We start from the raw sequence: 57,671 nt of genomic DNA, 5'->3' as shown, positions 1-57,671 counted from the left end.
CTTGATCTGAGCCTCCGTGTAGTTGACGTCGACGTCACCGACGATGATGACTGCCTGCAGGTCGGGGCGGTACCACTTCTTGTAGTAGTCGCGCAGGACCTGATAGGGGAAGCTGCGTACGATCTCCATCTTACCGATGGGGAGGCGCTTACCGTACTTGTTGCCAGGGAAGGCAAAGTCGAGGAGCTTCTCCATATTGCGCATATCCCCGCTATTGCTGCGGCGCCATTCTTCTTCGATGACACCACGCTCAGCATCGATCTCCTTATCCTCGAGGCTGATGAAGCTACTCCAGTCGTGGAGTACGAGGATACAGCTATCGATGATGCTCTTGCGTGGGACGGGGATCTTCATCAGCGTGTAGACCGTCTTGTCAAAGCTCGTGTAAGCATTGATGTTGCCACCAAAGCTGGCACCGATGCTCTCGAGGAAGTTGATGATTCCCTTGCCTGGGAAGTTCTTTGTGCCGTTGAAGGCGATATGCTCGAGGAAGTGAGCCAGACCCTGCTGCGAGTCTTCTTCCTGCATCGAGCCTACCTTCTGGGCGATATAGAATTCTGCTCTACCCTTGGGCTCTTCATTGTGACGAATGAAGTAGGTCAGACCATTGGGGAGCTTTCCGATACGGACGGCGGTGTCTATGGGGAGTGGTGGCATTTCGCTGGGGGCTTGGGCTTGAGCAGCCGAAGGCAGACCCAGTGTGGTGCCTACGAAGAGCGCCGAGAGGAGGGATAAGATGATTTTCTTGAGCCTCATCGCTTGTTTGTGGTTTAAGAGGTGAAAAGATATTTATAGTTCACTATACCGCAAATGTACGATAATTCTTTGGTGTGTATCTACTATATGAGATACCTCACGCGCGCAGGTATCTATATATAGGTATATGGGTGCGTGAGTAGAGCTATATAGGATGGTGAAGAAAGCTATATAGCTTTGGACTGATTCCTATATAGCTTTGCTTGGATTCCTATATAGCATTCGGTGCGAAGCTATATAGCTTTGTGAAGTGATCTCTATTAGGTTGTTGCTCCGCGTAGGGATTAAAGTTGCGGACGAGTGGCAGATAAGTTTGGTCTACGTACGTGGCTCTAATATCTACGTACGTGGATATTTGGATTGACGTACCTGGTCTTTAAATCTACGTGCATAGATAGAGAAAACCCACTACGTGAAGGCGCTTTTTTCTTCACGAGAAGGATAATTTTCCCTCCGCTGAATAAGAGGAATGCTCGCGAAGGGATGAAGGGCTTGCTGGTCACTTCGGAGAGGTATATCGGGGAGCTGGGCGTGCGATACCTTAGCACTCTAAATAGAGGGTAGGACTCGCGGCAACAGTCTCAATAGTAGTATGAGGTATGATCCTATATTGGTCGCTGAGGCAACCTATATGAGGCCACTTAATCCCTCTCGGAGATGGACTTCCGATATCCGCGGGGAAGGAGCTATATACGAGGGCTGAAAAGTGGGGGAAAGAAGGGGAGGATAAGGCCGTGTCGGTATGGCATAATGTCAGGTGCTTGCCGCGGAGCTGTCTCTCTTTTGTCTGAGGTATAGGCTTTTTTAAGTATATTTGCACGATATATTACCCATGTCATAAAGTGTCCACTCAATAGACCCCTATGTTACTTCACAAAGAAGGGCGCGGCCCGCTCATTGGCTTTGCTATCACTCTTATCGGGCTGAATGCCTTCATTGCTCTCTTTGCGGGAGGGACGTTTAGCTACATCTTCCTGGCTATCTCGATCCTCTTCTATCTGGCTGTCATTAACTTCTTCCGCTACGAGCCTCGCAAGCACAGCGATGGCCCGCAGGAGATCGTGTGCCCTGCTGACGGTCGTGTCGTCGTCGTCGAGGAGACGGAGGAGACGGAGCTGCTTGGCTGCCGCTGCCTGCAGGTATCCGTCTTCATGAGCGTCTTTGATATGCACGTCAACTGGATCCCTTGTAATGGGATCGTCGAGCATGTCTCGCACACCGATGGTCGCTTCCTCTCGGCTCACCTGCCTAAGAGCAGCACGGACAACGAGCGCTCAGCTGTCATCATCCGCACGGAGGGTGGCGATCGCATCCTCGTCCGTCAGGTTGCTGGGGCTATCGCACGCCGTATCGTCACCTATCCTGAGGTCGGTCAGCGCGTAGATATCAACCAGAACCTCGGCTTCATTAAGTTCGGCTCCCGCGTCGACCTCTACCTCCCCCTCGGCACGAAGGTGCACGTCAAGGTCGGGCAGAAGGTCCAGGGGAATATCACCGACATCGCTACGCTGCCTCGCTAAGCAGTACAGCACCCCTCCTTATACATATATATAATAGTAGGAATGAATATCAAGAAGCATATACCTAATATGCTGACCGCGGGGAACCTCCTCTCGGGTGTGATGGCTATCGTCTTCACGCTCTATGCAGGTCGCCCCGATATCGCCATGTGGCTCATCGTCCTCTCGGCTGTCTTTGACTTCTTCGATGGGATGGTAGCGCGCCTGCTGGGTGTGTCCTCTCCGATCGGGAAGGATCTCGACTCGCTGGCCGACGTCGTGAGCTTTGGCTTGGCTCCCGCTACCCTTGTCTTCCGTGGACTGGAGGGCTTGGATGCAGGGAATTATCTGAACTATGGCGTCTTCATCGTCGTGGCATTTGCTGCACTGCGCCTGGCGAAGTTCAACAACGACACGCGCCAGTCGACCTCGTTCCTCGGACTTCCCGTCCCCTCGAACGCGCTCTTCTGGATCGGTGCTGCGGCTGCCATTCCTTCCTTCGGGCTGTCCATCGGTGCTTCGGCTACGCTCATCACTTATCTGGTGCTGACGCTCGTGCTGTCTCTGCTGATGGTCAGCGAGCTGCCGATGTTCTCCTTCAAGCTCTCGAAGGAGCCCCTGAGCCACAAGTGGCCTCAGCTGGTGCTCATCGTGGTGGCTATCGGGTCGGTCGTGTGGCTGGGCTGGTTCGGCTGCAGTGTGACGATCATCGCCTACCTCCTGCTGTCACTCCTCCCTCAGCAGAAGGGCGAGAAGGCCTAAGCGGAGTGCTTTGGCACGCTCTTTGACTGAGGAGCTTTGTCACATAGTATGTATTAGATAAATCAGAATTCGATATGAGCCTCCTGATAATAATCCTCATCGGTGTCCTCCTCTACCTCTACTGGCCTACGATCCAAGCTTGGCTGGCCGTGAAGCTCCTCCAGCGCCTGCAGCGTCGTATGACCGAGGCGGCCGGTGGTGAGGCTTACCGCAATCGTGGCTACGGTGCCCCAGGGGCATCCTCCGAGCGCCGTGAAGGCACGGCAGAGAGCTCGGACAGCCGCCAGAAGCAGGAGCTCGATGATATCGAGGCTCGCAAGTTCACCCGCCCCTCAAGTGACGAGTACGTTGACTTCGAGGAGCTTCCACGGGACTAAGTAGCGCTCTGCGCGTACTCCATACACCGTATTTACATACGCTATCCGAAGCAGTGGGATAGGGGAAGTGAGCTTCCCTTATCCCACTTCCTTCTGAGAAGGCCCTTTGTATTTGAGTATTCGTCGGAGTGTTTGTATCTTTGTTCCTCAAAGACTGAAATATAAACACTATTCATCCATAGGTAAAAACAAACAATGGCAGTATTAGAGAAGATCCGAAGTCATTCGGTACTGCTGGTCGTGGTCATCGGGATCGCCCTGGCGGGCTTTGTCATCGGTGACCTCTTCACCAGTGGGCGCACCTTCTGGAGCAAGAATGAGCGTACGGCTCTCTCCATCGATGGCAAAGATGTCTCGATCGAAGAGTATAGCATGCGCCTCAAGGAGCTCGAAGACCAGGCTCAGGCCCAGGGCCAGCAGCTCTCCGATGAGCAACGCATGCAGCTGAATAACCAACTGGCCCAAGAGTATATCTCGGAGTATGCCCTCAATGAGGTGACCTCAAAGGTCGGCCTCGGCGTATCTGACGACGAACTCTATGCCCTCCTCGTGGGTAAGGGGATCGCTCCCTCGCCATTGGCTGCACAGTTCTTCGGCTCGGCAGATGAGAAGCAGATCAACGAGATCATTAAGCAGCTTTCTGATAAGCAGATCCAGGCAGCTCCTGCTGAGCAGCGTGGCCAGCTCCTGCAGGCTAAGAGCCAGTTCGAGCAGCTCCAGAAGCAGATCAAGTCTCAGCGTCTCCAGCAGAAGCTCTCTACGCTGCTCGCTCGTACCTATAAGATCAACGATGTAGACCGTGAGCTCTCTGTCGGTAAGGAAAGCCGTAGCATCGCTCTCGTGCGCACCTCTGCTGCTCAGATCGCAGACGAGGCTGCTAAGCCCAGCGATAGCGAGGTGAAGAAGTACTACGACGAGCACAAGGACTTCTACAAGATGCAGTACCCTCTCACCGAGGTGAGCTACATCAGCCTGCAGGTCACTCCTTCGCAGGAAGACTATAAGAACGCTGCTGCTGAGAAGGAGAAGGCTGTCGCTGAGCTTCGCAATGCAAATGCCGCTAACGTCGAGTCTGTACTCCGTGGCTTCGCTACCTCTAGCAAGTTCTTCTCCAAGAGCTACCTCACCGGTGCTGAGCTCGATGCGCTGGGCCTCGGTGCTGAGCAGATCGCCTTCATCAAGGGTGCTGAGGCTGGTGCTGTCAGCGATCCTCAGCTCGTCAGCGACCGCTACGATATCATCAAGCTCGTCGGTAAGAAGATGGTCCCTGCAGGCGTCTCTGTCCGTATGATCGTCCTCAACGACAGCGTCAAGGGTCAGGCAGACAGCCTGCTCGCACAGCTTCAGTCGGGTGCCAGCTTTGCTGAGCTCGCTAAGAAGCACAGCATCGACCCCTCTACGTCGGCTACGGGTGGCCTCATCCAGATGCCTAACCGCTACGGCTCGGTCGATAGTACCTTCACCGAATCACAGCTGGTACAGCTCTCTCAGGGCTCAGCTCTCAACCTCGATACGCTCTACAAGGTGCCCTTCGGTACGGTCGTTCGCCTCGGCCAGGCTCCTCTCTCCGTCCTCGTACGTGCTGAGAACCCCCAGCCTGCAGTAGATGCTTATCAGATAGCATTCCTCTCGGTACCCGCTACGTTCTCTCCTGAGACCTACAACGCAAAGTACGCTGCTATGAACCGCATCCTCGGTGGTGGCGGTGGCTTCGATGCTATGGCTAAGAAGGCTGAGAAGGAAGGCTTCAGCGTAGCTCGCAACATCCCTGTGACGACGCAGACGGCTGCTCTCGGGCAGATCCCCAGCTCGCGTCAGGTCATCAGCTGGGCTATCGGTGCTAAGGACGGCGAAGTCAGCCAGAAGCTCTACACCTGCGGTACGGACTACCTCGTCATCCCTGCAGTCGTCAAGCACACTCCTGCTGGCGTAGCTCCTCTCTCCGCTGTCAAGGAAGAGATCGTAGCTTACCTCACCAGCAAGAAGAAGGCCGAGACTCTCGCTAAGAACCTCGAAGGCAAGAACCTCGCTTCTCTCGATGCTTACGCTACGGAGCTCCAGACGAAGGTCGATACCCTCGTCGATGTCAACTACCTCGTCCGTGGTAGCGAGCCTGCTACCTTCAACGGCGTAGCTATGACGACCCCTATGGGTAAGATCTCTAAGCCCTTCGCTGCAAGCAACGCCGAAGTCATGGTCCTTCAGCCTGTCGCTGCTACGCCTAACGATCCCGCAGCTGTCGCTGCACAGGTCAAGCAGCAGGAGCTCGGTCTGGCTCGTCAGTACAGCTACCGTGTCTTCACGGACTTCATCCAGAAGATGAAGATTCAGGACAACCGCGCTCGCTTCTATTAGTAGCCGGCTCCCCATCTATCGGGGCATCGGGACAACCCTTTGCCACTGATATCAGTTATTAAATAGGCTGCCCGCATGAAGACACTCTGCGGGCAGCCTTATTCATTCATCCCTCGATTTATCCGCATACGATGCCAGAAGGCAAAGAAATACTCCTTGGTCGCACCCTCGATGAGCTTACCGAGCTGGTCACCTCCCTGGGCATGCCCCGCTTCACGGGCAAGCAGATAGCCCAGTGGCTTTATGACAAGCGCGTCACCTCCATCGATGAGATGACGAACCTCTCCAAAGCCAATCGCACGCTCCTCGCTGAGCGCTATACCGTCGGTCGTACGGCTCCCGTGATGAGCCAGCTGTCGAAGGACGGCACGCGCAAGTATCTCTTCGCCGTCTCCACGGGGGGGCTTGTCGAAGCAGTCTTTATCCCCGATAAGGACCGCGCTACGCTCTGCATCTCTTCGCAGGTGGGCTGTAAGATGGACTGCCTCTTCTGTATGACGGGTAAGCAGGGCTTCAAGGGGAACTTATCCTCGGGTGAGATCATCAACCAAGTCCTCTCCGTCGAGGAATCCGCCTCGCTGACTAACGTCGTCTATATGGGTATGGGCGAGCCGCTCGATAATGCGACGAACGTACTGAAGAGCATCTCCGTCCTGACCTCTGCGTGGGGCTTGGGCTGGTCGCCTAAGCGCGTCACGCTCTCTACGGTAGGTGTACGCCGTGGTCTCGAGCGCTTCCTCAGCGAGACGACCTGCCATCTGGCAGTCAGCCTGCACAATCCCTTCCACGAGGGGCGTCTGGAGCTGATGCCTGCCGAGGGAGGGCTACCGCTGGAGGACACGCTGCAGATGATCCGCGAAGCCGACTTCACGGGGCAGCGCCGCGTCTCCTTCGAGTACATCGTCTTCGATGGGGTGAATGATAGCGATGAGCACGCTGCGGAGCTTGCTCGCCTCCTGCGTGGGATCCCTTGCCGTATCAACCTCATCCCCTTCCACCAAATCCCTGATGTGCCCCTGCGTCCGCTCTCGCGAGATAAGATGGAGCACTTCAAGCACCAGCTTGAGTCGCGCGGCTACACCACGACGATCCGCACCTCCCGCGGTGAAGATATCTCCGCTGCCTGCGGTATGCTCTCGACCAAGGAGCAGATGGCTCGTGGCGGCTCTGCACCACGCTAATCCCTCCCGACTGTGATCCTCCAGCGTCTGCACCTCCTGCACTTCAAGAGCATCGCCTCGGCCTCCTGCACCTTCTCCCCCAAGGTCAATTGCTTCATTGGCCTCAATGGGATGGGGAAGACCAATCTGCTGGATGCACTGCACTATCTCTCCTTCACCAAGAGCCACCTCTCGATCACCGACAGCCTCGCCGTGCAATACGGGCAGGAGGCTGCCGTGCTTGATGCCGTCTACCGAAGCGACTTCGGCGACGAGCGTCAGCTGCTCTTGCAGATCCGCCCCAGGCATCGCAAGGTGCTCAAGCGCAACAAGAAGGAGTACCCTAAGCTCAGCGATCATATCGGTGCCTTCCCGCTGGTCATCGTCTCGCCACAAGACTACCAGCTCATCCTCGGGGGGAGCGACGAGCGTCGCCGCTTCGTCGACAAGCAGCTCTCCCAGCAGGATAGCGTCTACATGGCGGCACTCGCACAGTACCACCGCATCCTCGAGCAGCGCAATGTGCTCCTGAAGAGCCAGCGTGCCGATGATGCCGTCCTCGAAGTCCTCGATCTACAGCTCGAGCAGGTCAGCCCGCTCCTCTACGAGCGTCGTGCGGCCTTCGTGCGTGACTTCATTCCCCTCTTCCAGCAGTACTATACCGCTATCAGTGGCGGGCAGGATCGTGTGAGCCTCGTCTATACGTCGTCGCTCGCTGAGTACGAGGGGCATTGCCTCGAGCTCCTGCGTGAGGCCCGTCAGCGTGACCGCCTTATGGGCTACACAACTATGGGGCTGCACAAGGACGACCTGCAGATGCTCCTCGGCGAAGAGCTCATCCGTAAGGTCGGGAGTGAGGGGCAGAATAAGACCTTCCTCATCGCGCTGAAGTTCGCCCAGTACGCACTGCTCTCTGCGACCAACCCCGAGCGCCCGCTTCTCCTCTTGGATGATATCTTCGACAAGCTCGATGCTGAGCGTGTGGAGCGCATCATCCGTCTGGTCGGAGGGAGTGACTTCGGGCAGATCTTCATCACGGATACGAACCGCAAGCACCTCGACGAGATCGTCACAAGCTGGGGCGAAGACTATCGCCTCTTCGAAGTATCCTCGGGCGAAGTGCGCTCTATCGACTCCACCTATGAAGCAGAGTAAGACCGTGCTCCTCGGCGAAGCCATCGCCTCGCTGTGGGACGACGACCCCGATATGTATGAGCAGCTCTTAGTGCATCGTCTACGCGACTACCTGCCTGAGCTCTTAGGGCCGATGTACCGCTGGCTTCAGGAGGTACGCTTCGACGAAGGGGTACTCCGCCTGCAGGTCTCCTCGCCTGCGGTACGGCAGGAACTGGGCTTCCAGCAAGCCGAGATCCAGCGCAAGATCAACGCCCACCTCGGTGCCGAGCTCGTGCGCTTCATTCAGATTTACTAAGGGGCGAGGCGATCACTTCCTCCCTAAGCTCTTCGGCTGATCTACTGCGGTAGGTCAGCCTTTGTTATGTGCTCTCGTCTGTGACCTCACGGGAGGGGGGATGCGAACCAGTACTGGTCGACGAAGTGACCAGTACTGGTGGCTATTATTGACCAGTACTACTTCGCGTCGTGACCAGTACTGGTCACTTCGTCGACCAGTACTGGTTCGTTTTTCACCCTCAGCGAGAAATTTTTTTTGAGCGTGGCAGGATGTTTCTGTGTGGTGGGGTAAGTCGCTGTGTATGATGGTGTAGTGCTTTCTCTTCGCTCGGTTGGATAGCCCTCCATTGAGGGGTGCCGTGCGGGTGTTTTTGAGGGGCGTGATTTGGAGTTTTCAAAAACTGCTTTACCTTTGCACCAATCGGAAGGACGTCCGTAGTGGATAATTCACCTTCCTCCCTTCACTCAAAAGAAAAGAAGACTAATAGCTATATGCAACAAGTCCAGTCTATGATGATTATGCGAATGTATGCTGACACGATGATGTGGCTCAGCACGATGACGCATATCCATAGGCGAAGCAGCTTGTTGTATACTTGTTAGTATATAGCATACCTATACAAAGAGTTTGTAAGAAGCGCTTCTCCTGGATTTCCTCGAGAAGCGCTTCTTCGTTGTATATATTCACCTCCAAATTCACCAATTCGCTAATGAGAAAGAGTTTACTAAGCCTGTTGCTCCTGGTTCTCTCCGTAGGACTTACCTGGGCGCAGAAGCAGGTAGCCGTGACTGGGATAGTCGTTGCGGCTGAGAACAATGAACCGATCGAAGGTGCTTCGGTCATCTGCGTTGAGCACCCCCGCAGCGGGGCCCTCACCGACGCGAAGGGAAAGTTCACCCTTCGTCTGCCCGAGGGAGCGAAGACCCTGCGTATCTCCTATATTGGTTATGGCGCCGAGACGGTCGCCGTCGTAGCAGGTAAGGAGCTTCGCGTCCAGCTCAAGAGCACGGAGAAGACGCTTGACCCACTGGTCGTATCGGCCTACGGTGTCCAGCGCAAGTCCTCCCTCACGGGCGCTACCTCCAGCATCAAGGCCGCAGACCTGGCAAATGCCAAGGTAGAGTCCATCGATAAGGCCCTCTCGGGTAAGGTCTCGGGTATCCGCGTCGCTTCACAGACAGGTAACCCTGGGTCAGCTGGGACGGTCCAGATCCGTGGGGTAGGGAGTATCAACGGGACTACCGAGCCTCTCTACGTCGTCGACGGGGTGCCTGTCACGACGGGGAACTATGGTATCGGCGGCTATTCGTCCAATATCCTGGCTTCCATCAACCCTGAGGATATCGAGTCGGTCTCAGTGCTCAAGGATGCTGCTTCCGCTTCGCTCTATGGCTCACGTGCAGCTAATGGGGTCGTGCTGATCACGACCAAGCGCGGTAAGCAGGGCAAGACGAGCTTCAACTTCAAGGCGAATACCGGCTTCTCGCGTATCGCTACCAATTCCTTCGAGCTGATGAACGCTAACGAAGCCTTCGACTACCAGCGCGAAGCCCTCATCAACTACGAGCTGTACCGAGCTGATGCCCTCCTGCCCACTGGGTCGCAGTACGCTCAGCGCGCCGCGCTCCGTCAGCAGCTTGAGGCGAAGTACACCGATGCAGCTGTCACGGACGAAGATCTTCTGGTGAAGAGCCGCACGACGGCTACCGACTGGCGCAAGGTACTCCTCGGGAAAACGGGCCGTCTGAGCGATGTCAGCCTCTCCGCTTCGGGTGGTAATGATGCTCTCCGCTACTTCGCTTCGCTGGGCTACAATGATGTGACGGGTGTCACGCCCTTCGGTAGCTTCAAGCGCTACTCAGGTCTTCTGAACCTCGATAACAAGGCTACTAAGTGGCTTGATCTCTCTTTCAAGGGACAGGTATCCTACACTTCACAGGAGGGTAGTGGTGACAACTCCGGTCAGAGCAGCAGTGTCTCGCTCTCGCAGCCTACGATCCTGACCCTCCTCTCGGCTCCCGACCAACCTGTATATAATGCGGACGGTAGCTACAATCAGAATGTCGCACCTATGAAGGGTACGGACAATCCCCTCCAGATCCTTGACCCCACCTACATCACGAATCAGCTGGGTACGCTCCGCGGTATCGGTGGTGTCAATGCTCAGGTGACCTTCACCGATTACCTCAACTTCAAGACGACGAACTCGATCGAGTACACGCTCCTCAAGAGCTTCGAGTATGTAAGCCCCAATACGCAGGACGGCCGTCGTATCGGTGGTCAGGGTGTTCGCTTCTCCAATGAGCTTGTCGTCAAGACGACCTCTAATGTCCTGAACTTCAACCGCGACTTCACCAAGCATCACGTCGATGCTCTTGCCGGTATCGAGGCTCAGAGCTTCGACCAGCTCCGCTACGGCTTCTCGGTCAATAAGTACTCTACGGATAAGCTCCGTGAGCTCGGCAACGGGCAGGTCGTCGATAGCGAAAGCAATCGCTACGGGAGCTTCCTCCTCTCTTACCTCGGTCGTGTCAACTACAGCTATGACAACCGCTACTACCTCGGTCTGAGCCTGCGTGATGATATCTCCTCGAAGCTCGGTAAGAACAAGCGCTCGGGTGTCTTCTACAGCGTATCGGGTGCCTGGAGATTTGGCCGTGAAGCCTTCCTCAAGGACAATAACTTCCTGACCGATGCTAAGCTCCGCGCTTCCTATGGTACGAATGGTAACCTCCCCGACGCCGAGTACAGCTGGAGAGGGCTCTATGACTTCGGTGGTAACTACGGCTCTGAATCTGCTATCTACCTCAATCAGCTCGCTAACCTCGACCTCGGCTGGGAGAAGAGCCGCAGCCTCAATGTCGGGCTTGACCTGACCTTCGCACGCCGCTTCGCTCTGAGCGTGGAGTACTTCAATAAGTACACGACCGACCTCCTGATGTCCGTGCCTGTCTCGTACAACCACGGGGTAGCGAACTATCAGGCCAACCGAGGTGAGCTCTCTAACCGCGGTATCGAAGTCGAGCTTCACGCATCGAACATCCTTAACTCCAACGCCTTCCGCTGGGATGCTGACCTCTCGCTGACGAAGATCCGCTCTCGTGTCGAGGCGCTCCCCAATGGCGACATCATCACGGGTGCTGGTAACTACCTCTACCGCCCAGGTGTAGACATCTATACGTTCTACCTCCGCAAGTTCCACGACGTGGAGAAGGAGACGGGTCTGGCTCGCTTCGTCGTCGACCCCACGAAGGACGCCACGGCTGACAACCTCACCTACTACTCTTCGGAGGCTGCCTTCACGCCCTCTGAGTCGGCCTATCCTAAGGTCTATGGTGGTCTGACGAATACCTTCAGCTATGGTGGCTTCACGCTGAGCACACTCCTGACGTACCAGTTCGGTGGGCACTTCCTCGACCACTTCGATGCCTTCGCTATCTCGGACGGTGCTCGTACGATCTCGGTGAACTCCAGTCGTGAGCTCGTAGGGAACTACTGGACGCCTACCAACACGACGGCCTCCAACCCCCTGCCTATCCTGAACAATCCGCTCTCGAGTGCACGTCTGGCGTCCACGCGCTTCCTGCAGTCTTCAGACTTCGTCCGCCTCAAGGAAGTAGCGCTGAGCTACCGCCTCCCCAGCTCGCTCACCAAGGCACTCCACGTCAATTCGGCGAGCGTATCTCTGACGGCGAACAACCTCTTCTATCTCTACGCAGCTACCAAGAATAAGGAGCTCGAGACGCCTCTCAATGGTTTCCGTACGGCCGATATCCCTGCTCTGCGCACGGTGAGCTTCGGTGTGAATGTTGGTTTCTAACGCTTATCCCAGTATCCAGATGAAAAGATTCCCATTATATATCCTGCTGGCCTCCTCTGTCCTCTTCACCTCCTGTGAGAAGGAACTGAATCAGCTCCCCTCGGGCTCTCTGCCCTCTGAGCAATCTATCTCCTCGCTGAGTGGCCTGACCAGTGCCGTGCGTGGCGTCTATTCGCGCCTCAATACCCGCTATGGCTACAGCGGCGAGACCGCTATCTTCGCCGATGGACGTGGTGGCGACGTGAAGATCGTCGTAGGGAGCTACAATCACTCGACGGCTATCCACCAGTTCCTCACCGACAAGTCTTCGGGCTTCTCGGCTGGGGCTTACCAAGCCTTCGCCACGACCTCCAGCCGTGTCAATGACATCCTGCAGTATGTAGGCTCGGTGGAGAAGACGCTCAGCTCATCCGAGAAGACGCAGTTCAATGATCAGGTAGCACAGCTCTACGCACTGAGAGGCCTGGCACACCTGGAGCTGGCACGTCTCTTTAGCCATATCCCCACCACGGGCGTGAACCTGGATGCGGCCTATTCGGGTATTCCCTTGAACACCGCCGTACATCCCGTTGGCTACCGCTTCCAGCGTTCTACGCTCCGTGAGACCTATGCGCAGGTCATCGCCGACCTGACGAAGTCCCTCGAAGGGCTGAGCAAGGATAAGGCCCTCAACTCGGGCTACATCAACTACTGGGCTGCTGCAGGCCTCTTGGCTCGTACCTACCTCTATCTCGGTGACTGGCAGAACGCCTACAAGTACGCCAGCGAAGTCATCTCCTCCAGCCCCTACACGCTCTACAGCGTAGCAGACTATCCCTCGGTCTGGGGCAAGCAGGGGACGTCGGAGTCCCTCTTCGAGGTGCTCACCACGGAGAAGTCCAACGCAGGTCTCAATAGCCTCGGGGGCTATACCAACCCTGGGGTGTACCCTGAGTTCGGTGCTGCTGACGACTTCGTCACGTGGGTACAGACGACCCGCTCCAATGACGTCCGCGCACAGCTCATCAGCGAGCGCTCTAAGGCAGGTGGCGTAGCGAAGGCCTACTACACCACGAAGTACGTGGGGCAGGATGGCGCTTCGAACGCTACGGCGATGAATAACTTCAAGGTCATTCGCCTCTCTGAGCTCTACCTCATCGCTTCGGAAGCCCTCCTGCGTGGGGCTACGGCGAGCGACGGGAAGACGGCAGTAGACTACTACAATACGCTGCGACGCAACCGCTTCTCCAGCTATACGCCTGCTACCACGGTGACGCTGCAGGATATCCTCGATGAGCGCCGTATCGAGTTCTTCTGCGAAGGACACCGCGCCTTTGACCTCCTGCGCAATAAGATCAATCTCACCAGCCAGTACGTCTCGGGTGGTACGGTCAACTACCTCGACTGGCGCACCATCGTCGAGCTCCCCGAGCGCGAGAAGAATATCAATCCGGACCTCGTAGTCCGTGCCGCACAGTAGGCTTACACGCTCTACTTGTTAGTGAAAAAGGTGACACGCCCCCAGCAGCCTCGGCCGCTGGGGGCGTGTTGTATCTATACCCTTGGGGAGGGGAGGGATACAAACCTATATTGGTCGACGGGCTGACCTATATAGGTCACCGATGCGACCAATATAGGTCGGAGTGCGAAGATATATAGGTCAGCCCGCCGACCAATATAGGTTCACTCACCGCCTTCATAGTGATTACCACTTCGCTCTCCGTAGATGGCGTATTCATAGGGACTTGTGCTGGAGGAATGACTGGGTAGTACGGAGGGGCGAATGAAGGGGCTATGGGGACGAATATCCCGAGGTGTATGAGTGAAGCACGGAAAGGTATTGTTATTCGAAGTCTTTTTCGCTAACTTTGAGGTGAGGGTTACGAAGGACTCCCTTAGTGCTCTTACCATAACTCATGTCACACTCCCCCCTCGGGGAACTAAAAGCTATTCAACTATGGACATCCGAATTCAAGCCATCCACTTCGATGCCACAGAGCAGCTCAAGGCCTTTATCCAGAAGAAACTCGAGAAGCTGACCCGCTTCGCCGACGATATACAGGCCGCCGAAGTCGTCCTAAAGGTTGTCAAGCCCGAAGTATCCAATAACAAGGAAGCCTCCATCAAGCTCAAGGTCAATGGTGCAGACTTCTTTGTCGACAAGACAGGCAACAGCTTCGAGGAATCTGTCGATCTCTGTATCGACGTCCTGAAGCGTAAGCTCGAGAAGCACAAGGAGGCCTAAGCCCCCAGCCCTCGCCTTGAGGGCACACACGACTAACTCTTGCCCCCACTGAGTCCCCCCTCAGCTGGGGGCAACTCATATATATAAGGTAGCGATCGCCCCCAACTGCCTCCCCCGAGAAGTGCCATTTGCTGTCCTACAGGAGCAGTAGGGTAGGAGGCGTGAGAATAGAGTGATTTTCGCGCCCCTTGTGATAGGGCAAGTCGTTCGTGTATAGGTGCTTGAGTGTAAATGCTGTCAAAGTGTTAGGACTGCAGTGCACGAAGCGGTATCACGTAATGCTTTAATGTGTATATTTGCTACTACAAACGGCGACAAAGCATATGGACGAAAGACGCATCGCACGTATTCGTGAGATGGAGACCGCACTCAACAAATGGGTCGACCTCGGCAACAAGGGAGAAGAACTCCTTGAGGAGATGACTACTCATCTCCCCAGCCTTGAGCGTCTCGTCGCCTACTACAGCTCCCCTGACTGGATGCGTGACCACGATGCCAGCAATGAGGGACTCCTCCCACCAGATCTTCCCCACGGCGTCCTCAGCGAAGATGCCGTCTTCGACCTCCTCACCCAGCTCTATGGCTTGTGCGGGATCGTGAAAGACATAGAGCAGCGCCTCGGAAAGATACCTTAGAGAAAAGTTAGGGTAGCCGTACCACCCCAGCCCTGGAGCGGCGCACTACCCCCGACTATATAGTACACAAACAACTACATTAAGAAAACTATGCAGCAGTACACCCTCAATCCCATAGCACGCGCTATCGGGAAGGACCCCAAGGCCTTCACTAAGGCAGACATCACCAAGTACATCCTCGACAACGACATCCACGAGCTCAACTTCCGCTATACGGCAGCTGATGGGCGTCTCAAGGAGCTGAACTTCGTCATCCAAGATGCCGAGTATCTTGATGAAGTCCTCTCCTCTGGTGAGCGCGTAGACGGCTCCAGCCTCTTCCCAGGTCTGATGGAAGCCGGCTCCTCTGACCTCTATGTAGTGCCTAAGTTCTCCTCGGCCTTCATGGATCCCTTCGCTGCTCAGCCTACGATCTCCTTCTTCTGCGCCTATATGGATAAGAATGGTCAGCCTCTCGCAGCTGCACCCGATGAGATCCTGCGCCGTGCTGCTCAGGCCTTCCGCGAAGTGACGGGCGGTCTGGAGTTCTACGCTATGGGCGAGCTCGAGTACTACGTCATCGGTGAGCAGGAAGATGGCTACGAAGCTGTCGACCAGCGTGGCTACCATGAGATGGGCCCCTTCAGCAAGCAGATCGACTTCCGCACGCAGGCTATGCGTCTCATCTGCGAATGCGGTGGCCAGATCAAGTATGGCCACGGTGAAGTAGGGAACTTCACGGCTGACGGTCTCAACTACGAGCAGAACGAAATCGAATTCCTCCCCGTACCCGTCGAAGAAGCTGCACAGCACCTGCAGCTCGGTAAGTGGATCCTCTTCGAGCTCGGCTGGAGAATGGGTCTCAAGGTAACCTTCGCTCCTAAGATCATCGTCGGTAAGGCTGGTAGCGGTATGCACGTCCACACGAAGATCGTCGACAAGAACGGCGTCAACCAGTATGTCGACCAGGCTGGCGAACTCACGGCTACTGCTCACAAGGCTGTCGCTGGTATGATGAGCCTCGCGGCTTCGCTCACTGCCTTCGGTAATACGAACCCCACCTCTTACCTGCGTCTCGTACCTCATCAGGAGGCTCCTACGACGGTATGCTGGGGCGACCGCAACCGCTCGGCTCTCGTGCGTGTACCCCTCGGCTGGAGTGCAGACGTCGATATGTCCAGCATCATCAACCCCCTCGAAACGCCCAGCAAGAAGCGCTACACCAATAAGCAGACGATCGAGTTCCGTGCCTCCGACGGCTCGGCTAACCTCTACCTCCTGCTGGCTGGTATCTGTACGGCAGTACGCCACGGCTTCGAGATCGACAATGCTGAGCAGCTCGCTAAGGACACCTACGTCGCTGTGAACATCCACAAGGATGAGTTCGCTGGTGCCGTAGCTCATCTGGATAGCCTGCCTGCTTCCTGCGTCGCATCGGCCGAACGTCTGCGCCAGCACCGCGCTATCTACGAAGCTCGCGGCGTCTTCGATCCTACGACGATCGATATGCTGATCCGCAACCTCGAGGCTTATCAGGATGCTGACCTCCGTGCTAAGGCACAGGCTGATCCTCAGTTCCTCAAGGAGCTCGTCGAACGCTACTTCTACTGCTAAGGCGCTCCCTCCGTCTAAGCATCAGATAACGGGCAGCCCCCGCTACTCCATCGGAGTGGCGGGGGCTGCTGCATTTGGGGCGTATGGGGAGCGAGAGCGCTGTGCGCTTAGAAGCGGGAGCGCATCGCCTCAGCATTCTTGCTGGCTTCCTTGCCTTGGAGGTGAGCGCCGAAGGTATAGGTGAGACCAGCCACAAGCATATTGCGCATGGTCATATTGATGATCTCGATCTTATTGCCCTCGGTGGTCATGGTCGTACGGCTGTCTGGCGAAGCGATGTTCATGAGGCCAGCGAGCAGACGAAGGTGTCCGCTGAGGAGGCTGTAGTTGAGGTAGGCGCCAGTGTAGATGCGGCTGCCTGTGCGTGCGCCACCAGAGATCTCGGGGCTCATGTAGTTCAGGTAGAAGTTCCCCGTGAGGGTCTTCGTGTGATTGAAGAAGAGCGTCCCGTTGAGGCTCGCACTATAGGAGAGTCCCTTGTCTGAGCTGAGTCGTCGGCCGTCGTGGTCAATGTGGGAGATGGTGTAGCCGACCTGATGGCTGATGTAGCACTGCAGGAAGGGGAGCGCGTGGAAGAAGTAGCTATTCAGTAGCCCGACATTATACTGAGTCTCAGCATTGTCGCTCTGATAGCGTACCTCACTCGTCGCGGGATTCATCAGCGCCACCATGGTGATGCCATCCCAGTTGTAGTTAGCGAAGGCCTGGAAGTTCAGCGAGCCGTCGAGGGTGTAGCCGAGGGTGAGTGAGCCCTGCTTCTCGGGGCGCAGGTCTTCCTTCCCCGCGATGGTGCTGTACTGGTTCTCATACAGAGGATAGGGAGATAGCTGGCTGAAGTGTGGGCGATTGAGGCGGATCGTCCCTTCGAGGCTCAGGGCATGACGCTCACTGGGCGTGAAGCCGAGGTAGAGCGTGGGGAAGATATTCAGATAATCGCGCGTCTTGAGGTCAGGCTGTCCCTTCACCTTCCCATCGGTGTGGGTGTACTCCATACGTAGCCCCCCGCGGAGGTTCCACTTGGCTGAGAGTGGCTGGGTGACGTCGGTATAGAGGGCATAGACGTGCTCGTCGAAGAGAATGGCATCGGTGCGTGCGCCGAGGGTCGTGTGGGCGAAGTACTCATTGCTATTGTCCGTGCGGCTCCAGGTGCCCTTTGCCCCGAAGGCAAGGATGGTCTTCCCTAAGGGCAGGGTGAAGTCGACGTTCGTCAGGTAGGAGTGTACGCGCTGCCCCTTATTGCTCTGGTAGGCGAAGTCCGAGCCTGGTGCTGGAGCTCCTGTGGCGAGGTAGCCCGTGGAGGCGAAGAAACCATCTGTAGAGACGCGTGAGCCTACGTAGTCGGCATCCCATGAGATCTTGCGCCCTGGGGCTTTAGCGAAGGTCTTCTCGAGGTGGAGGTTGAGTGCAGTGTAGGCGCCATGATCCTTCTCTGAGGCAGCTCCTGGTAGGCGGAGCTGGAGGTCGTGGCTGCCATCGGGGCGGATGGTGTAGTTGCGTGTCTCGTTCGTGCGGTCGGTCTGCTTCCTGCTTGGCGCATAGGTGGCGGTGAAGCCTACGGTGAGCTCGGGGTTGATCGTGTAGTCGAGTCCGCCTCTGATATTGACGCCTCGGCCCTTGTAGTCGAAGAGGGAGGTGCTGGCCGAATAGAGCCGTGTCGAGGGGGCGGTACGGTAGGTGTCGAAGTTCCCTACGATACTCGAGAGGTGGCCGTCGAGGTTGAGCGAGGCGGATACACGGCCCTGCTTGTAGTTGAGCCCTGTCGAGAGGCTGGGGCTGATACGCCCCTTATAGAGTGAAGCATTAGCCGAGATGCTCCCACCGAAGTAGTCGTTCTGAGCCTTCTTCATCACGATGTTCAGCACACCGGCATTGCCCTCCGCCTCATACTTGGCTGGTGGGGTGGTGAGTACCTGTACTTCGGCGATGTCGGACTGGCTGTAGGAGCGGAGCAGGCCCGTGAGAGCTTCGCCCGAGAGGCGTACGCGCTTGTCGTTGATGAGGATGATGGCCTTACCACGACCGATGATGGAGATGCCGTCATCGGTGACGCTGAGCCCAGGGGTGCGCTTGAGGACGTCGAGGGCATTCTGCGCCCCAGCGCTGATCTGCTGGGCGTCGAAGACGAGGCGGTCTGCCTGACGGGTGATGATGGGGCGGCGGCCACGCACCTCGACGCCGCGAAGCTGCTGGGTCTCTTCGCTGAGGAGGAGCTCGCCGAGGTCAAGGCCTGTGGCGGGGAGGGTGATGGTCTTGTACTGACCTTGGTAGCCCAGAGCACGGAGCTCGAGGAGGTAGGTGCCAGCAGAGGCCGTGAGGGAGAAGGTGCCGAGGGAGTCGGTCACGACACCCGTGACGAGGGTGCTGTCGGGGAGCCGGCGCAGTAGCGCGTTGCCCATGTCGATGGCTTGGCGGTCACTTGCGCGCAGGAGTCTGCCCTGGAGTCGTGCGTCGCCTGTGCTCTGAGCGAAGGTGCTTCCCGTGCCCAGTGCGAGGGCAGTGAGGAGTAGATGAAGGCGTTTCATAAGAAGTTCTTTGCGTAATGGGTTAGTATTACACTGCAAATATAAGCACTTTCTTTTGAAGTGTACAAATGTATAGTACACGCCTTCGCATTTCCTGCTCTCGGGCGGGAAAGTAATAACCCCCGATAGCCTGTCCTGGGCTGTCGGGGGTTAGGTGCTATACGTTGGATGATCGTGCGGGGGAGGTGTGTGCTCTAAGACTTCTTATTGAAGATGACCTCCTGCAGGGGCAGCTCGGTGAAGGTGGGGAAGGTTGAGCCAGGAGCGACCTCGGCATCCGAGGTGACGAAGCCTGCGGAGATGGACGTCCCACGGACGATACCGCGGAAGGAGCGGAGGATCGTTATCTTGCCGAAGGGCGTGGTCTTCGAATAGTCATCGATATAAATCGTGTCGCCTGCGAAGTGGCAGGGGATGTCATATGTCAGGGTACCCATAGGAGAGCCCTCGTAGTTCAGGCTTAGCTCGACGTCCTCGGGACTATTGAAGTGGAGGGTGAAGATACCCGTGCTGTCGCACCATTCGGTGCCTTGGAGGTGGTGTTTGTCTTCAGCTGTGGAGGCTTTCTGGGCTCCCTGGCATGAGCCTAATAGGAGTGTGAGGGCGAGCGCTCCGAGGGAGAGGGAGCGGAAGCAGGCGTGTCGTGTCATCGTCTTTCTGTTGTGTCGTTCCGTTGCAGGTGAGAGATGGACTGGGGATGGTACTCAGTAGCCCCAGCATATAGGGACAAAGGTACGTGCTTTCCCCACCTCCTGCAATCCTCATTTTTAGGTATTTCTTCCTCCTCATGCTACGGGCAAGGCCTTCATCCATCACAGCGGTTTTTCTTATTCAGTAGCGGAAAAAGTGGCAGTCCCGCGAGGAAGTATGCAGCTTCCCGTAGTGGTATTTCTCTATCCACGTACGTAGTCTTATCGGCCAGGTACCTAAATCTAAATGTCCACGCACGTAGTCCTTAGATCTACGTACGTAGACTGAATGAATCCACCGTAGGTCTGTAGCTTTTCCTCGTACGCGTAGGGGTTCACACCAGTACTACTTCCAGATTTTCCCTCCGAAGAAATGCACCTGTATGGTACCGCTATGCGGCGCCTGATCGTATAGTGCTGTGTCAGCGTCTGTATAGATAGGGGCTTAGCGATTGGCTCCCAAAGAGGGGGCTTCGAGGAGATGGGTGCGGGGTGTGTAAGTGATAGGTGACGAGGTGCTTACGTTCGTCAAAATATTTATTTAGTCGGCGCCTTGGAGGGGCGGAGTATTTGCCTTTACTTTGTCGTGGAGTCCTGCTCAAAGCTCTCTTTTGGTACCCTTCACTTCGCCCAGCTCCTCCTTATATATACGTATGCTGGTAGGGTAGGGGGCAGGAAGAAGCGGAGCGCTCCAGCCTACATTTATTCATTTTATTCATACCACACGACGATGAAAACACCTATCATCTCTTCGTCTGCCGCTGCCCAGCCCAGCGTGCCCTCCCTCATCTTCCGCGCCTATACGGTCAAGGAGCTTGCCTGTCTCTACTTCCCGCAGAAGACGGCTACGGGAGCCTCCCGCTCTCTGCGTGCGCTCATTCGCCACGACCCCGAGCTACTCTCCCAGCTATGTGCCCAAGGCTATCGCCCGCGGGTGCACTATCTGCCACCCTCTGCGGTGCAGGTACTACTCGAGCATTTAGGCACTCCGGAGGAGTTCTACGAGATTCTCCGTAAGGCCTAATAGAGGCTCATCCTATGGGGGCGGTACGGGCCAAACGAAATATTTGACTATCTTTGCACCACAATTAAGAGGACGTGTGCGCCGTTATAGTCATGCCGTAGGGCATAAGAGTCCGCACCCCTCCAATGGATTGGTTGGGTAGCTCAGCTGGATAGAGCAATAGCCTTCTAAGCTATCGGTCCTGGGTTCGAATCCCAGCCCAATCACACAAGCTCCCCCCACTCAATATCCCTTACATCACTAAGATACTCTTTGATGGGGTTGGCTTTTGGCTCTTCGCCATCATCTCTGTAGCCACCTCTGGCTGCCATTTATAGTCTGATATATTATCCCTTGGGTAGCTGACCCTCCCAAGCACTTCGGGTCGTCAGGGGCGTCTGTAGGGCGCACCCTCATCGCTCTCGTAGCCACTACCCCAAGTCCTTGTGTCGATCAGTCTCCCTATGACATCCGTCCTGAAGGAGCCCCCGCCCCTGGGGGATAGTACGTATTCATAATCAATATGCAACGATACAATATCACCGAGCTGTCCAGCAAGACGCTGGAGGAGCTCCAGGAGATCGCCCGAGAAATAGGCTTCTCTCCCGATGCCTTCCCCGAGAAGCGCGAACTGATCTACGAGATCCTGGACCAGCAAGCTGTCACCGTCGCTGAGACGACGAGTGTCAAGCGCAAGCCTGGTCGCCCTCGCAAGTCCTCTTCTGCCGAAGAGTCTACCCATGGAACGCCCAAGTCCACTCCCGCTACCTCTTCTGCTCCCGCCGATGACGCCCCCGAAGCCTCTGAGGACGCTCCCGAAGTAGAGCAGCCGAAGCGTAAGCGTGGTCGCCCCTCTAAGGCTGAAGCGCTGGCACGTGAGCAAGCCCGCTCTGCCGTAGCTAAGGCCTCCGAAGGGCATGCCAAGGATCCCGAAGCGATCGCTGTCGAGGAGCCAGCAGCTCCCGCCCCCAAGCCCATCCGTGGCGCCCGTACGTCGGCCTCCGCTGCGAAGCCTGCTCAGAGCCCTGCTGTCGCCGTAGAGCCCCGCGTCGCTGAAGCTGCTCCCGCAGCCGAAGCCACTAAGGAAGGCGAAGCTCCCGCAGCAGCCCCTGCTCAGAGCCCCGCACGCATGGTCTTCCGCCACAAGGATAGCAAGTCTGTCCTTGACGAGATCCTGCCTACCTTCAATACGCCCCAGCCCCAGCCCAAGGTGCGTCAGCAGCAGCCCCAGGCTCCTGCTCAGCCCCAGGTACATCAGGTACAGGCACATCAGCCTGCCGAGCCTAAGGCTCAGCCCGCTGTGAAGGCCGTCGCTCGCCCCCAGCAGGAGTTCGACTTCTCGGGCATCCTCGAGTGCTCTGGCGTACTGGAGATCCTGCCCGATGGCTACGGCTTCCTCCGCTCTGCGGACTACAACTACCTCCCTTCGCCTGACGATATCTACCTCTCGGTAAATCAGATCAAGCAGTGGAGCCTACGCCCTGGCGACCTCGTCGAGGGCTTCATCCGTCCTCCACAGGATGGCGATAAGTACTTCCCCTTCGATACGATCACGCGTGTCAATGGGCGTACCCCCTCGGAGATGCGCGACCGCGTACCCTTCGACCACCTCACGCCGATCTTCCCCGATGAGAAGTTCCGCCTCGAGTCTTCCCACAATCCTGGCGTGCAGGACAAGATCGCTATGCGTATCGTCGACCTCTTCGCGCCTATCGGTAAGGGGCAGCGTGGTCTCATCGTCGCACAGCCCAAGACGGGTAAGACCGTCCTGCTGAAGAATATCGCTAACGCTATCGCAGCCAACCACCCCGAGGTCTATATGATCATCCTCCTCATCGACGAGCGTCCTGAGGAAGTCACCGACATGGCGACCAGCGTCAATGCCGAGGTCATCGCTTCGACCTTCGACGAGCCTGCTGACCGCCACGTCAAGATCGCCGAGATCGTGCTGAACAAGGCTAAGCGTATGGTAGAGAGCGGTCAGGATGTCGTCATCCTCCTCGACTCCATCACGCGTCTGGCACGTGCCTACAATACGGTACAGCCTGCCTCGGGTAAGGTGCTCTCTGGTGGTGTCGATGCCAACGCCCTGCAGAAGCCCAAGCGCTTCTTCGGTGCTGCGCGTAACATCCGCGGTGGCGGTAGCCTGACGATCCTCGCTACGGCCCTGCAGGAGACGGGCTCGAAGATGGATGATGTGATCTTCGAAGAGTTCAAGGGCACGGGTAATATGGAGCTCCAGCTCGACCGTCGTCTGGCGAATAAGCGTATCTATCCTGCCGTCGACCTCGTGGCCAGCAGCACGCGTCGCGATGACCTCCTGCAGGATCAGACGACTCAGAGCCGTATGTGGTCTGTGCGTAAGGTCCTCTCAGAGATGAACCCCATCGAAGCGATGGAGAACGTCAAGAACCTCATGCTCCGCACCAAGGATAATGAGGAGTTCTTCGCCGAAGTGAATAGCTAATCATGGAGGTAGTGGCTTAGTCCAATAGTTCTCTTATCTTTGTAGAGTAAACACAATTACTACTAACACAAAATATCCTATCGCACAATGAGCAAGATCGGTATTTTCTACGGCTCTTCTACGGGCTCTACCTCCGAAGTAGCACAGCGTCTGGCTAAGGCCCTCGGCGCAGAAGCTAATGTCTATGATGTCGCTGGCGCAGACGCTGCTGATGCAGCTGCCTTCGATGTCCTCCTCCTCGGTTCCTCTACGTGGGGTATCGGTGACCTTCAGGACGACTGGGAAGACTTCCTTCCCAAGCTCGCTGAGCAGAGCCTCGCTGGCAAGAAGGTCGCTCTCTTCGGCTGCGGTGACGCTGATAGCTATCCCGATAGCTTCTGCGAAGCTCTGGCTAAGATCCACGAAGGCCTCGCTGGTACGGGCTGCTCCTTCATCGGTGCTTATGAGCCCGAAGGCTACAGCTACGATGCTACTGAAACGGAACAGGATGGCAAGCTCATCGGTCTCTGCATCGACGAAGCTAACCAGTCTGACCTCACTGACGAACGTATCGAAAAGTGGGTCGCTCTGCTGCAGTCGCAGTTCTAAGAGCGAGCGCTTAGCACGACCAATATCAGTTGCCCTTCGGCTGTCTCCCACACGGGGGTACGGCCGAAGGGCAACTTTTTGTATCTTTATGGTACAGTTAGTTAGCTCGCTATTCATCACTATCATTATCAAATACACTATGAAGCAAACGACACTCCTCGCAGCCTTTGCCCTGGCTGTCACGGCCTGGGCTACTCCGTCTGCTGAGGCTTGCTCCGACCTGATCGTGGGCAAGAAGGCTTCGGTCGATGGCTCCGTCATGATCAGCTACTCGGCCGACTCGCACACCCTCTACGGCGACCTCGTACATTATCCAGCTAAGGCTTGGGGCAAGGGCCTCATGCTCCAGATTCACGAGTGGGATACGGGCAAGCCCCTTGGCTATATCCCTCAGGCCGCTGTCACCTACAATGTCGTGGGGAACATGAATGAGCATCAGGTAGCCATCACCGAGAGTACTTGGGGTGGCCGCAAGGAACTCCGCGACCCCTCGGGCGTCATGGACTATGGTAGCCTCATCTACGTGGCACTGCAGCGCTCCCGCTCAGCTCGCGAAGCAATCCGCGTCATGACCGACCTTGTCCGTGACCACGGCTACTACAGCTCGGGTGAGTCCTTCACCATCGCTGACAAGAACGAAGTCTGGATCATGGAGCTTATCGGCAAGGGACCCAAGAAGAAGGGCGCTACGTGGGTAGCTATCCGCATCCCCGATGACGCTATCGCAGCTCACGCCAATCAGGCACGTATCCACAAGATCCCCTTCGGCGACAAGGAGAACTGCATGTACGAGAAGGACGTAGTCAACGTAGCTCGTGAGAACGGATGGTTCAAGGGTAAGGATAAGGACTTCGACTTCCAGAAGGCTTACAACCCCTATGACTTCAGTGGCCTGCGTGCTTGCGAAGCCCGTGTATGGAGCTTCTTCCGCACCTTCGATAAGAACATGGACAAGTACAAGAAGCACATCATGGGTGATGCTTCCGAAGAGCCCATGCCTCTCTACATCATCCCCGACCGCAAGGTAAGCCTCGCTGACGTCCGCGAAGGGATGCGCAACCACTACGAAGGCACCGAGCTCTCAATGACGAACGACCCCGGGGCTGGTGCCTACAAGGTCCCCTACCGCTGGCGTCCTATGACCTTCAAGAGCGAAGGCCGTGAGTACTTCAACGAGCGTGCTATCGCTACGCAGCAGACGGGCTTCGTGCTCATCGCTCAGATGCGTAGCTGGCTGCCCGATGCTGTCGGTGGTATCCTGTGGTTCGGCGTCGACGATGCCAATACGGCTGTCCTCACGCCTATGTACACCTCCATCACCGAGATCCCCGAATGCTACCGCCGTGGCAACGGGAGTATGACGGAGTTCAGCTGGACGTCTGCCTTCTGGATCCACAACTGGGTAGCTAACATGGCTTACAACCGCTATGAGCCTATGATCCGCGACATCCGCCCCGTGCAGAAGGAGCTGGAAGATAGCTACGTCGACCTGGTGAAGAACACCGACGCTAAGGCTCTTGAGCTGCTGAAGAGCAGCCCCGCACAGGCCACCGCTTACCTCACGGAGGTCTGCGGTAAGGTAGCCAACGAGGCGACCGCTCGCTGGAAGAAGCTCGGTGAATACCTCCTCGTCAAGTATATGGACGGTAACGTCAAGAAGGAGAAGGACGGCAAGTTCGAAGAGAACGGCTACGGCCAGATCGTCTCGCCCAACTTCCCCGGCTACAGCCAGGAATACTACGACCAGGTCGCTAAGAGCGAAGAAGCCAAGCACCTCGAGGTCCCCAAGAAGGATAAGTAATCGTACTTCCTCCCAATAGTAGCTTCGCCCCCGTGCTCTCGTAGCGCGGGGGCGAAGCCATATAAGGGGATCGAGGGGTGCTTGCTAAGGCGCACATTCTCCAGCGTGTAGGCGGGGCGGAATTTCCGTATATGCACAAATATATTTCTGTATATGCGAAAAAATATTTCCGCATATACGAAAATAAATCGCCGTATATACGCAAGTTTATCGGCGCATATACGGCTGTTCGGCATCCTGCTTTCGCCCGTTGTTTGGCGCGGGAAGTGCGGGACGAAGGTACACTACCACTTAGATAAAAGCGATCGTCCACGGACTGTCACCCACCGAGGGTGGGGCAGTCCGCGGACGATTTGTCTTGCGTGGAGGCGGTAGCGCCTGCGGCTACTTCAGCGTGCCGAGCTCACGGCCGACCTTGATGAAGGCAGCGATGGCCTTGTCGAGGTGATGGCGTTCGTGCGCGGCGGAGAGCTGTACGCGGATACGTGCTTGGCCCTTGGGGACGACGGGGTAGTAGAAGCCCGTGACGTAGATCCCTTCTTCGAGGAGGCGTGCAGCGTATTCCTGCGAGAGCTTAGCATCGTAGAGCATCACGGCGCAGATAGCTGACTGGGTGGGCTTGATGTCGAAGCCAGCAGCGAGCATCTTGTCGCGGAAGTACTCAACGTTCTCCATCAGCTTGGTGTGCAGGGCATCGCTTTCCTCGAGCATCTTGAAGACTTCGAGGCCTGCGCCGACGACTGCGGGAGGGATGGAGTTACTGAAGAGGTAGGGGCGTGAGCGCTGACGAAGCATGTCGATGACTTCCTTGGGGCCCGTGGTGAAGCCACCGATAGCACCACCGAAGGCCTTACCGAGCGTACCGGTGTGCAGATCGATACGGCCGTAGCAGTTGAACTGCTCAGCGACACCGCGACCCGTGGGGCCGACGACACCAGCCGAGTGGCATTCGTCGACCATGACGAGTGCATCGTACTTGTCCGCCAGGTCGCAGATCTTATCCATCGGAGCGACATTGCCGTCCATAGAGAAGACGCCGTCGGTGACGATGATGCGGAAGCGAGCGGACTGGGCTTCTTGGAGTACGCGCTCCAGGTCTTCCATGTTCGCATTTTCGTAGCGGTAGCGCTGGGCCTTACAGAGGCGTACGCCGTCGATGATGGAGGCGTGGTTCAGCGCGTCGCTGATGATAGCGTCTTCAGGGCCGAAGAGGGGCTCGAAGACCCCGCCGTTAGCGTCGAAGCAGGCGGCATAGAGGATGGTGTCTTCGGTGTGGAAGTAGCGAGCGATGGCCTGCTCGAGCTGCTTGTGGATGTCCTGCGTACCGCAGATGAAGCGGACGGAGCTCATCCCGAAGCCGTGGCTGTCCATGGCGGCCTTAGCGGCTGCTACCAGACGAGGATGGTCGGAGAGACCGAGGTAGTTATTGGCACAGAAGTTGATGACCTCCTGCCCCGTGCTGATCTTGATGTCGGCAGTCTGAGGGGTCGTGATGATGCGCTCCCGCTTGTAGAGGCCGGCTTCGTCGATGGATTGAAGTTCCTCAGCGAGGTACTTCTTCATGTTCTTAAACATAGTCCTTGTTTCTTCGTGTATAGCTTGCTAAGTAGTGTGCTTTGCTTGCTGGGGTGCCGTGTGGGGCGAGCGAAGGGCTCTATCCCTTGCGACGGATGGTCTCGATCATGTCGCGCGTCATAGCGGGCAGGTCGTACTGGGGCTTCCAGTCCCACTCGCTTCGAGCGCAGCTATCGTCGAGGGAGTTAGGCCAAGAGTCAGCGATACCCTGACGGAGTTCGTCGAGCTCGTAGGTCATCTCGAAGGTAGGGATCACCTCACGGATAGAGGCAGCGATACCCTCGGGGTCGAAGCTCATCGAGGTGATGTTGAAGGAATTGCGGTGAATGAGTCGTGTGGGGTCAGCCTCCATGAGTTCGACGCAGGCGCGCAGGGCATCGGGCATATACATCATGTCCATATAGGTACCTGGGCGCAGGGGGCATGCGAAGCGACCTTCGCGTACAGCAGCATAGTAGATGTCTACAGCATAGTCGGTAGTACCACCACCCGGAGGTGCAACATTAGAGATAAGGCCAGGGAAGCGGACGGAGCGTGTGTCGACGCCGAAGCGCTTCTGATAGTAATCACTGAGGAGTTCGCCAGAGACCTTCGTCACCCCGTACATGGTCTTGGGGCGCTGGATGGTGTCTTGTGGCGTCATGTCGCGCGGTGTCTCGGGACCGAAGGAGCCGATAGAGCTGGGGGTGAAGACCGCACAGCCATTCTCGCGTGCTACCTCGAGGACGTTGAAGAGACCGCCGAGGCCGATCTGCCATGCCAGCTGCGGCTTGGCTTCGGCGACAGCACTCAGCAGTGCTGCCAGATTGAAGATCGTGTCGATCTTGTAGCGACGTACGACTTCGGTGATCTGCTGGGGATTGGTAATGTCTACCACTTCACAAGGACCAGTCTCGAGGAGTTCGCCCTTGGGAGGAGCTGCAGGGATGTACCCTGCCACGACTACGGGATAGAGTCGGCGGAGCGTCATGGCGAGCTCGGTCCCGATCTGGCCTGTAGAGCCGATGATAAGGATGTTTTTCATACCTCTTTGTGATACGTATTTTCTTGCGAGATGCTCGCTAGCAGGGTACTTCATGGTGACGCTGCAGGTGCGAGGCGGACCTAATAAATGCGTACAAATGCCCTTTACTATGCGCCAAATGTAGTTAATCTCGTTGGAAAAATCAGTATTTCATGGAGAGTGCCTTTATAAGGCTCTGATTATTCGCTTGGTAGGGTGCTTATGGAGATGTGTAGGAGACGCTATACCTTTGTCTATGCTAACGAAAGAACTTTAAGAAGATGACTCATTGTGTGATGCACACGCTCCCTTCGGGGCTTAGGATCATCGCTTCGGTAGAGCCCGAGGCGGCAGTCAGCTACGTGGGCCTTGGGGTGCGCGTAGGGGCTCGTGACGAAGGCCTGCGCTGGCATGGGCTGGCGCATAGCATTGAGCACATGCTCTTCAAGGGCACGCGCCTGCGCTCCTCGAGCCAGATCATCGAGCGTATGGAGTCCGTGGGGGCAGAGCTGAATGCCTACACGACGAAGGAGGAGACGATGCTCTACGCCATCGCCCCCTCGCGCTATGCTCGGCGCTCGCTGCATATGATCCTCGATATCGCTGCCCATAGCACGTTCCCCGAGCGGGAGTGGGCGAAGGAGCAGGAGGTCATCCTCGATGAGATCCATTCGTATGAGGATAGCCCCTCGGAGCTGATCTTCGATGAGTTCGAGGATCAGGTCTTCCGCCCGCACCGCCTTGGGCATGCCATCCTCGGTACAGAGGCTTCGGTGGGGCGCATCACGGTGGAGGCGCAGCGCCGCTTCCATAGCACTTACTACCGCCCTGAGCGTATGGTGCTCTTTGCCCGTGGTGTGCTTGATATGGATGATCTGATAGCCGCAGCGGAGTGGGCCTTCCCTGGCGAAGGTCAGCCACTCATCTCAAGTAGCGCACTTCCCGAGCCACTCCCTATACCTATATATAATAAGGAGGCGCGTCGCGTGGTGCGTCGTCGGGATACGGCGCAGAGCCACGTGCTGCTGGGGCGTGCCGCTTATTCGCTCTATGACCCGCGGCGTCTGGCGCTTAGTCTCCTCTCAAGTATCCTCGGCGGGAGCGGGATGAATGCCTGGCTGAATATGCAGCTGCGTGAGCAGCGTGGGCTGGTCTATCATGTCGAGTGCAACTACACGCCCTACACCGATACGGGGCTCTTCTCCGTCTACTTCGGCTCATCGCATCGCGCCGAAGCGGAGGCTATCGAGCTGGTCTATGCCGAGCTGGCACGCTTAGTCGCCGAGCCCTTGACGCAGCGAGCCCTGGAGCAGGCCCTACGTCAGACACGTGGTCAGATGATCGTCGCCTCGGAGCAAAGGGAGCAGCACTTCCTCTCGATGGGGAAGAGCTTCCTGCATACGGGGACGTTTGAGTCGGACGAAGTGCTTCAGGAGCGCCTCTCCGCCCTCACGCCCGAGCTGCTGCATGAGGTCGCTACGGAGCTCTTCGATCGCTCTATGTTCCACGAACTTATCTATCGCTAATGCGAGCAAAGGCATCCCCTTCATAGGAGGGGGTGGGACGAACCTATATTGGTCAGTGAGTCGACCAATATAGGTTCGCTTCGTGATCTATATAGGTCGCACTGCGGATCAATATAGGTCAGCCCAACGACCTATATAGGTTCATACCGCTTGACTATCGGGGGGCGAGTATGCTGTGATAGTCGTTTGGCGAATCGGCCTATTGAGCTTGCTCCTATTTAGTAATCATTTTATCTTGGCTTCATCAAAGAGATAGGCGGATCGTTGGTCAACGAATGCGCTACAAAAGAATATGACGCCTCGTGGTGCTATGGGCATAGGCGCGTGTGTAGAGGGCTTTTCGTACATTTGTACTCTAAAAGAAACCATCAAGTAAGATAGTAGCTATCCCCTAAGCGGAACAAACATGAATATATCCTACGATCTACTACGCTCCTACGTGGAGACGGATCTGACCCCCGATGAAGTCGCTGCTGCCCTGACCTCTATCGGTCTTGAGGTAGGCGGTGTAGAAGAAGTCGAATCAATCCCCGGTGGGCTCAAGGGCCTTGTCATCGGTCACGTGCTGACCTGCGACGTGCATGAGAACTCCGATCACCTCCACGTCACGACAGTAGATGTAGGTGCAGAGGCGCCCCTGCAGATCGTCTGTGGTGCGCCCAATGTAGCCGCTGGCAAGGCGGTCGTCGTCGCTACCATCGGTACCGTCCTCACCTCGGGCGATGAATCCTTCACCATCAAGAAGAGCAAGATCCGTGGCGTCGAGAGCTTCGGTATGCTCTGTAGTGAGGTCGAGATCGGCGTCGGGCACGACAATAGCGGGATCATCCTCCTCGATGCTGCTGCGACGAAGCCTGGGACGCCTGCTGCTGAGCACTTCGGTGTCAGCTCTGACTACGTCCTCGAGGTCGATATCACACCGAACCGTGTCGATGCTACTTCGCACTATGGTGTCGCCCGCGATCTCGCTGCTTATCTCACGCAGCAGGGGAAGGCCACGAAGGCTAAGCTCCCCGAGGTGCTCCCCGCACCTGCCGCTGGTACGGCTTGCCCCGTGCCTGTCACGGTCGCTGTCGATGAGACCCTTTGCCCTCGCTTCGAGGGGCTTGTGATCCGTGGACTCAAGGTCACCGAGAGCCCCGACTGGCTACGTCGTCAGCTCGAGACGCTGGGTCTACGCCCCATCAACGTAGTCGTCGACGTGACGAACTACGTCCTGCACGAATTCGGTCAGCCCCTCCACGCCTATGACTTGGCGAAGACGGGTGGCGCCCTCTCGGTGCAGCTGGCACGAGAGGAGAAGATGGTCCTCCTCGACAAGAGCGAAGGCCAGCTCACCGAGCGTGACCTCGTCATCGCTTCGGCTACGGGTGAGCCCCTCTGCGTCGCTGGTGTCATAGGAGGTCTGGACTCGGGTACGACGGAGACGACGACGGATATCTTCCTCGAGTCAGCGAACTTCAACGCTACCTCCGTGCGTAAGACCGCACGCCGTCTGGCTGTGAATACGGACTCCTCCTTCCGCTTCGAGCGTGGGCTGGACCCCAACCGTACGACCTGGGCGCTGATGCGTGCCGCTTCGCTCATCCTCGAGCTTTGCCCCGGTAGCTATATCGATGGTGGCCGCTTCGACCACTATCCCGTGCCTGCTCAGCCCTACGAAGTGACGCTGCGCCCCAGCCATATGGATGCACTCATCGGTAAGTTCATCCCCCGAGACGAGGCTGCACGCATCCTCGAGAGCCTCGAGATCGAGATCGTCTCCCGTGAGGAAGACGCTTGGCAGCTGCGTGTGCCCCGCTATCGTGTCGACGTGACCCGTGAGGCCGACGTCATCGAGGAGGTCATGCGCATCTACGGATACAACAATATCGAGCTCAGTGGCTACGTCCACGCTAACCTCAGCCCCAAGGGAGCGAGCGACCGCTCTTACAGCCGTCGCATCCTCCTCTCGGAGCAGCTGACGGGCGCAGGCTTCAATGAGCTTCTCAATAACTCCCTCTCCTCCGAAGCCTACTACGAAGGGCTTGCCTCCTGCCCCGCTGATAAGCTCGTGCAGCTGGTCAATCCCCTCAGTGGCGAGCTGAATGTGATGCGCCAGACGCTCCTCTTCGGGGGGCTCTCCGCTATCAGTCGTAACCTCCGCCGTCAGCAGAAGAGCTTCTACTACTATGAGTGGGGGAATTGCTATGCCGCTGCTCCCGAAGTTGAGCGCTCTACCGCCACGACGCTGGCAGGCTACCGCGAGACGCAGACCCTCGGCCTCTGGGTCGCTGGTGCGCGTATCCAGAGCAGCTGGGCACACGCTGACGAGCCTGCTTCGCCCTTCGAGCTGAAGGCACATGTCCTGCACGTCCTCGAGCGTCTGGGTGTCAGTGAGCGTAGCCTGCGTGCTGAGTTTGTCGAATGCGACCTCTTCACAGGTCGTGGCTACAGCTATGCGACCTATGACGGCAAGCCTGTCGTGCTGATGGGTCAGGTCAAGTCCGCCCTCTTGGCTAAGTGGGATATCGATATCCCCGTCTACTACGCCGAGATCAACTGGGATAACCTCAATCGCCTCGCTGAGCGCGTGAAGATCGAGATCGCTGACCTGCCTAAGTTCCCCGTCGTACGTCGCGACCTCTCGCTCCTCCTCGACGAGAAGATTACCTTTGCAGAGCTGGCTGAGACCGCTCGTCGTGCAGAGAAGAAGCTCCTGCGTGACGTCACCCTCTTCGACGTGTACGAGGGGAAGAACCTCCCCGCAGGGAAGAAGAGCTATGCCCTCTCCTTCTACCTCCAGGATACGGAGCGCACGATGAGCGACAAGCAGATCGACGCTATTATGGCGAAGATCCGCAAGAGCATCGAGGATACCTATGGAGCTACCCTCCGCTAACCACCTAAGACGAATCAACTATCACAAAGAATATTTATGGGAAGAGCATTTGAATATCGTAAAGCTCGTAAGATGAAGCGCTGGGGCAACATGGCCCGCGTCTTCACGAAGCTCGGTAAGGAAATCACCATTGCGGTCAAGGCTGGGGGCCCCGAGCCCGAGACCAACCCACGTCTGCGCGTCCTGATGCAGACGGCCAAGAAGGAGAATATGCCTAAGGAGAACGTGGAGCGCGCCATCAAGAAGGCCAGCTCGAAGGACTTCTCCGACTATAAGGAGATGAACTACGAGGGCTACGGCCCCTTCGGTATCGCTATCTTCGTCGAGACTGCTACCGACAACACCACCCGTACGGTGGCCAACGTCCGCAGCTACTTCAATAAGTTCGGCGGTAGCCTCGGTACCTCGGGCTCGCTGGAGTTCCTCTTCGACCACAAGTGTATCTTCCACATTGTGAAGAAGGAAGGCATGGACCTTGAAGAGCTGGAGCTGGAGCTGATCGACTACGGCGTAGATGAGCTGGAGGAAGACGAAAACGAAATCATCCTCTACGGCGCCTTCTCTGCTAATGCCCAGATCCAGTCGTATCTCGAAGAAGCTGGCTATGAGATCACCTCTGCTGAGTTCGTCCGCCTGCCGAACGACACGAAGCCTGTGACGCCTGAGCAGCGTGAGACCCTCGCTAAGCTCATCGACAAGCTCGAGGAAGATGAGGACGTGCAGAACGTCTTCACCAATATGCAGGAGGAGGAAGAAGAGGAAGCCTAATCCCTTCGGCCCACTGCTCCCCACCTCGGGGAGCTCAACGATATGCGATCCGCTACGGATGCACCCTCACTCGGTGCTCCGTAGTGGATCGCTTTTGTTTTGATGGAAATCGCTGCTATTGTCCCCGCAAAGTGGTGTGTAGTAGTACTTTTCTGGAAGGATGGAAGCCGAGCGCATGAGGGGGAGGGAAGGGGCTATCGCAATCCGTGGCAATGTCGTATCTTTGTCTAATATAGTGGTTAGCCGATCATTTGCCCGCCCAAAGGCGTTATTAGAGCAAGTGGTCACCCCACGAGAGTGGGGGAGACTGACCTATTACACGAACCCGTACATGACGATCAAGATGAAAAGTTACTTAGGGTACATCGCGGCGCTCTGCCTCCTCACGCCATTCAGTGGGGTAGCACAGCGCTCCAATGTGCGTGCCGCTGATCGCCTATTACAGAGCGATAAACCCAACTACACTGAGATCCGCCGCCTCATCAAGCTCGCCGAAGAGCATGAGGACACCAAGGACGATGCCTATACCTACTATGTCAAGGGCCTTGTAGAGCATACCCTCTATAAGACTGAGTTCCGCAAGGTCACGACCCCGGGGAGCGTGGGCGACACAGCGAAGATGTTTCGCCACGTCATCGACGAACTCGTCGGCTGGCGTCGTGCAGACTCTATCGAGCGTCAGCCCGACCCCTCGACAGGACGTATCGTGCTGAAGTATCAGAAGAAGATCCAGGACTATGTGCGTGAGGATGCCCCGAAGATGTATGAGGCGGGGCTCTTCTGGCTCGACCGCAAGAAGTATGCTGAGTCTACGGCTGCCTTCTCTGCGGCTCTTGAGGCCCAGCGCCTGCTTCTACCCGTAGGGCGCAAGGAGCTCCCCACCGATACGACGGTCGCTAACCTCGCTTACTATGCGCTGGTGTCAGCCTACACTGGGGAGCTTTACCCCGAGGTGATCCGCCTCGGCGAGCTCTATCGCGATGTGGCAGCCAATAAGAATGAGGTCTATCAGTTCCTTGCTAAGTCCCATATGGCTATGCAGGATACGGTCGGTGCGATGCCCTTCCTTGAGGAAGGTATCCGGCTTTACCCTGAGACGACCTTCTACTTTGGCTCGATGATCTCGATCTATCAGGCGCAAGGCCGCTACAAGGAAGCCGTCGCCCTCATTGACAAGGCGCTGAAGGTGACCCCCGACAACCCCAATCTCTTGGTGCTTCGCGGTAATGTCTACTTCCTCGCCCAGGAGTGGGATCGTGCCGTCGAGGTCTATCGTCAGGTCCTTCGCCAGAGCCCCGACAACTACGATGCGCTCTTCAACCTCGGCCAGGTCTACTACAACCAAGCCGTCTCTATCCTGGCTAATCCGCTGAGCTCACGTCTCGAGGAGAAGAAAGCCAAGGAATACTTCCGCCAATCGCTTCCCCAGCTTGAGGCTGCCTATAAGGTCGCTCCCGATCAGGTACGTGACCTCCTCGGTAATGTCTACTATCGTCTGGGGCTGGAGAAGAAGTATGCTGAGCTCTACACTGACAAACCTTCAAGCAAATGAACCCAACTATAGCCTCCTCCGTGCGTGAGGCCCTCCTTGACCGCTTCCTACGCTATGTACAGATCGATACGGAGAGCGATCCCAATAGCACGACTTACCCCTCGACAGAGAAGCAGTTTGACCTGCTCCGTCTCCTGCGTGACGAGCTGATAGCCCTCGGTGTGCCCTCCGTACGCCTCGAAGAGAAGGGCTATGTAATGGCGCAGATCCCAGCTACTCCAGGCTATGAGGATCGTCCTGCGCTGGGGCTCATCTCGCATGTCGATACGAGTCCCGACTTCACGGGCCGTGGTGTCCGCCCGCAGATCATCGAGTACTATGATGGTACGCCCATCCCCCTCGGTGATGATGCCATGCTCACGGTACAGGAGTTCCCCGAGCTGCTGGAGGTCCTTGAGCATACGCTCATCACGACTGATGGGACGACGCTCCTCGGAGCGGATGACAAGGCGGGTGTCGCCGAGATCATGGAGACGGTACGCTACATCCTCGAGCATCCCGAGCTCCCCCACGGGCGTATCTGCATCGGCTTCACCCCTGACGAAGAGATCGGCAAGGGTGTGGACTACTTCGATGTAGAGGCCTTCGATGCGGACTTTGCCTTCACCGTCGATGGTAGCCGTGAGGGCGAGCTGGAGTATGAGAACTTCAACGCTGCCTCTGCTCGCGTCGTCGCTACGGGGCGTAGCATCCACCCGGGCTCTGCTAAGGGGAAGATGATCAATGCTATCGAGGTGATCTACCTCCTGCATGCTTCGCTCCCTCACTATGCACGTCCTGAGTTCACCGAGGGGTATGAGGGCTTCTATCACCTGATGCACTTCACAGGTGGAGTAGAGTACGCCGAAGCCGAGTACATCATCCGCGATCACGACCGTACGCTCTTTGAGGAGAAGAAGGCGCTGATGGAGCGTGTCGCAGGCGAGATCAATGCCGCTTACAAGCGCGAGGTCATCAAGGTCGAGATCCGCGACTCCTATTATAATATGTACGAGCAGGTGGCACCCCACGAGGAGTATATCGAGCGCGCTAAGGCCGCTATGCTCCGTGCTGGAGTCACGCCCCGCATCTCGCCCATCCGTGGCGGGACGGATGGCGCCCGCCTCTCTTATATGGGACTGCCTTGTCCCAACCTCTTCACGGGTGGAGCGAACTTCCATGGGAAGTATGAGTATGCTTCGCTTGACACGATGTGCCGCTCGGTAGAGACGCTTGTCTACCTCCTCACTGAGACTGCGGAGTAAGTAATGATACAGAAGAAAAGGATCGCCATCCTCGGCTCTACGGGCTCTATCGGGACGCAGGCCCTGGAGGTCGTCCGCAGCCATCGTGAAGCCTTCGAGGTGACGGTGCTGGTGGCCCGCCGCTCGACGGAGCTCTTGATCACTCAGGCCTTAGAGTTCAGTCCTGCTGTGGTCGTGATCTCCGACGAAGCCTATTATCCCGAAGTCCGACAAGCCCTATCGCATACCTCTATCGAGGTTATGACGGGGAGTGAAGCTATCGCTGAGGCGGTCGTCCGACCTGATGTAGATATCGTCCTCACGGCGATGGTCGGCTTCTCTGGCTTAGTACCCACACTTGCAGCTATCACAGCTGGGAAGACTATCGCTCTATCGAATAAGGAGACGCTCGTCGTAGCAGGCGAGCTCATCATATCGCTCGCTACGCGTCATGGAGCGCGTATCCTGCCTGTCGACTCTGAGCACTCGGCTATCTATCAGTGCCTCGTCGGGGAGGAAGGCAATACGCTGGAGCGCATCCTGCTTACGGCATCGGGAGGACCCTTCCGTAGCTATAAGCGAGTAGAGGAGCTTGAGGCCGTGACGGTCGAGGCTGCTCTGCGTCACCCCAACTGGAGTATGGGGGCTAAGGTCACCATTGACTCCGCCTCGCTGATGAATAAGGGGCTGGAGATGATCGAGGCCCGATGGCTCTTCGATACGCCTGCCGAATCGATCGAGGTGCTTGTACATCCGCAGAGCATCATCCACTCGATGGTGGAGTTCGCCGATGGCTCGATCAAGGCTCAGCTGGGTCAGCCCGATATGCGCCTGCCCATTAGCTATGCGCTCGGCCTTACGGAGCGTGTGAGCAATGACTATCCTCGCCTCAACTTCCTCGAGCAGACCTTTACCTTTGAGCGCCCCAATATGGAGCTCTTCCCCAACCTCGCGCTGGCCTATCGAGCGCTGGAGCTTGGTGGTACCGCTCCATGTGTGCTCAATGCCGCCAATGAGATCGCTGTAGAAGCCTTCCTCGCTGGCAAGCTGGGCTTCCGTGCTATGAGCACGCTCATCGCCCAGGCCCTGGAGGCGCACCGCCCCGAGCGGAGCTACGACCTCCAGCTGCTCTCAGAGCTCGATGCCGCAGTGCGTGCAGAGTCTCGTGAGCGCCTCAATCATATCAGATAATAGTAATTCAATGGATATAGCTATGCGTATATTTCAGCTTCTCTTCTCACTCTCTATCCTCGTCTTCATCCACGAGCTGGGGCATTACTCGATGGCCCGTTTCTTCGGAGCGCGTGTAGAGAAGTTCTATCTCTTCTTTAACCCCTGGTTCTCTATCTTCAAGTGGAAGAGCAAGCGTAGCGGTACGGTCTACGGCCTTGGCTGGCTCCCTCTCGGTGGCTACTGCCAGATCGCTGGTATGATCGATGAATCGCTGGATACCGAGGCGATGGCCAGTGAGCCTAAGCCCGATGAGTTCCGTAGCAAGAAGCCTTTCGCACGCCTGATGATCATGGCCGGTGGGGTGATCTTCAATGTCATCCTCGCCTTCATCATATATACTGGCATCACCCTCGCTTGGGGGACGAAGGTCCTTCATAGCGATCAGGTCTCTGCGGGGATGAATTTCTCCACGCCCGCTGAGGAGGTTGGCTTCGTCGACGGGGATGTGATCCTCAGCGTTGACGGCAAGCAGTCTCCCAATGTACTTGACTCCCGCTTCATGTCATCGCTCATCAATGCTCACGAAGTCGTGGTGCGTCGTGGCGGTGCCGTGGAGACGATTCGCCTGCCCGAAGATATGATGCAGCGCCTCCTCCGTGCTGAAGAGGGCTTTGGCTCTCTGCGTATGCCCTTCGTCGTGGATGCTGTCTCCGAAGGTAGCCGTGCGCAGGGGCATCTGGTCTCTGGAGACCGTGTCGTAGCAGTCGATTCCATCACCTGCACCGATGTCACGGAGGTTATCACGGCGCTGGATAAGAAGAAGGGTAAGGATGTCGTGCTTACCGTTGAGCGCTCAGGTACAGCTCTGCAGACTATGCTCCCTGTGGACACGGCAGGGCATATCGGTGTCGTCCTCAAGGGTATCGAAGAGCTCTATCCTATCGAGCACGTCCACTACAATGTCTTCACGGCTATCCCCGCAGGCATCGACCGCGCAGGTCAGACGATCTCGGGCTATGTCCGTGGGCTGAAATATATGTTCACTAAGGAGGGGGCTAAGCAGATGGGTGGCCTCGGTACGATGGGTAAGCTCTTCCCCACGACCTTCGACTGGCAGAGCTTCTGGTCTATCACGGCCTTCCTCTCTATCATCCTTGCGGTGATGAATATCCTGCCTATCCCTGCACTTGATGGGGGGCATATCCTCTTCATCATCATCGAGATGATCCGTCGCAAGCCTCTTAGCGATAAGGCGATGACCACGATCCAGACTATTGGTCTCGTGCTACTCGTCCTGCTGATGGTCTATGCGAACGGCAATGATATCTACCGAGCTTTCTTCGGCAAGTAAGTAGAGCGTATGGGGGACTTCCGCGTCCATATCTTAGGCTGTGGCTCGGCTCTTCCGACGATGCAGCACTACCCGACGGCCCAGGTCGTGGAGCTTCGTGATAAGCTCTTCGTCGTGGACTGCGGGGAGGGGGCGCAGCGTCAGCTACGCCGACAGCGTCTGGACTTCGGGCGTATCGTCGGCGTCTTCATCTCTCATCTGCATGGTGACCACTGCTACGGGCTCTACGGGCTCCTCTCTACGATGGGGATGCTCGGTCGTCGTAGGGTACTCCCCGTATATGGTCCTCGTGGGATCGATAAGTTCTTAGCCCCCTTCATAGAGGAGAGTCGCTCCTATCTAGGCTATGACATCGAGGTGCATGTCGTGGATGACCGCACGAGTAGTGTTTGCTACGAGGATCGGTCGGTGACGGTGACGACGCTCCCGCTGGAGCACCGCACGCCCTGCACGGGCTACCTCTTCCGAGAGAAGGTCACTGAGCGTCATATTGATCGCGCTTCGTGTGATTTCTACGGCGTTCCTCGTTCTTATTATACAGCGCTACGTGAGGGAGCGGACTTCACCACCGACGAGGGGAAGGTTATCCCCTGTGAGCGACTGACGCGTCAGGGTAAGACTCCACGGAGCTATGCCTACTGCTCGGATACGGCTTATCTGCCCTCGCTGGGGCCACTTCTTCGGGATGTGAGCCTTCTTTATCACGAGGCGACGTTCCTCAGCGACCGCTTGGCGCGAGCTAAGGAGACGGCGCATAGTACGGCTGAGCAGGCTGCGCGTATCGCACAGGCTGCGGGTGTCGAGCGCCTTGTCATCGGCCACTATTCGGCCCGCTATATAGATACTCAGCCTCTCTTAGAGGAGGCTCAGGCCATCTTCCCCGAGACCGTGGCAGCGGACGAAGGGATGATCCTCGAACTTTGATATACATCTCTCCCAGCCTTATTATCTCTGGGAGCCCCAATTAATACAAATTATATGACTACGAAGAAGACGATCAAGCGACTCATCCTCTCTCTGGGGTGTGCTTCTCTTGCTCTAAGCCCGCTTGCAAGCCAGGTCCTGGAGGTGCGTCCTGATCGGACTATCCTGACTCAGCTGCAGCAGGACTTTGTGAGCCGCAATTATGTAGGCTTCCGGCACGACTTGCCCCGCCTGCGTGCTTTACCATTACTTACCGAGCACCAGCCCTATCGTGAGGCGGTAGCTCGTCTGATGACCGAGGAGACGTCTCCCGATGCTGTCCTCACACGCTTCCTCAAGGAGCATCCAGGCTCCCTTGATCGCCCCTCAGCAGAGCTCTTGCTCGCTCTGGTATATGTAGATCAGGGGCTCCTCCCTCTTGCACGTACACAGCTCGAGCAGGTCAAGCGCTCGGCACTCTCTCCTCGCGAGGCTGCTCAGTACGACTTAGCTCTTGCATATACGATCCTGGCCGACCAGAGAAGTGCAGCTGACCTGGATGAAGCTCAGCGCCTCCTCCTCTCTGCGAGCGAAGACTCCTCTATCATCGGGGAGCAGGCTCTCATCTACCTCGGCTCTGTGGCTTGGGCACGCGGGGATATTCAGGAGGCTCGTGCGATCTTCTCACGCAATGATTACTCCAGCGACCTCGCTCCCGAGGCCGCCTATCAGCTGGCTCTGCTCTCCTTCGCTACGGAGGATGCTAAGACGGCTCAGCGTCGTGCCAGTGACCTCCAGCGTCGCTATCCCGAGATGGCTTCGCGTGCTTCCTTCCAGTCAGTCATCGGGCAGTCCTACTATGCTGATGGCAATTATGATCAGGCTATCCGCACTCTCCAGCCCCTACAGGAGCTTGAGGACTATAAGCCCACGGCAGAGGAAAGCTACGCCCTCGGTACTTCCCTCTACGCTAAGGGACGCTACGAAGAAGCGCTTCGTCCGCTGAGTGCTGCCTCTGAGAGCAGCTCTGCTATCGGTGCACAGGGGCTCTTCCTCCTTGGTAATGCTCGCCTCAAGCTCCAGCGCACGAGCGAAGCTGCTTTGGCATTCAGCCGTGCAGGCCAGCACCCTGGGGCTACCGAGCGAGTACGTGAGTATGCGCTGTACAATGGGATCCTCCTGCAGGACGAGACGCAGCGCTCAAACTTCGGTCAGACCGTCCGCATGGCTGAGACCTTCGTCACCGAGTTCCCCAACTCCAGCTACCGCCCTCAGATCCTCCAGCTCATGAAGAGTATCTTCCTGACGAATAAGGACTATGCTGAGTCGCTCGCTACGCTGGATCGTCTGCAGGTCAAGAGTGCTGAGCTGAGCGAAGCCAAACAGTACGTCCTACTTCGTCTCGGTGAAGGTGCTTTGGCTTCTCGCGACTATGCCCGTGCTAATGACTATCTGAATCGTGCTGTCACACTCGGCACAAAGAACGAGTACACTGCACAGGCGCATCTCCTCGCTGCCTCGAGTGCTCTGGAGCGTGGCGAGTATGCTGCTGCTGAGTCTGCTGCATCGAAGAGTATCGCTACGGGTGCAGCTCCTGCGCTGGCGCATTATATCCAGGGCTACGCTCGCTACAATCAGAAGCAGTACGCCACGGCTTACCGCTCCTTCGAAGCCTTCACGCAGTCAAGCTCTGGCGATGATGCTCTGCGTCGTGCCGATGCACTCTCCCGCATGGGGGACTGCCAGCTCATCCAGAAGAAGAGCGCAGAGGCTCTGGCTCTCTACCGTCGTGCCGACGAAGGTATGCCCACAGGGAATGACGAAGCTCTCTATCGTATCGCTACGATCTATGGTCGCTGGGGGCAGTATCAGAAGCAGATCGAGACGCTCGACCGCATCATCAAGACGCACCCCGAGTCCACGCATTTGCCTGAGGTCCTCTATGACAAGGGCCGTGCGCTGGTGCTGAGCAAGGCACGTCCCGAAGAGGCGACCGCTGTCTTCAACCAGCTCGTCAAGGACTATCCCGATACGCAGTATGCGCGACTCGGTGCTATGGAGCGTGCTATGCTGGCCTACAATAATGGGCGTACCGAAGAGGCTATCAAGGCCTACAAGGACCTCATCGCCCGCTACCCTGAGAGTGAAGAAGCTCGCTCCGCACTCTCTGACCTCAAGAATATCTACGTCAGTCTGGACCGCGTCGATGAGTACACGGCCTATGCCTCTACTCTTGGCAAGCAGCTGACGCCCTCAGAGAGCGAGAAGGCACACCTGCAGTACCTCTCTCTTGAGAGCCGCTACAAGAAGGATAAGAATGCTTCTATCGCAGACCTCGAGTCCTTCGTCCGCTCCTACCCCGCCAGCCGTGAGGCCGGTCGTGCTGAGCTTCTCTTGGCTGGTCACTACGCCCAGCAGGGCCGCAGCGACGAAGCTGAGGCGCTCTACAAGAAGCTCTCTGCTCCCGCACGCTCCCTCGACCTGCGTATCCCCGCCCTCGAAGCTCTGACGAAGATCTACAACGATGGCGGTAAGAAGCGTGAGGCTCTCGATGCTTGGTCCAGCCTCTACGCTATCGAAGGTCTGGAAGCTCCCCAGCACCTGCGCTACGGCCTTGCTCTCTCGCGTGCAGCCTACGAAGCGAAGGACTACAAGCGCTCGATCACTACGACCGAGAGCCTCCTGAAGCGTAGCGACCTCCCCGCAGCTACTCAGGCTGAGCTCCTCCTCATCCAGGGTAAGAGCGAAGAGGCTACGGGTGCTACCGGCAAGGCTATGAAGACCTATGAGCCCCTGCTCAAGAACTTCGATACTGCCTACGGTGCTGAAGGCTACATCCGCCACTCCACGCTTCTCTTCCACGCCGGCAAGGTGAAGGAGACGAAGAAGCAGCTCGATGCCTTCATCGCCAAGGGTACGCCACAGCAGTACTGGCTGGCACGTGCCTTCCTGCTCCTCGCCGACTGCTACCACAAGCAGGGTGAGACCTATGTCGCCCAGCAGTATCTCGAGAGCCTGCGTGACAACTACAAGGGCACTGACGATGATATCGCTCAGATGATCAACGAACGTCTCACCTCCTACCAGAATAAGAAATGAAGAAGCTTGCAATCATCCCTATAGCTGCTATCGCGCTCCTCTCGAGCTCTGTACTCTCTGCTCAGGAGGCTAAGACGAAGCGTGCCGACACCCTGCGTCGTGAGCTCACTGTGATGACCGAGGAGGAGGTCTCTCTCTCCACACGTCAGCCCCGTGACCTCTCCTATACGGTGCCGGCTCCCAACCTCAGCCCTGTGCGTCACTCCTATCTGGATACGCCCATCCCCTTCACGCTGCGCCCCAGCGTCTCCCCCTTAGGTGCTCTGACGGCACCTCGTGGGGGCTTTGAGCGCTCGAAGCAGCGTGGCTATGCCTTCGCCTCTGCTGGTATCCCCATCAGCTTCAAGGCAGGTGCGGGCCTGAGCATCCTGTCTACGAAGACCGACCGCCTTGATGTCTACGGGCGCTACAACTTTGCTAATCCCAGCATCCAGACCGAGCTTGGTCAGAGAGTCAAGGGCTGGGAGAAGGCTTGGCGCCTCGGTGCGAACTACGGTCATCAGTTCGAGGACGCTGCGCTGTCACTCGGTCTGGACTTCGGTCAGCACGGTTACAACTACTACGGCCTCTCGCTCGTCGCTCCTCCAGCTGGTGGTGGGGTGTCACAGACTGCTACGGTGCCCGATCTGCGTCGTCGTGCCACGGAGGTCTCGCTCTCGGCTCGCTACGCTACCGAAGAGGACTTCACCGAAGACTGGCTGTATAACTTCTCCGCTGGCTTCGACTACACGGCAGCTAATGTCGCCGAGGAAGCCCCAGGCGTGGTACTCAATAAGTTCAAGGAGTTCCTCCCCGAGCTTCGTGCGAACCTTTCCTACCGCATCAGCAGCATGGCACGCGTCGGTGCGCTGGGCGCATGGTCGCTGGGTCGTCTGACCAGCACGGAGCCTATCCTCTATGGCTTCCCACAGAGCCGTACGGCCAGCTCGCGTATGATCCTCACGGGTGCGCCCTATATCTTGGCAGAGGATGCTAATGATCAGTTCTCTTGGCGTGCGCTCGGTGGTCTGCGTATCCTCACGGGGAATGACCACTACAACGCCCACTTCGTCCTCTTCCCGAAGATCGATGCTCGCCTGCGTCTGGGCTCGGCCTTTGGTCTGAGACTGGAGACGGATGCCGAGCTGGTGCGTCACAGCCTGCGTGCTCAGCCCCTCGAGTCGCCCTTCATCGATGCCGAGGCGTTCGCTGGCCGCTATGAGCGTGTCTACGATGCTAAGCTGACGGCTTCTACGACGATCGCGAGTGCCTTCTCGCTCGAAGCCTTCGTCCGCTATGCCGACCATAAGGGTGCTGTGGATTACTTCCCCGCATCGCTGGCGCTGCCTTCGGGTGCTGCGGCTTCGACGGCCTACTTCATGCCCGTGCGCTTCCGTCCCTCTTATGTGGACTATAAGGAGCAGAACGTCGGGGTACAGCTGGCCTACAACCACCGCGGTCTCTTCTCGGCAGCTCTCCGTGGGGGCTATGCCCACTATACGACGACGGCTACGATCCTCTCGCGTCCTACCTTCACGGCTTCAGCTCTCGTGGAGCTGAATATGGTGCCCAACCTCAGCGTCCGTGGTGGCTATGAGTTCGCCACAGCACTGAAGAGCTACGACCTCGATGGCTCGATCACGCGTCTGCGTCAGCTCCATCTGCTCCATGCCGATGCCGTCTACTCGCTGACGAAGCGCCTGAGCCTGACGGCAGAGCTTCGTGCACCTATCCTCGCTGGGGCTACGCGCTGGTACGGCTATACGTCGCAGCCTATGCTCCTGCAGGGCGGTCTGCAGTTCACCTTCTAAGCGGATGCGGGGGATCTCCCCCGCGTCTTGCCTAAGCTAAAAGCGGTACGGCCGCCTCGAGCATCGTGCTCGAGGTGGCCGTACCGCTTTTCTTTCGTGTGGGCTTCGCCGTAAAAGGCGCTTAGAAGCCGCGAGTGATCATACCGCTACCGAAGCAGATGCGGTGCTCGGTGTCGTAGAGCACGGCATATTGCCCGGGGGCAATGCCTTGGATAGGCTCTTCGCTCTCGATGAGGTAGCCCGAGGCGGGATCGTAGCTGAGTCGCCCGCGTGTGAAGTCGGGAGTATGGCGCACCTTGAAGGTAATCTCCACCGACTCCTCACGGGAGAGGGGAGCATCCAGCCCACGTACCTCGGCTGCGTACTGCCAAGGATCGTGGCTGATGAAGTCGCAGGTCTCCATACCGATGTGCTCGCCGTACTGGTCGGCGGGGTCATAGCCCTGACTGACCAAGATGATATTGCGGCGGATGTTCTTCTTCACGACGAACCAGGGGCCGCCACTCAGCCCGAGGCCCTTGCGCTGACCGATGGTGTGGAACCAGTAGCCCTTGTGCTTGCCGAGGATCTTCCCTGTCTCACGCTCGATGATGAGCCCTTCCTTCTGTCCGAGGGCGCGCTCGATGAACTCATTGTAGTTCACCTTCCCGAGGAAGCAGATGCCCTGACTGTCCTTGCGGTTAGCACTCAGCAGATGCGCCTCTTCAGCGATACGGCGTACCTCACTCTTGAGGAGGTGACCGGTGGGGAAGAGGAGCTTGGAGACTTGACGGAAGTTGATCTGCGCAAGGAAGTCCGTCTGGTCCTTCACGGGGTCGGGAGCCGTAGCCAGATAGAGCTGATCACCGATGAAGGTCGTTGTGGCGTAGTGCCCCGTAGCGATGAAGTCGAAGTCCTTGCCCCACTTCTCCTCGAAGCAGCCGAACTTGATGAGCTTATTGCACATCATGTCGGGGTTGGGGGTGAGACCACGGCGCACGGTGTCGATGGTGTACTGGACGACGTTCGCCCAATACTCGTCATGTAGCGAGACGACCTCGAGAGGGCAGTCATAGCGGTGTGCCAGATGGCGCACGATCTCCAGATCATCCTCCCACGAGCAGTCCGTGAAGCCCTTCTCCTCCATCCCGATCTGGATGTAGAAGAGGGTAGGGCGGTAGCCCGCCTCAGTGAGGAGGTGGACGACGACGGAGCTATCGACCCCCCCTGAGACGAGGGCGGCGATGCGGGGCTCGGTGAGCCCACTTCGGCGGATGCGCTCCTGTAGGGGCGCTATGAGATCTTGCTTCTGCATACTACAAAGGTACGGCAATTCCCGTGCTCTTTGGCGGGGGAGCTCGTGCGCCCTCCTCAAGAGCCAGGGGGCATATCGGGAGCATATCATCAGGAGGGGCAGGGGGAAGCTCAAGCAGTCGGGCCTTCAAACAACTACTGCTCTGCACGCGTCCGACTATTGCTCCGTGCTCAATCTACTATTCGTTTGTACATCGAATGAATAGTGGTACGGCGTGTCATCCACTACTCGTTTGCACTTCATACCACTATTGCTTTGGAAGGCTCACCATATTAGGTTGTTGCTCCACGTAGGGATAAAAGTTGTGGACGAGTGGCAGATAAGTTTGGACTACGTACGTGGCTCTAATATCTACGTACGTGGATATTTGGATTTGCGTGCCTGGTCTTTAAGACTACGTACATAGATGCAGAAAAACCACTACGTGAAGGCGCTTTTTTCTTCACGAGAACGATGCTTTTCCCTCCGCAGGATAAGAGGAATACTTGCGATAAGACGAAGGGCTTGCGTATCACTTCGGAGAGGTACATCGGGGAGCTGGGCGTGTGATGCCTTAGCACTCGAAATAGAGGACAGGACTCGCGGCAATAGTCTCCTCTTATATTGCTCGCGTCACGCCCCCACATACTATCAAGCCAAGAGTGCCTATTGAAGCGGTCGCTCTGTGGGTAGCTACGCTTCTTTTCCTCACGCGTCATAATGCCCGATTTTGCGGGGAATAAGGGGCGTATATGGGTTATTAAATACGGCACTTTGCCTGAGAAGGGTACATATAGGTAGGTAGAGGTGGGCAATAAATACCTACAAGATGGTAGGATAATGGGTCACTGTTTGCTCTAATTTTGCAGTGCCGATAGTACACATTAATTTTGCAATGCCGATAGTACACATTCGATCTCTAACTCAGCCGATAGCGAATGAATCAAACCTCTACCTCCTGATAAGAGCTGTAAGCCACAGCCATATCTCTGACTACCATCTCAATAGGTGAGCGAGCCACATGCCCGCACCATGAAGCGGCCTCACGACCTTGACGAGCTCGCCCTCACCGACCTCCTTCCTATTATCCAACCCTCCTAAGATAGGAGTGATCACACACCACTCCGCCCTCCCCACGACTATGTGGAAAGCAAACTGTAAACCCTACTCTATGGGCTCGGTACGTCTTGGCCTCTTCGGTCTCGTACTCACCTCAGCCCTTGCCCTCGCGCCCCATCCCCTCGGGGCTACTACTACCGAGGAGCTCGCCCCCGCAGAGCAAAGTGCGCGGGAGCAACTCACGATCACCATCCTTGACCAAGCCACACGCCAGCCCATTATCGGGGCGGTCATCCGCTGTGCTACGGCGGTGAGTCCTACGATGACGGACAAGGCGGGGCATGCCACCCTGCGCTTCCGCTCCGCTCCCACGAGTATCCATGTCGAGATCTCTTGTGTAGGCTATCAGCGCGTCTCGCGTACGGTCGCTGTCCCCGCCTCACGCAGCATCACCCTGCAGATGCAGGAGGATGCGCAGGTCATCTCGAAGGTCGAGGTCACGGCGCAGAAGCGTCATACCTCTAACCTCCAGCAGACGGCGACCATCGACCGCAAGACTATCGAGCGAGGGGGTGCTACTTCGCTTGCCAAGCTGCTGGAGACCGTCCCTGGTGTCAGCTCGATTAGCTCGGGTAGCACCATTGCTAAGCCCGTGATCCAGGGGATGCACAGTAGCCGTATCTTGCTGATGAATAATGGCGTTCGCCTCGAGAGCCAGAGCTGGGGCGCCGACCATGCTCCCGAGCTGGACTATACGGGCTCGAGCATGGTAGAGGTCGTCAAGGGTGCCGAGTGTATCCGCTACGGCTTCGGTGCTATGGGGGGCGTCGTCCTTCTGAATGACGCGCCGCTACCCTTTGGCAAGGAGAAGATCGAGGTCCACGGCAAGGCGAACGTCGGCTACGACACCAATGCACGAGGTGTCAGCGGTTCGGCAAGCCTCGAAGCGGGCTACCGCAAGTGGGGGCTTCGCCTGCACGGGATGTACACCAAGGGTGGCGACTACAGCACCGCCGACTATATCCTCAACAACACGGGCTACAATACCATCAGCCTCTCGGGAGCGCTCGGCTACCACGCCTCACGCGTGACGGCTACCGTCTACTCCAGCCTCTACTACCAGCGTAGCGGTATCTACTACGCCAGCAAGATCTCCGACCTCGATCAGCTCGTCAAGCGCTTCGAATATGGGCGCCCTGACTCATCGACCTTCCGCCCCTTCTCCTACGATATCAAGCCACCCTTCCAGCAGTCGCAGCACTTCACGCTCAAGGGTGAGGTGAAGTGGAATCTGAGCGATAACCACCGAATTGACTTCACGGCCTCGTTCCAAGAGAACCTCCGACAGGAGTTCGAGAATCGTAAGAAGGCCGACTGGAGCTGGATCCCGATGCAGGACCTCATCCTCAAGACCTTCAAGGCGGACGTGCTCTGGCACGCCAAGTGGAATCGCTGGGGGATGACTACCGACGTCGGGACGTCGAATACCTACCAGACGAACTACAACTACCCTGGGACGAAGCAGCCTGCCTTCGTGCCGAACTTCGCCGCACTCTCGATGGGGGGCTACTTCCTCCACAAGGCTGAGCTGGGCAAGCTCCAGGCGGCACTCGGTATGCGCTATGACTTCCGCGTGATGTCGGTCAGTGGCTACACCAGCCTGAGTAACTATACCTACTACGACGACTTCAAGCTGTATAGCAACTTCACCACAAGCCTCGCCGCTCACTATGATATCAATCAAAACTGGGATATGCGTGCGAATATCGGCTGGTCGTGGCGCCCACCCGATATCAACGAGCTCTACGCTATCGGGCTGCAAGACGGCTCCTATTGGGTCGAGGGGAATCGTAACCTCGCCAGCGAGCGTGGCTATAAGTCCGTCATCGGGGCACGCTACCGCAATAGCTGGATCTCTATCGAGCCCAGCGCCTTCTACCAGCGCATCAGTAGCTATATCTACGACCATATCGGTGCAGGGAAGGACCGCTTCCACAACCACCCCAGCGGGAAGTACCCGAAGTTCATCTACGACCAAGACGACGTCAACCTCTATGGGGGCGATATCGAGGCTACGGTGCACCCACTGCCTGGGCTCGCTGTCGTAGGGAAGGGCGAATGGATGTTCGCTCGCAATATCACGCGTCAGGACTGGCTGCCCTTCATGCCCTCCGACCGCTACGGCCTCTCGGGGACGTATGACTTCGACCTCACACGGGACAAGAAGTACCACGCGTCTGTCTCGCTCTCCAGCATCTATGTGACGAAGCAGCGTCGCTTCGACCCTGATAAGGACCTCGTCAGCGACTCGCCCGATCCTTACTTCCTGCTCAATGGTACGGCTGAGGTAGGCGTGCGCCTTCCCCACGACCACTCCCTACGGCTGATGCTCGTCGGGGATAATATCCTCAACGCTCTCTACAAGGAGTATACCGACCGCTTCCGCTACTACGCTCACGCCCGTGGCGCGAACTTCTCGCTGCGTGTGCTCTATAAGTTCTAATGACTGCGACTATGAAATCCATCATATCTCACTACCTCCTCCCCGCTCTCGGTGTAGCTTGCCTCCTCGGGAGCTGCTCCAATGAGCGTGTAGACGCCTTCTTCAAGAAGATCATCCAGGCTCCGCCCTCCGAGATCGAGCGTGATGTCAAGGGTCACGACCAGATCTATGCCGTGCATGCGATCCTGCGCATGGGCTATAAGGCGGGTCAGATCGGTGTCGGCGCGAATGCCGACGAGATGGTCGATGTCTACAACACCTATCATATCGCAGGCGAAGAGACCGTCATCCCCATCGTCCAGGAGATCGATATCGCCAAGGACGACAATGGGCAGATGACCGTGACGACGGAGCGTGATCACTTCGATGTCGTCGCCTCGGACAAGATCGTCTACGGCCTCGAGCTGAAGTACTACGATCAGAACGGGATGCTCATCAATCACCAGTTCACGAACTTCCCCTATGTCAAGGGGAAGGACGGCTACAGCGAGCCTGACGAGGACAACTCCACGCTGATGATGCACCAGCACTTCTTCGGTGTCGGGCACTTCACCCTCAGCAAGGGCTCGAAGGATGAGGCTAAGACGCTCCAGCTCGCTTACCCCCGCACGCTGGCCGATGTACCGCACTACATCGACCGCTATACCTTTATGGAGCGTGGGGGCAAGGCAGAGCCTGCGACGAAGTTCTCCGCATCGAATATCTACGTACCCGACGGCTTCGAGCTGGGGCGCAATGCCGTGCCTTTTGACAACGAGCTCTCGTGGCGCTCTATTGAGGTGACGGGTCGCCCCGATGCCCTCCAGCCCTTCCGTGCCTCCAATGGTACGATGTACCGCCTCGTGCGCAGCATCGACAACCAGCGCCTCAATCAGCTCGTCCCCGAGATCTTCACCTATACCTACCGCGATACCGACCCCATCGAGGAGGAGCTGGGTAAGCTCTTCGACGAGTCATATAACGATGACTTCATCGACCCCGAGACGGAGGCTCCCCGTCAGCGTTATGGCGAGACGGTGGGTCTGCTGAAGCAGGAGCGTAGCCTCGATGCAGGGGCGCCGCTCGACCGACTGGGCTTCAAGGGGATCTTAAAGTTCCGTCAGGCGGGGATCTCCTTCCTCCTGCAGGTGCGTCTGTGTAATATCCTCACCAAGGGTCAGCAGCGTACGGGAGATGTCGCCAAGCCTGCGAAGTACACCAATGCCGCGAACCCCGATGGGGGCTACCTCTGGGACTTCAACCAGATCCAGCCTGGCTGGGATAGCTTCGACATTGACTACCCGCTGCCCGTGCGCATCATCGCCGATACGAAGGACGGCGAAGCGAAGTGCTACGAGGACGTCCGCCGCTTCTACCCCTCGGTACAGCGCTCAGAGCTCTGGCGTATGCTCTCCGACCCCGAAGCCTTCTTCTATCGCTATCGTCGCAATGTCGTCCTCATGTAATGCCCACTCCTCACTATGAATACTTCTATCAGTAAGCATCTCAAGCGCGCCACTGTCCTTGGCCTCATCGCCTTCTCGTTCAGTGCGTGCGATAAGTTCGTCTTCGGGGATATCCATCCCAACTACGACGACAACCCTCTCAACACGAAGACCATCCCCCACAGTGGCGCCGACCGCTACGTCGATAGTATCACGAAGATCAAGGTCACCGAAGCCCTTGCCAACCCCGATCCCGAGGGTGCGTTCAAGGACTGGGCGACGTGTCTGGTGATGTTCAAGGAAGGCCACTCCCACGGTGACGGTATGATGCACGGGAACTTCGTCTACCCCAATGCCCCTTGGAAGCAGGAGGAGTTCGTCATCATCCACAACAACGCTGGCTCTTGGCCCACCGTCGAGGTGCAGCGTCAGAGCACGGTGACCTACCTCGAGCAGTACGACAAGAAGCAGGGCCCCGACTACATCCGCATCATCGGTGGGCGCCTCAAGCGCTGGGGCCTCTGCCTCTATTTCTTCGATAAGAATGGCCGTCTGATGAATGATGATATCCTGGATCACTCCGACGAGTACCAGATCTTCTTCACGGTGAGCGATGTCGATGACAAGGGACAGCCCTATGAGGTGACCGATACGCGCGGCACTTGGCATGCTAAGTACGACGAGTACGATACCTGGCAGCCTGGTGGTACGATCGACCACACGCCTGTGCCTTCGCCCTTCTTCGCGAATAAGACTACGTGGAAGGAGCGTGCCGATGCCACGCCGAAGATCTTCGAGTACACCTACCGCGACACGTGGATCCACGATGCGATGGGCGATGGTGCGCGCGAGCTCTTCAACCAGCGCCTCCTCCCTCCTCTCACGCGTAAGGAAGCCGACTGGGCTGTCGCTCCCTACGACCAAGACCGCGTAGGACTGAAGGGACACTTCAACTTCGATATCGATGCCGATGAGAATGACGACAAGCACAAGGACTGGCCGCTCGAGATCACACGCCGTACCGACCCCACGACGGGTAAGGGTGGGCGCTATACGCGCCCCTCGTTCGTCCTGCCGAAGTTCTACCTCTCGGTGCGCGTCATGAAGTGCCCGAAGGGCAAGAAGGCGCTGATCCCGAAGGACCCTTATCTCGCACGCCACTCCACCTACGTCTTCCTCAGCAAGTTCATCTGCTCAGACTGGTACAACCCCGACGAGCCAAAGGACTATGGCGCAGACTCGCAGTGGAAGGATGTCCTGCGCTTCAACATCCCTATCAAGGTCTTCTGCAGCAGCTTCGACACCGACCCCACGGCCATTGACCCCAATGACCCCTACTACTATTATCTCGGCCGTGAGATCGGCCTCACAGCAGAGGAAGCTCTCGAGGCTTCGCAGAATGTCCAGACGCACGGCGTCGGTGGTGGCTCGGGCTTCGGCAACTGGTTCCTCTAATCATATCTTCACTAAATAATCTTCAGCTATTATGCGTACACACATATATCGCTTCGCCTTTGCGATGCTGTTCCTCTCGGTATTGATGTCCTGCGCTCGCAACGAAGCCCCCCAGCGTCGCTCCGATTCACGCTCTACTCTTGACCACTTGGTTATCAAGGAGGTCTTCTATATTGGGCATGCCTATACTCAGGATTTCCCGAAAGAGTATCCCCAGCCATCGACGCAGAATTGGTATGCTGATGATGCGTACATCACGATTTATAATCCCACCTCAGAGGTCAAGTATCTCGATGGTCTTGCTCTCTGCTCCACGGCACTTGACCCGTCTACTTTACTTGAATTCGAAGGGAACAAGGACTTCAGACGGGAGTACCTCGGAGTGGGAACTATCTCATACTTCCCTGGCAGTGGGAAGGAGCATCCTATCCAGCCCGGGCAAACGGTAGTTATCGCTAAGTATGCGATTGACCACGCCAAGGACTTCTTCACTCGTCTCGATAAGGAGCTCGCCGATAATGGAGAACCCCCTGTTGACCACAACCTGTACAAGGGAATCGAAGCGTTCTTGAATCTCTCAAAGGTGGATTGGGAATGGACCAATGCCCAAGCCGATGACGAGCATAAAAACAACCCGAATGTACCTGACCTCGTCCCCATCTTCACGGGGTATGATGCCGAAGAGGATGATGACGTAGATTTCGGATTTAAGGAGGTTACCGAGACGAGTGGTATCGCTCTGATTCAGCTCCCTTGGACTGCTGAAGACTTCCGCCAGAACTACCCAGATGCCGAGGGACGCCGTGGCTATAGACATACGATCAATGCTCGTATTACCCACCACCGCAATCGTATTCACGTCATAGAAATTCCCTTTGACAAGGCTATAGACTGCATCACCATCTGCCCTAAGCAAGAATACAAGTTCAACCCCTATAGCAAGGAGCCTAAAGCGACCTTTGATAAGGGCTATAATGCAGTCACAGATGGGGCATATAAGAGGACGCCAGCAAGCGACTGGAAGAAGTACTCCGGTATGGCTCTGATTCGCAAGTGGGATGGTAAGAAGTTAGTCGACGATAACAACTCAACCAGCGACTTTGCTGTACAGCCTGCTTCGCTCGGATCTAAGTAGCCGATTCCTTCAGAGAAGTAAGTTGCTATTAAGGCTTCATTAGCCTTATCTATAGCCTCTCACGACCTTGCCCCCATGACTATTGAAGTTCATGGGGATGGGCTTCCTCTAATCTCCTCACAGCATTATATCCAGCTATGCGCACTTATATATATCGCTTCGCCTTGGCCTTGGTGTTCCTCTCGGGGCTGATGGCCTGTACTCGCAACGAAGCGCCCCAGCGTCGCTCGAACTCCCGCTCCTCCGTCGATCACCTCATCATCAAGGAGGTCTTCTACATCGGGCACGTCATCACGAAGAGCTTCCCCGAAGAGTGGGGATATCCTCCCGTGAAGTCGTGGTATGAAGACGACCAGTACATCACGATCTTCAACCCCACCTCGGAGGTCAAGTACCTCGACGGTCTCGCACTCTGCACCACCGCCCTCGACCCTTCGGACGAGCGTACCTTCGCAGGGAAGGAGGACTTTCGCCGTAAGTATATCGGTGTCGAGACGATCTCTTACTTCCCTGGCAGTGGGAAGGAGCATCCGATCCAGCCAGGGCAGACGGTCGTCATCGCTAAGTATGCCATCGACCACGCCAAGGAATATTTCGTTCGTCTCAATAAGCAGGCCGATGATTATGGCGAAGAGCGCGAAGATCCCAAGCGCTACAAGGGCGTGGACTCCCTCATCGACCTGACGAAAGCCGACTGGGAGTGGACGCACAGTGACTACGACCGCCAGCATATGAACAACCCCAATGTCCCCGACCTCGTGCCCATCCTCACGGGCGTAGATAAGAAGGGTGCGAAGTACTCGGACTTCGGTATCAAGCAGATCTCTGGGCAGAACGGCATCGCCCTCATACAGCTCCCCTGGACGCCTGAGGACTTCCGCGAGAACTATCAGGATACCAAGGAGCGCCTCGGCTACCGTCACTATATCAATGTCACCAACAGCCTCTTCGCCGACTTCTACGCTATCGAGATTCCCTTCTCCAAGGCGCTGGACTGCATCACCGTCTGCCCCAAGCGACGCTACAAGATCAATCCCTATAAGAATACCTTCGATAAGGGCTACAATGCCGTCACGGAGGTCAGTGCGAAGAACCTCCCGAAGAGCGACTGGCAGAAGTACTCTGGCCTCGCACTTATCCGAAAGTGGGACGGGAAGAAGTTTGTCGACGACAACAATTCGACCAGTGACTTCACCGTCCAGCCCGCCTCTCTTGGCTTGAAGAAGCCCACGACATCGGAGAAGTAATCCCTCCTCCGAAGCATAGGCTTCCTCGTCTACTTTCTCTACGACCTCGCCTCCGTGTGCTCTTTGCAGCCGTGGGGGCGAGGCCTTTTCTATGCCATCGCCCTAATTATTACGTACTTTTGCAGGTGAATTCTTAAACGAATCAGATTATGTATTCTGTAGAAGATATAAGAGCCCAATTCCCTATACTCGCAGCGGAGGTCTATGGTAAGCCCCTCGTTTACCTCGACAATGCTGCGACCACTCAGAAGCCTCGCTGCGTCATTCAGGCCATCGAGGAGGCCTATTATTCGGCCAATGCCAACGTCCATCGTGGCGTGCACTACCTCAGCCAGATCGCGACCGAGCACCACGAAGCTGCGCGCCGTCGTGTCGCTGACTTCATCGGAGCACCCTCAGCCGAAGGTCTTATCTTCACCCGTGGCACTACGGAGGCCATCAACCTCGTCGCATCTTCCGCTGGCGAAGCCTTCGTCTCCGCTGGCGACGAGGTCATTATCAGCACGATGGAGCACCACTCGAATATCGTGCCTTGGCAGATGATGTGCGAGCGTCGCGGGGCGCATCTGCGTGTCATCCCCTTGACGCCCGCAGGTGAGATCGATATGGATGCCTACCGCTCTCTGCTCAGCGAGCGTACGCGCCTTGTCGCCGTCGCCCACGTCAGCAACGTCCTCGGTACGGTCAATCCTGTAGCTGAAATCACGCGCTTGGCGCACGAAGCAGGTGCCCTCGTCCTCATCGACGGAGCGCAGGCTATCGCACATACGCAAGCCGACGTCGAGGCAATCGGGGCGGACTTCTATGCCTTCAGCGCCCACAAGATCTACGGGCCGACGGGTATCGGTGCGCTCTATGGCCGCCCCGAGGTGCTGGATCGCATGCCGCCGTACATGGGTGGGGGAGAGATGATCGAGCGAGTGACCTTCGAGAAGACTACATATAATAGCCTGCCTTTCAAGTTCGAGGCCGGTACGCCCGACTACGTAGGCTCTACTGCCTTTGCTCGTGCGCTCGACTTCGTGAAGGAGCTGGGCATCGAAGCCATCGCAGCGCATGAGGAAGACCTCCTGCACTATGCTACGGCTCGCCTCAAGAGTGAATTCCCCGATAGCTTCATCCTCGGCGAAGCACCCAATAAGGATGGTATTCTCTCCTTCGGCATCGGGGAGATCCATCCCTTTGACCTCGGGACGCTCCTCGACCGTATGGGTATCGCGATCCGCACGGGGCATCACTGCGCCGAACCGCTCTTGGCGTCCTACGGACATCAGGCGGTGGCACGCGCTTCCTTCGGGCTGTACAACACCCGTGAGGAGGTGGACCGCTTCTTCGACGCCCTGCACCGCGTCGTCCCTATGCTGAGCTAAGCCCCCGCTTACGATGAGTAGGTCTATGAAGTCAGTGAAGGAACACGCACCCCTGCGCGTGAGCTTCGGAGAAGATGGCCGTCTGGAGTGTGGCTGTGATGAGGCGGGGCGTGGGTGCTTAGCCGGCCCTGTCGTCGCTGCGGCTGTGATCTTGCCCCCGACCTTCTACCATCCACTACTCTTCGACTCCAAGCAGCTCTCCGAGCATCAGCGCGACACGCTCCGCCCGATCATCGAGGAAGCGGCTTTGGCGTGGGGTGTCGGGATTGTTTCCCCCGAGGAGATTGATGAGATCAACATTCTGCAGGCCTCCTTCCTTGCGATGCACCGTGCAATAGATGACCTACCGCTTCGTCCCGAGCTACTCCTTATTGACGGCAACCGCTTCAAGCCCTACCACGACATCCCCCACGAGTGTATCGTCAAGGGGGATGCCACGTTTGCAAGCATCGCTGCCGCCTCAATCCTCGCGAAGACGCACCGTGATGAGCTGATGCTCACCGAAGACGCCCGCTACCCAGGCTATGGCTTCGCAGGGCACAAGGGCTACCCGACGCCAGCGCACCGCCGTGCCATCGCTGACTTAGGCCCGTCGCCCATCCACCGAATGACCTTCCGCTTGGTCTGATCCACTCCTTATATATAATGTATAGCGCCCCGCTGCTTGGCTTTATCTGGCCAGCAGCGGGGCGCCTACTATTTATAGGTAGTGAAATCGACCAGTACTGGTCGGCGGTCGGAGCAGTACTGGTCACACTGCGAAGTAGTACTGGTCACAGATAGTAACCAGTAGTGGTTGGAGTGGTGACCAGTACTGGTTGCTTTTTTCTCTTTGGAGGGATAGCGGGAAGGCTACCTTTAGTAGGGTGGTGTGATTCTATATTGGTCGGCGGGCGAAGCTATATAGGTCACGAAAGCAACCTATATTGGTCGAAGCGCCGACCTATATAGGTTCGCCCGCTGACCAATATAGGTTGATGGCACCCCCTTCTATATGTATTGAGTGGGGTAGGGGAGTATGCGGGAGCTTTTCCCTTCCCGCGCGCCTTTCATCCCCAGCAAATGCACCGCCTCCTTATTGCCCTCTTACGCCTACTTACAGAGTGTGTGCTGTACTCCAATAGTTGTTTAGGGTCAAACGACTATTGGTTTGGGGTGCGAACCACTACTGGTTTGCTACTCGAATAAGTAGTTGTTTGCATTCAAACCACTATTGCTTTACCCGCAAATGACTACTGGTTTGCATCGCCTCCCTATATCACTACACAACCGCCCCCAGCGATCTTTACCCTCCATTCACCCACCAAGCACACCTCTTTCCCGCTCAACTCCCTCCTTCTTCTCCCAGAAAAGCGCCCCTCTCCCCCAAGAATCTGAAAATTTTTTCTCCCCTTGTAACTCTCTTGCTTATGGGGAAATGAATGCAACTCAACGGGCGGTGTTGGGAAATATTTTGCGGTAGGATTTGGTTTGTATTTAGTTTTTGCTCTATCTTTGCAACCGCAAACGAGAAACGAACTGCCTCAAAGAAGAGCTGATCCGAGCGAGGGTAGCTGAGGTGAGGGAAGGCAGACGTTAGCGAAGACGATATAAGTAAGGTGACTTACTTATGATTGACTTAAAAGGGGTGTCACAAGGTTAACACCAGCGGCCCTCTTAGCGATCATTGACATACTTGATAAAAACAAACGAGAAA

The 57,671-nt window shown here is 56.9% G+C and carries 39 protein-coding genes and 1 tRNA gene (1 of these 40 running past the window's edge); 34 read left to right on the top strand and 6 right to left on the bottom strand.

What is annotated here, in order from left to right:
- Positions 1–756: the 5' end (the start) of a M16 family metallopeptidase gene (locus tag IEX77_RS06545; RefSeq protein WP_188808229.1), read on the bottom strand. It extends 2,097 nt beyond the left edge of the window; only the first 756 of its 2,853 coding nucleotides appear in the window; it begins with the start codon at positions 754–756; its stop codon lies off the left edge, out of view.
- Between the two features lie 863 nt (positions 757–1,619).
- On the opposite strand from IEX77_RS06545, the gene IEX77_RS06540 reads away from it, so the two are divergent.
- The 12 genes from IEX77_RS06540 to IEX77_RS06485 all read left to right on the top strand — a co-directional run bounded on the left by IEX77_RS06540 (position 1,620) and on the right by IEX77_RS06485 (position 16,595).
- Entirely contained in the window at positions 1,620–2,276 is a 657-nt protein-coding gene (locus IEX77_RS06540; protein WP_188808228.1) for a phosphatidylserine decarboxylase family protein, read from the top strand.
- A gap of 42 nt (positions 2,277–2,318) precedes the next feature.
- Entirely contained in the window at positions 2,319–3,017 is a 699-nt protein-coding gene (gene pssA, locus IEX77_RS06535; protein WP_188808227.1) for a CDP-diacylglycerol--serine O-phosphatidyltransferase, read from the top strand.
- A gap of 74 nt (positions 3,018–3,091) precedes the next feature.
- A complete protein-coding gene (locus IEX77_RS06530) occupies positions 3,092–3,394 on the top strand; it encodes a DUF4834 family protein (RefSeq protein ID WP_009433705.1) in 303 nt (100 codons plus the stop codon).
- Positions 3,395–3,589: 195 nt separating this feature from the next.
- Positions 3,590–5,749, top strand: a complete 2,160-nt coding sequence (locus tag IEX77_RS06525; protein WP_188808226.1) for a peptidylprolyl isomerase — start codon at positions 3,590–3,592, stop codon at positions 5,747–5,749.
- A 131-nt stretch (positions 5,750–5,880) separates the two neighbouring features.
- Positions 5,881–6,930 carry a dual-specificity RNA methyltransferase RlmN gene (rlmN, locus tag IEX77_RS06520; protein ID WP_188808225.1) on the top strand — a complete coding sequence of 350 codons (1,050 nt, stop codon included), beginning with the start codon at positions 5,881–5,883 and terminating at the stop codon, positions 6,928–6,930.
- 12 nt (positions 6,931–6,942) lie between these two features.
- Entirely contained in the window at positions 6,943–8,064 is a 1,122-nt protein-coding gene (recF, locus tag IEX77_RS06515) for a DNA replication/repair protein RecF (RefSeq protein ID WP_188808224.1), read from the top strand.
- On the top strand, positions 8,051–8,341 hold the full coding sequence (locus IEX77_RS06510; protein WP_188808223.1) for a DciA family protein: 291 nt from the start codon (positions 8,051–8,053) through the stop codon (positions 8,339–8,341). The genes recF and IEX77_RS06510 overlap by 14 nt, the downstream gene beginning before the upstream one ends.
- Before the next feature lie 691 nt (positions 8,342–9,032).
- Complete coding sequence (locus IEX77_RS06505) at positions 9,033–12,143, top strand: SusC/RagA family TonB-linked outer membrane protein (RefSeq protein WP_229770824.1); 3,111 nt, start codon at positions 9,033–9,035, stop codon at positions 12,141–12,143.
- 19 nt (positions 12,144–12,162) lie between these two features.
- A complete protein-coding gene (locus tag IEX77_RS06500; protein ID WP_229770823.1) occupies positions 12,163–13,602 on the top strand; it encodes a RagB/SusD family nutrient uptake outer membrane protein in 1,440 nt (479 codons plus the stop codon).
- A 477-nt stretch (positions 13,603–14,079) separates the two neighbouring features.
- Positions 14,080–14,367, top strand: a complete 288-nt coding sequence (gene hpf, locus IEX77_RS06495) for a ribosome hibernation-promoting factor, HPF/YfiA family (protein WP_009433670.1) — start codon at positions 14,080–14,082, stop codon at positions 14,365–14,367.
- Positions 14,368–14,690: 323 nt separating this feature from the next.
- Positions 14,691–15,002, top strand: a complete 312-nt coding sequence (locus IEX77_RS06490) for a DUF4298 domain-containing protein (RefSeq protein WP_188808222.1) — start codon at positions 14,691–14,693, stop codon at positions 15,000–15,002.
- Positions 15,003–15,092: 90 nt separating this feature from the next.
- Positions 15,093–16,595 carry a glutamine synthetase family protein gene (locus IEX77_RS06485; RefSeq protein WP_188808221.1) on the top strand — a complete coding sequence of 501 codons (1,503 nt, stop codon included), beginning with the start codon at positions 15,093–15,095 and terminating at the stop codon, positions 16,593–16,595.
- A gap of 107 nt (positions 16,596–16,702) precedes the next feature.
- Here the strand turns inward: IEX77_RS06485 and IEX77_RS06480 are convergent, their stop codons facing one another.
- Together IEX77_RS06480 and IEX77_RS06475 are read right to left on the bottom strand one after the other, a co-directional pair.
- The gene (locus IEX77_RS06480) at positions 16,703–19,117 is read right to left on the bottom strand and encodes a TonB-dependent receptor (RefSeq protein ID WP_188808220.1); all 2,415 of its coding nucleotides are present in this window, start codon (positions 19,115–19,117) and stop codon (positions 16,703–16,705) included.
- Positions 19,118–19,311: 194 nt separating this feature from the next.
- On the bottom strand, positions 19,312–19,767 hold the full coding sequence (locus tag IEX77_RS06475; protein WP_060934845.1) for a hypothetical protein: 456 nt from the start codon (positions 19,765–19,767) through the stop codon (positions 19,312–19,314).
- Positions 19,768–20,536: 769 nt separating this feature from the next.
- Between IEX77_RS06475 and IEX77_RS06470 the strand changes: the two genes are divergently transcribed.
- From IEX77_RS06470 to IEX77_RS06450, 5 genes are all read left to right on the top strand, one after another.
- Positions 20,537–20,830 carry a DUF4248 domain-containing protein gene (locus tag IEX77_RS06470; RefSeq protein ID WP_188808219.1) on the top strand — a complete coding sequence of 98 codons (294 nt, stop codon included), beginning with the start codon at positions 20,537–20,539 and terminating at the stop codon, positions 20,828–20,830.
- Between the two features lie 132 nt (positions 20,831–20,962).
- Positions 20,963–21,036, top strand: a tRNA-Arg gene (locus IEX77_RS06465).
- A 296-nt stretch (positions 21,037–21,332) separates the two neighbouring features.
- Positions 21,333–23,276: a transcription termination factor Rho gene (gene rho / locus IEX77_RS06460; RefSeq protein ID WP_188808218.1), complete on the top strand. Its 1,944-nt coding sequence runs from the start codon at positions 21,333–21,335 to the stop codon at positions 23,274–23,276.
- Positions 23,277–23,363: 87 nt separating this feature from the next.
- The gene (locus tag IEX77_RS06455) at positions 23,364–23,864 is read left to right on the top strand and encodes a flavodoxin (RefSeq protein ID WP_060934842.1); all 501 of its coding nucleotides are present in this window, start codon (positions 23,364–23,366) and stop codon (positions 23,862–23,864) included.
- Between the two features lie 139 nt (positions 23,865–24,003).
- On the top strand, positions 24,004–25,665 hold the full coding sequence (locus IEX77_RS06450) for a dipeptidase (protein WP_188808217.1): 1,662 nt from the start codon (positions 24,004–24,006) through the stop codon (positions 25,663–25,665).
- 384 nt (positions 25,666–26,049) lie between these two features.
- Here IEX77_RS06450 and kbl read toward each other — a convergent pair whose 3' ends face one another.
- Both kbl and IEX77_RS06440 read right to left on the bottom strand, forming a co-directional pair.
- Positions 26,050–27,240, bottom strand: a complete 1,191-nt coding sequence (gene kbl / locus IEX77_RS06445) for a glycine C-acetyltransferase (RefSeq protein WP_009433699.1) — start codon at positions 27,238–27,240, stop codon at positions 26,050–26,052.
- Positions 27,241–27,319: 79 nt separating this feature from the next.
- Positions 27,320–28,264 (bottom strand): NAD-dependent epimerase/dehydratase family protein, encoded by a 945-nt coding sequence (locus IEX77_RS06440; protein WP_009433689.1) that lies wholly within the window; start codon positions 28,262–28,264, stop codon positions 27,320–27,322.
- A gap of 260 nt (positions 28,265–28,524) precedes the next feature.
- Here IEX77_RS06440 and IEX77_RS06435 point away from each other — a divergent pair, with 260 nt between their 5' ends.
- The 10 genes from IEX77_RS06435 to IEX77_RS06390 all read left to right on the top strand — a co-directional run bounded on the left by IEX77_RS06435 (position 28,525) and on the right by IEX77_RS06390 (position 44,509).
- Positions 28,525–29,769 carry a M16 family metallopeptidase gene (locus IEX77_RS06435; protein WP_188808216.1) on the top strand — a complete coding sequence of 415 codons (1,245 nt, stop codon included), beginning with the start codon at positions 28,525–28,527 and terminating at the stop codon, positions 29,767–29,769.
- A 406-nt stretch (positions 29,770–30,175) separates the two neighbouring features.
- Entirely contained in the window at positions 30,176–32,650 is a 2,475-nt protein-coding gene (gene pheT / locus IEX77_RS06430) for a phenylalanine--tRNA ligase subunit beta (RefSeq protein WP_188808215.1), read from the top strand.
- A gap of 36 nt (positions 32,651–32,686) precedes the next feature.
- A complete protein-coding gene (locus IEX77_RS06425) occupies positions 32,687–33,418 on the top strand; it encodes a YebC/PmpR family DNA-binding transcriptional regulator (RefSeq protein WP_009433683.1) in 732 nt (243 codons plus the stop codon).
- A gap of 343 nt (positions 33,419–33,761) precedes the next feature.
- Complete coding sequence (locus IEX77_RS06420) at positions 33,762–34,970, top strand: tetratricopeptide repeat protein (protein ID WP_229770822.1); 1,209 nt, start codon at positions 33,762–33,764, stop codon at positions 34,968–34,970.
- Positions 34,967–36,214, top strand: coding sequence for a peptidase T (pepT, locus tag IEX77_RS06415; protein WP_188808213.1), 1,248 nt, complete (start codon positions 34,967–34,969; stop codon positions 36,212–36,214). The genes IEX77_RS06420 and pepT overlap by 4 nt, the downstream gene beginning before the upstream one ends.
- Before the next feature lie 3 nt (positions 36,215–36,217).
- Entirely contained in the window at positions 36,218–37,384 is a 1,167-nt protein-coding gene (locus tag IEX77_RS06410; RefSeq protein WP_188808212.1) for a 1-deoxy-D-xylulose-5-phosphate reductoisomerase, read from the top strand.
- Between the two features lie 22 nt (positions 37,385–37,406).
- Positions 37,407–38,717 carry an RIP metalloprotease RseP gene (gene rseP, locus IEX77_RS06405; protein WP_229770821.1) on the top strand — a complete coding sequence of 437 codons (1,311 nt, stop codon included), beginning with the start codon at positions 37,407–37,409 and terminating at the stop codon, positions 38,715–38,717.
- A gap of 9 nt (positions 38,718–38,726) precedes the next feature.
- On the top strand, positions 38,727–39,641 hold the full coding sequence (locus IEX77_RS06400) for a ribonuclease Z (protein ID WP_188808210.1): 915 nt from the start codon (positions 38,727–38,729) through the stop codon (positions 39,639–39,641).
- A gap of 54 nt (positions 39,642–39,695) precedes the next feature.
- Positions 39,696–42,719, top strand: coding sequence for a tetratricopeptide repeat protein (locus tag IEX77_RS06395; protein WP_188808209.1), 3,024 nt, complete (start codon positions 39,696–39,698; stop codon positions 42,717–42,719).
- Positions 42,716–44,509 carry a hypothetical protein gene (locus tag IEX77_RS06390; protein WP_188808208.1) on the top strand — a complete coding sequence of 598 codons (1,794 nt, stop codon included), beginning with the start codon at positions 42,716–42,718 and terminating at the stop codon, positions 44,507–44,509. Before IEX77_RS06395 ends, IEX77_RS06390 begins: the two co-directional genes overlap by 4 nt.
- A gap of 121 nt (positions 44,510–44,630) precedes the next feature.
- Here IEX77_RS06390 and mnmA read toward each other — a convergent pair whose 3' ends face one another.
- Positions 44,631–45,803 (bottom strand): tRNA 2-thiouridine(34) synthase MnmA, encoded by a 1,173-nt coding sequence (mnmA, locus tag IEX77_RS06385; RefSeq protein WP_229770820.1) that lies wholly within the window; start codon positions 45,801–45,803, stop codon positions 44,631–44,633.
- A gap of 1,150 nt (positions 45,804–46,953) precedes the next feature.
- Between mnmA and IEX77_RS06380 the strand changes: the two genes are divergently transcribed.
- From IEX77_RS06380 to rnhB, 7 genes are all read left to right on the top strand, one after another.
- Positions 46,954–49,344 (top strand): TonB-dependent receptor, encoded by a 2,391-nt coding sequence (locus tag IEX77_RS06380; protein ID WP_188808328.1) that lies wholly within the window; start codon positions 46,954–46,956, stop codon positions 49,342–49,344.
- A gap of 11 nt (positions 49,345–49,355) precedes the next feature.
- Positions 49,356–50,789, top strand: coding sequence for a hypothetical protein (locus tag IEX77_RS06375; protein ID WP_188808207.1), 1,434 nt, complete (start codon positions 49,356–49,358; stop codon positions 50,787–50,789).
- A 15-nt stretch (positions 50,790–50,804) separates the two neighbouring features.
- Positions 50,805–52,223 carry a hypothetical protein gene (locus IEX77_RS06370; RefSeq protein ID WP_229770818.1) on the top strand — a complete coding sequence of 473 codons (1,419 nt, stop codon included), beginning with the start codon at positions 50,805–50,807 and terminating at the stop codon, positions 52,221–52,223.
- Positions 52,224–52,254: 31 nt separating this feature from the next.
- Positions 52,255–53,358, top strand: coding sequence for a DUF4876 domain-containing protein (locus tag IEX77_RS06365; RefSeq protein ID WP_188808206.1), 1,104 nt, complete (start codon positions 52,255–52,257; stop codon positions 53,356–53,358).
- A gap of 137 nt (positions 53,359–53,495) precedes the next feature.
- Positions 53,496–54,605, top strand: coding sequence for a DUF4876 domain-containing protein (locus IEX77_RS06360; protein ID WP_188808205.1), 1,110 nt, complete (start codon positions 53,496–53,498; stop codon positions 54,603–54,605).
- 149 nt (positions 54,606–54,754) lie between these two features.
- A complete protein-coding gene (locus IEX77_RS06355; protein WP_188808204.1) occupies positions 54,755–55,975 on the top strand; it encodes an aminotransferase class V-fold PLP-dependent enzyme in 1,221 nt (406 codons plus the stop codon).
- Between the two features lie 25 nt (positions 55,976–56,000).
- Complete coding sequence (rnhB, locus tag IEX77_RS06350) at positions 56,001–56,603, top strand: ribonuclease HII (protein ID WP_188808203.1); 603 nt, start codon at positions 56,001–56,003, stop codon at positions 56,601–56,603.
- Positions 56,604–57,671 lie beyond the last annotated feature (1,068 nt).

This window comes from Porphyromonas pasteri (assembly GCF_014647755.1).
Taxonomy (GTDB): Bacteria; Bacteroidota; Bacteroidia; order Bacteroidales; family Porphyromonadaceae; genus Porphyromonas; species Porphyromonas pasteri.
This window is presented reverse-complemented; position numbering and strand designations above follow the sequence as displayed.

What these genes read in the sequence shown, in the direction of transcription:
- IEX77_RS06410 (WP_188808212.1), top strand. Translation starts at nt 36,218, where the DNA reads ATGATACAGAAGAAAAGGATCGCCATCCTCGGCTCTACGGGCTCTATC.
- IEX77_RS06375 (WP_188808207.1), top strand. Translation starts at nt 49,356, where the DNA reads ATGAAATCCATCATATCTCACTACCTCCTCCCCGCTCTCGGTGTAGCT.
- IEX77_RS06490 (WP_188808222.1), top strand. Translation starts at nt 14,691, where the DNA reads ATGGACGAAAGACGCATCGCACGTATTCGTGAGATGGAGACCGCACTC.
- IEX77_RS06500 (WP_229770823.1), top strand. Translation starts at nt 12,163, where the DNA reads ATGAAAAGATTCCCATTATATATCCTGCTGGCCTCCTCTGTCCTCTTC.
- rlmN (WP_188808225.1), top strand. Translation starts at nt 5,881, where the DNA reads ATGCCAGAAGGCAAAGAAATACTCCTTGGTCGCACCCTCGATGAGCTT.
- IEX77_RS06355 (WP_188808204.1), top strand. Translation starts at nt 54,755, where the DNA reads ATGTATTCTGTAGAAGATATAAGAGCCCAATTCCCTATACTCGCAGCG.
- rho (WP_188808218.1), top strand. Translation starts at nt 21,333, where the DNA reads ATGCAACGATACAATATCACCGAGCTGTCCAGCAAGACGCTGGAGGAG.
- IEX77_RS06435 (WP_188808216.1), top strand. Translation starts at nt 28,525, where the DNA reads ATGACTCATTGTGTGATGCACACGCTCCCTTCGGGGCTTAGGATCATC.
- IEX77_RS06380 (WP_188808328.1), top strand. Translation starts at nt 46,954, where the DNA reads ATGGGCTCGGTACGTCTTGGCCTCTTCGGTCTCGTACTCACCTCAGCC.
- IEX77_RS06395 (WP_188808209.1), top strand. Translation starts at nt 39,696, where the DNA reads ATGACTACGAAGAAGACGATCAAGCGACTCATCCTCTCTCTGGGGTGT.
- IEX77_RS06420 (WP_229770822.1), top strand. Translation starts at nt 33,762, where the DNA reads ATGAAAAGTTACTTAGGGTACATCGCGGCGCTCTGCCTCCTCACGCCA.
- rseP (WP_229770821.1), top strand. Translation starts at nt 37,407, where the DNA reads ATGCGTATATTTCAGCTTCTCTTCTCACTCTCTATCCTCGTCTTCATC.
- IEX77_RS06485 (WP_188808221.1), top strand. Translation starts at nt 15,093, where the DNA reads ATGCAGCAGTACACCCTCAATCCCATAGCACGCGCTATCGGGAAGGAC.
- IEX77_RS06475 (WP_060934845.1), bottom strand. Translation starts at nt 19,767, where the DNA reads ATGACACGACACGCCTGCTTCCGCTCCCTCTCCCTCGGAGCGCTCGCC.
- pheT (WP_188808215.1), top strand. Translation starts at nt 30,176, where the DNA reads ATGAATATATCCTACGATCTACTACGCTCCTACGTGGAGACGGATCTG.
- IEX77_RS06510 (WP_188808223.1), top strand. Translation starts at nt 8,051, where the DNA reads ATGAAGCAGAGTAAGACCGTGCTCCTCGGCGAAGCCATCGCCTCGCTG.
- mnmA (WP_229770820.1), bottom strand. Translation starts at nt 45,803, where the DNA reads ATGCAGAAGCAAGATCTCATAGCGCCCCTACAGGAGCGCATCCGCCGA.
- IEX77_RS06480 (WP_188808220.1), bottom strand. Translation starts at nt 19,117, where the DNA reads ATGAAACGCCTTCATCTACTCCTCACTGCCCTCGCACTGGGCACGGGA.
- IEX77_RS06400 (WP_188808210.1), top strand. Translation starts at nt 38,727, where the DNA reads ATGGGGGACTTCCGCGTCCATATCTTAGGCTGTGGCTCGGCTCTTCCG.
- IEX77_RS06530 (WP_009433705.1), top strand. Translation starts at nt 3,092, where the DNA reads ATGAGCCTCCTGATAATAATCCTCATCGGTGTCCTCCTCTACCTCTAC.
- IEX77_RS06390 (WP_188808208.1), top strand. Translation starts at nt 42,716, where the DNA reads ATGAAGAAGCTTGCAATCATCCCTATAGCTGCTATCGCGCTCCTCTCG.
- pepT (WP_188808213.1), top strand. Translation starts at nt 34,967, where the DNA reads ATGAACCCAACTATAGCCTCCTCCGTGCGTGAGGCCCTCCTTGACCGC.
- IEX77_RS06540 (WP_188808228.1), top strand. Translation starts at nt 1,620, where the DNA reads ATGTTACTTCACAAAGAAGGGCGCGGCCCGCTCATTGGCTTTGCTATC.
- hpf (WP_009433670.1), top strand. Translation starts at nt 14,080, where the DNA reads ATGGACATCCGAATTCAAGCCATCCACTTCGATGCCACAGAGCAGCTC.
- IEX77_RS06365 (WP_188808206.1), top strand. Translation starts at nt 52,255, where the DNA reads ATGCGTACACACATATATCGCTTCGCCTTTGCGATGCTGTTCCTCTCG.
- IEX77_RS06370 (WP_229770818.1), top strand. Translation starts at nt 50,805, where the DNA reads ATGAATACTTCTATCAGTAAGCATCTCAAGCGCGCCACTGTCCTTGGC.
- IEX77_RS06425 (WP_009433683.1), top strand. Translation starts at nt 32,687, where the DNA reads ATGGGAAGAGCATTTGAATATCGTAAAGCTCGTAAGATGAAGCGCTGG.
- rnhB (WP_188808203.1), top strand. Translation starts at nt 56,001, where the DNA reads ATGAAGTCAGTGAAGGAACACGCACCCCTGCGCGTGAGCTTCGGAGAA.
- IEX77_RS06450 (WP_188808217.1), top strand. Translation starts at nt 24,004, where the DNA reads ATGAAGCAAACGACACTCCTCGCAGCCTTTGCCCTGGCTGTCACGGCC.
- IEX77_RS06455 (WP_060934842.1), top strand. Translation starts at nt 23,364, where the DNA reads ATGAGCAAGATCGGTATTTTCTACGGCTCTTCTACGGGCTCTACCTCC.
- pssA (WP_188808227.1), top strand. Translation starts at nt 2,319, where the DNA reads ATGAATATCAAGAAGCATATACCTAATATGCTGACCGCGGGGAACCTC.
- IEX77_RS06505 (WP_229770824.1), top strand. Translation starts at nt 9,033, where the DNA reads ATGAGAAAGAGTTTACTAAGCCTGTTGCTCCTGGTTCTCTCCGTAGGA.
- IEX77_RS06470 (WP_188808219.1), top strand. Translation starts at nt 20,537, where the DNA reads ATGAAAACACCTATCATCTCTTCGTCTGCCGCTGCCCAGCCCAGCGTG.
- kbl (WP_009433699.1), bottom strand. Translation starts at nt 27,240, where the DNA reads ATGTTTAAGAACATGAAGAAGTACCTCGCTGAGGAACTTCAATCCATC.
- IEX77_RS06440 (WP_009433689.1), bottom strand. Translation starts at nt 28,264, where the DNA reads ATGAAAAACATCCTTATCATCGGCTCTACAGGCCAGATCGGGACCGAG.
- IEX77_RS06525 (WP_188808226.1), top strand. Translation starts at nt 3,590, where the DNA reads ATGGCAGTATTAGAGAAGATCCGAAGTCATTCGGTACTGCTGGTCGTG.
- IEX77_RS06360 (WP_188808205.1), top strand. Translation starts at nt 53,496, where the DNA reads ATGCGCACTTATATATATCGCTTCGCCTTGGCCTTGGTGTTCCTCTCG.